General features: G+C 57.6%; 45 protein-coding genes (1 of these 45 only partly in view). 22 read left to right on the top strand and 23 right to left on the bottom strand.

The features are described from left to right. Window positions 1–102 precede the first annotated feature (102 nt). From TX24_RS30435 to TX24_RS07180, 11 genes are all read left to right on the top strand, one after another. Complete coding sequence (locus TX24_RS30435) at window positions 103–723, top strand: phage/plasmid replication domain-containing protein (RefSeq protein WP_082628766.1); 621 nt, start codon at window positions 103–105, stop codon at window positions 721–723. After that, window positions 720–953, top strand: a complete 234-nt coding sequence (locus TX24_RS07200) for a hypothetical protein (RefSeq protein ID WP_057710001.1) — start codon at window positions 720–722, stop codon at window positions 951–953. The genes TX24_RS30435 and TX24_RS07200 overlap by 4 nt, the downstream gene beginning before the upstream one ends. Beyond that, window positions 953–1,213, top strand: a complete 261-nt coding sequence (locus TX24_RS30430; RefSeq protein WP_082628765.1) for a hypothetical protein — start codon at window positions 953–955, stop codon at window positions 1,211–1,213. The genes TX24_RS07200 and TX24_RS30430 overlap by 1 nt, the downstream gene beginning before the upstream one ends. Window positions 1,214–1,222: 9 nt before the next feature. Further along, window positions 1,223–1,519 (top strand): propanediol utilization protein, encoded by a 297-nt coding sequence (locus tag TX24_RS30425; protein WP_082628764.1) that lies wholly within the window; start codon window positions 1,223–1,225, stop codon window positions 1,517–1,519. Further along, window positions 1,519–1,743, top strand: coding sequence for a hypothetical protein (locus TX24_RS31795; RefSeq protein ID WP_157255541.1), 225 nt, complete (start codon window positions 1,519–1,521; stop codon window positions 1,741–1,743). The genes TX24_RS30425 and TX24_RS31795 overlap by 1 nt, the downstream gene beginning before the upstream one ends. A 9-nt stretch (window positions 1,744–1,752) precedes the next feature. Beyond that, the gene (locus TX24_RS30420) at window positions 1,753–1,977 is read left to right on the top strand and encodes a hypothetical protein (protein ID WP_082628763.1); all 225 of its coding nucleotides are present in this window, start codon (window positions 1,753–1,755) and stop codon (window positions 1,975–1,977) included. A 409-nt stretch (window positions 1,978–2,386) separates the two neighbouring features. Further along, window positions 2,387–3,199: a hypothetical protein gene (locus TX24_RS32115; protein ID WP_167348419.1), complete on the top strand. Its 813-nt coding sequence runs from the start codon at window positions 2,387–2,389 to the stop codon at window positions 3,197–3,199. 28 nt (window positions 3,200–3,227) lie between these two features. Then, the gene (locus TX24_RS07190) at window positions 3,228–3,512 is read left to right on the top strand and encodes a DUF2523 family protein (protein ID WP_057709999.1); all 285 of its coding nucleotides are present in this window, start codon (window positions 3,228–3,230) and stop codon (window positions 3,510–3,512) included. A 3-nt stretch (window positions 3,513–3,515) separates the two neighbouring features. After that, the gene (locus TX24_RS30410) at window positions 3,516–4,550 is read left to right on the top strand and encodes a zonular occludens toxin domain-containing protein (RefSeq protein WP_082628761.1); all 1,035 of its coding nucleotides are present in this window, start codon (window positions 3,516–3,518) and stop codon (window positions 4,548–4,550) included. A gap of 53 nt (window positions 4,551–4,603) precedes the next feature. Continuing rightward, window positions 4,604–5,857 carry a type IV pilus secretin PilQ gene (locus tag TX24_RS07185; protein ID WP_057709998.1) on the top strand — a complete coding sequence of 418 codons (1,254 nt, stop codon included), beginning with the start codon at window positions 4,604–4,606 and terminating at the stop codon, window positions 5,855–5,857. 126 nt (window positions 5,858–5,983) lie between these two features. After that, the gene (locus tag TX24_RS07180; RefSeq protein WP_057709997.1) at window positions 5,984–6,496 is read left to right on the top strand and encodes a HEPN domain-containing protein; all 513 of its coding nucleotides are present in this window, start codon (window positions 5,984–5,986) and stop codon (window positions 6,494–6,496) included. Window positions 6,497–6,621: 125 nt separating this feature from the next. On the opposite strand, the gene TX24_RS07175 is transcribed toward TX24_RS07180, so the two are convergent. The 9 genes from TX24_RS07175 to TX24_RS07135 all read right to left on the bottom strand — a co-directional run bounded on the left by TX24_RS07175 (window position 6,622) and on the right by TX24_RS07135 (window position 18,248). After that, a complete protein-coding gene (locus TX24_RS07175; protein ID WP_057709996.1) occupies window positions 6,622–7,830 on the bottom strand; it encodes a phospholipase D-like domain-containing protein in 1,209 nt (402 codons plus the stop codon). A gap of 231 nt (window positions 7,831–8,061) precedes the next feature. Next, window positions 8,062–9,060, bottom strand: a complete 999-nt coding sequence (locus TX24_RS07170; RefSeq protein WP_057709995.1) for a hypothetical protein — start codon at window positions 9,058–9,060, stop codon at window positions 8,062–8,064. A 3-nt stretch (window positions 9,061–9,063) separates the two neighbouring features. After that, on the bottom strand, window positions 9,064–11,016 hold the full coding sequence (locus tag TX24_RS07165) for a hypothetical protein (protein ID WP_057709994.1): 1,953 nt from the start codon (window positions 11,014–11,016) through the stop codon (window positions 9,064–9,066). A gap of 1 nt (window position 11,017) precedes the next feature. Next, window positions 11,018–13,258 (bottom strand): hypothetical protein, encoded by a 2,241-nt coding sequence (locus TX24_RS07160; protein WP_057709993.1) that lies wholly within the window; start codon window positions 13,256–13,258, stop codon window positions 11,018–11,020. Between the two features lie 741 nt (window positions 13,259–13,999). Then, the gene (locus TX24_RS07155) at window positions 14,000–14,248 is read right to left on the bottom strand and encodes a CsbD family protein (RefSeq protein ID WP_014718439.1); all 249 of its coding nucleotides are present in this window, start codon (window positions 14,246–14,248) and stop codon (window positions 14,000–14,002) included. 112 nt (window positions 14,249–14,360) lie between these two features. Beyond that, window positions 14,361–14,954 (bottom strand): hypothetical protein, encoded by a 594-nt coding sequence (locus tag TX24_RS07150; protein WP_057709992.1) that lies wholly within the window; start codon window positions 14,952–14,954, stop codon window positions 14,361–14,363. A 6-nt stretch (window positions 14,955–14,960) separates the two neighbouring features. Further along, on the bottom strand, window positions 14,961–15,740 hold the full coding sequence (locus TX24_RS07145; protein WP_137203734.1) for a hypothetical protein: 780 nt from the start codon (window positions 15,738–15,740) through the stop codon (window positions 14,961–14,963). A 10-nt stretch (window positions 15,741–15,750) separates the two neighbouring features. Then, a complete protein-coding gene (locus TX24_RS07140) occupies window positions 15,751–16,377 on the bottom strand; it encodes a dTMP kinase (RefSeq protein ID WP_034135632.1) in 627 nt (208 codons plus the stop codon). Between the two features lie 143 nt (window positions 16,378–16,520). Next, window positions 16,521–18,248 (bottom strand): hydrogenase maturation protein, encoded by a 1,728-nt coding sequence (locus TX24_RS07135; protein ID WP_057709991.1) that lies wholly within the window; start codon window positions 18,246–18,248, stop codon window positions 16,521–16,523. A gap of 217 nt (window positions 18,249–18,465) precedes the next feature. Between TX24_RS07135 and TX24_RS07130 the strand changes: the two genes are divergently transcribed. Continuing rightward, window positions 18,466–18,693, top strand: a complete 228-nt coding sequence (locus TX24_RS07130; protein ID WP_057709990.1) for a hypothetical protein — start codon at window positions 18,466–18,468, stop codon at window positions 18,691–18,693. Window positions 18,694–18,798: 105 nt separating this feature from the next. Then, window positions 18,799–19,704 (top strand): LysR family transcriptional regulator, encoded by a 906-nt coding sequence (locus TX24_RS07125; protein ID WP_034135629.1) that lies wholly within the window; start codon window positions 18,799–18,801, stop codon window positions 19,702–19,704. Window position 19,705: 1 nt separating this feature from the next. Here the strand turns inward: TX24_RS07125 and TX24_RS07120 are convergent, their stop codons facing one another. From TX24_RS07120 to TX24_RS07080, 9 genes are all read right to left on the bottom strand, one after another. Next, window positions 19,706–20,638, bottom strand: coding sequence for a cupin domain-containing protein (locus TX24_RS07120; RefSeq protein WP_003191199.1), 933 nt, complete (start codon window positions 20,636–20,638; stop codon window positions 19,706–19,708). Window positions 20,639–20,769: 131 nt separating this feature from the next. Beyond that, a complete protein-coding gene (locus tag TX24_RS07115; RefSeq protein ID WP_057709989.1) occupies window positions 20,770–22,260 on the bottom strand; it encodes an aldehyde dehydrogenase in 1,491 nt (496 codons plus the stop codon). A 153-nt stretch (window positions 22,261–22,413) separates the two neighbouring features. Further along, a complete protein-coding gene (locus TX24_RS07110) occupies window positions 22,414–23,793 on the bottom strand; it encodes an APC family permease (RefSeq protein WP_057709988.1) in 1,380 nt (459 codons plus the stop codon). Window positions 23,794–23,939: 146 nt separating this feature from the next. Continuing rightward, window positions 23,940–25,322 carry an aspartate aminotransferase family protein gene (locus TX24_RS07105; protein ID WP_057709987.1) on the bottom strand — a complete coding sequence of 461 codons (1,383 nt, stop codon included), beginning with the start codon at window positions 25,320–25,322 and terminating at the stop codon, window positions 23,940–23,942. 36 nt (window positions 25,323–25,358) lie between these two features. Beyond that, complete coding sequence (locus tag TX24_RS07100) at window positions 25,359–26,198, bottom strand: helix-turn-helix transcriptional regulator (RefSeq protein ID WP_057709986.1); 840 nt, start codon at window positions 26,196–26,198, stop codon at window positions 25,359–25,361. A 101-nt stretch (window positions 26,199–26,299) separates the two neighbouring features. Next, a complete protein-coding gene (locus TX24_RS07095) occupies window positions 26,300–27,631 on the bottom strand; it encodes an LLM class flavin-dependent oxidoreductase (protein WP_057709985.1) in 1,332 nt (443 codons plus the stop codon). Window positions 27,632–27,654: 23 nt separating this feature from the next. Next, window positions 27,655–28,611, bottom strand: coding sequence for an ABC transporter substrate-binding protein (locus TX24_RS07090; RefSeq protein ID WP_057709984.1), 957 nt, complete (start codon window positions 28,609–28,611; stop codon window positions 27,655–27,657). Window positions 28,612–28,776: 165 nt separating this feature from the next. Beyond that, the gene (locus TX24_RS07085; RefSeq protein ID WP_057709983.1) at window positions 28,777–30,105 is read right to left on the bottom strand and encodes an ATP-binding protein; all 1,329 of its coding nucleotides are present in this window, start codon (window positions 30,103–30,105) and stop codon (window positions 28,777–28,779) included. After that, window positions 30,102–30,812, bottom strand: coding sequence for a response regulator (locus TX24_RS07080; protein WP_032900604.1), 711 nt, complete (start codon window positions 30,810–30,812; stop codon window positions 30,102–30,104). Before TX24_RS07080 ends, TX24_RS07085 begins: the two co-directional genes overlap by 4 nt. 164 nt (window positions 30,813–30,976) lie before the next feature. Here TX24_RS07080 and TX24_RS07075 point away from each other — a divergent pair, with 164 nt between their 5' ends. From TX24_RS07075 to TX24_RS07065, 3 genes are all read left to right on the top strand, one after another. Beyond that, window positions 30,977–31,288, top strand: a complete 312-nt coding sequence (locus TX24_RS07075; RefSeq protein ID WP_034135621.1) for a hypothetical protein — start codon at window positions 30,977–30,979, stop codon at window positions 31,286–31,288. Continuing rightward, entirely contained in the window at window positions 31,288–31,956 is a 669-nt protein-coding gene (locus TX24_RS07070) for a DUF3313 domain-containing protein (RefSeq protein ID WP_057709981.1), read from the top strand. Before TX24_RS07075 ends, TX24_RS07070 begins: the two co-directional genes overlap by 1 nt. Before the next feature lie 110 nt (window positions 31,957–32,066). Beyond that, window positions 32,067–32,936 carry an isocitrate lyase/PEP mutase family protein gene (locus TX24_RS07065; protein WP_003191182.1) on the top strand — a complete coding sequence of 290 codons (870 nt, stop codon included), beginning with the start codon at window positions 32,067–32,069 and terminating at the stop codon, window positions 32,934–32,936. Window positions 32,937–32,940: 4 nt separating this feature from the next. On the opposite strand, the gene TX24_RS07060 is transcribed toward TX24_RS07065, so the two are convergent. After that, the gene (locus tag TX24_RS07060; protein WP_057709980.1) at window positions 32,941–33,417 is read right to left on the bottom strand and encodes a winged helix-turn-helix transcriptional regulator; all 477 of its coding nucleotides are present in this window, start codon (window positions 33,415–33,417) and stop codon (window positions 32,941–32,943) included. A gap of 107 nt (window positions 33,418–33,524) precedes the next feature. On the opposite strand from TX24_RS07060, the gene fabF reads away from it, so the two are divergent. The 3 genes from fabF to TX24_RS07045 all read left to right on the top strand — a co-directional run bounded on the left by fabF (window position 33,525) and on the right by TX24_RS07045 (window position 37,487). Next, the gene (gene fabF / locus TX24_RS07055) at window positions 33,525–34,793 is read left to right on the top strand and encodes a beta-ketoacyl-ACP synthase II (protein WP_057709979.1); all 1,269 of its coding nucleotides are present in this window, start codon (window positions 33,525–33,527) and stop codon (window positions 34,791–34,793) included. Between the two features lie 71 nt (window positions 34,794–34,864). Beyond that, window positions 34,865–35,245 carry a RidA family protein gene (locus tag TX24_RS07050; RefSeq protein WP_003191178.1) on the top strand — a complete coding sequence of 127 codons (381 nt, stop codon included), beginning with the start codon at window positions 34,865–34,867 and terminating at the stop codon, window positions 35,243–35,245. A 262-nt stretch (window positions 35,246–35,507) separates the two neighbouring features. Next, the gene (locus tag TX24_RS07045) at window positions 35,508–37,487 is read left to right on the top strand and encodes a peptidase U32 family protein (protein WP_003191177.1); all 1,980 of its coding nucleotides are present in this window, start codon (window positions 35,508–35,510) and stop codon (window positions 37,485–37,487) included. A gap of 76 nt (window positions 37,488–37,563) precedes the next feature. Here the strand turns inward: TX24_RS07045 and TX24_RS07040 are convergent, their stop codons facing one another. Continuing rightward, a complete protein-coding gene (locus TX24_RS07040) occupies window positions 37,564–38,472 on the bottom strand; it encodes a DMT family transporter (protein WP_057709978.1) in 909 nt (302 codons plus the stop codon). Window positions 38,473–38,580: 108 nt separating this feature from the next. Here TX24_RS07040 and TX24_RS07035 point away from each other — a divergent pair, with 108 nt between their 5' ends. The 3 genes from TX24_RS07035 (at window position 38,581) to TX24_RS07025 (ending at window position 41,125) form a co-directional block, all read left to right on the top strand. Then, a complete protein-coding gene (locus TX24_RS07035) occupies window positions 38,581–39,024 on the top strand; it encodes an Lrp/AsnC family transcriptional regulator (protein ID WP_032897385.1) in 444 nt (147 codons plus the stop codon). A gap of 351 nt (window positions 39,025–39,375) precedes the next feature. After that, window positions 39,376–40,722 (top strand): cation:proton antiporter, encoded by a 1,347-nt coding sequence (locus tag TX24_RS07030; protein WP_057709977.1) that lies wholly within the window; start codon window positions 39,376–39,378, stop codon window positions 40,720–40,722. 55 nt (window positions 40,723–40,777) lie between these two features. Further along, window positions 40,778–41,125: a helix-turn-helix domain-containing protein gene (locus TX24_RS07025; protein ID WP_003191172.1), complete on the top strand. Its 348-nt coding sequence runs from the start codon at window positions 40,778–40,780 to the stop codon at window positions 41,123–41,125. Here the strand turns inward: TX24_RS07025 and TX24_RS32735 are convergent. The 3 genes from TX24_RS32735 to TX24_RS07015 form a co-directional block, all read right to left on the bottom strand. Continuing rightward, window positions 41,116–41,250, bottom strand: a complete 135-nt coding sequence (locus tag TX24_RS32735) for a hypothetical protein (protein WP_275941192.1) — start codon at window positions 41,248–41,250, stop codon at window positions 41,116–41,118. The two genes, TX24_RS07025 and TX24_RS32735, sit on opposite strands and share 10 nt — an antisense overlap. A gap of 11 nt (window positions 41,251–41,261) precedes the next feature. Beyond that, complete coding sequence (locus tag TX24_RS07020; protein ID WP_003191170.1) at window positions 41,262–41,474, bottom strand: hypothetical protein; 213 nt, start codon at window positions 41,472–41,474, stop codon at window positions 41,262–41,264. A gap of 85 nt (window positions 41,475–41,559) precedes the next feature. Then, window positions 41,560–41,572: the 3' end of a hypothetical protein gene (locus tag TX24_RS07015; protein WP_014718415.1), read on the bottom strand. It continues 533 nt past the right edge of the window; only the last 13 of its 546 coding nucleotides appear in the window; its start codon lies beyond the right edge, outside the window — the gene reads right to left on this strand; it ends in the stop codon at window positions 41,560–41,562.

The raw sequence follows: 41,572 nt of genomic DNA, 5'->3' as shown, positions 1-41,572 counted from the left end.
CTGGGGTGTGCGCCCAGTCAGAAACTGCGAGCCCGCTGGGCCAGTGACACTGAACCCTGAGAAAGAAACGACTATGAAACAAGCAGCTTAAAACGAAGAACAGTGACAACTACCTTGAAAAACACCGAGGGTGGCCGACTGCAGTATCGAAAGGCTTATGACAAGACTTTTGAAATGGATCAAAACTGCCTTCCAAAAATAAAGCGGATTTATGGTGAGGACTCTGCTGAATATAAGTATGTCCAGCGTGTTCGTGATTACTGTTTTATTGAAGGTGTAGTTCGCTTAGAGCAAGAACTTAAATGTGAATACTTGCAGCGTGAATCCCTTTGTTACTGGGGCTTATTTGATGAAGGGCGTTTAGCCCAGCTCCACTGTGAGTTTCTTAAAATTGATGAAAAGCTGAAGGTGACTGCGATGGATATCGTTAGCATTAGCGAGCAGCTGTTGGCAATGAAAATTGTCGATACTACTCGCGCCGCCAATACAACTGCCCTTTATGCCATTCAATGGATGCATGGCCAGCGCTTCGATTTTAAGAAACGACAAGTTCAGGATCATGCAGCTCGCCTTAATCGCATAGGTATTAATATCCGTAATGCCTGTGACACCAGCCGATTTGCTCCAATATTTGTACGACAATGCCGTGAGGTCACCAAGTCTACCTTGGCTATTCCGTCCTGGTATCAACGACCAAACCATCTGCAGCAGGTCGCGGCATGAAAACAGTTAAGTTTGATGCCACCGTACTTACTGTTGGTCAGCGTCGTCGTCTAGCTGAACAGCAGCAAGTGCGCAGCTGCTTTATCAATCCTATTCTTGCTCATCAGGTCGATCAAACGCTTAAGGCTGTTGATGAGCTGAAAGAGCAGGGCACTAAACCGGAGCGCATTTGGTTTGTTGAGCGTCAAGGAGCGGGAACAATCTCTGTTGCTGAATGGATGGGTTTCTGATGGATAGGGTTGCTTATCAAAATCTACGCTTTGCAGTAGAAATGGAGTTTCTTAATGCTCTCAACAACCCTCAATGTGATGAACGTGCTGGGATTAATAGTCTTATGCGCTTGTTTCTATCTGCATTGGCTCAGCAAGAAGTAGAACGTCAGCGCTCTTCACGAAAATTCAAAACCTTCAGGCGTAACCCTGAGGCTATTGCGCCCAGTTGGGCATACCGTAAGCCCGGCACTGTTCCAGGCTTTCCAACACTGAGATAAGGGCATTACATGTCTAATGTTATTGTAGTTGAAGTAACCGGCAATCACCGCAGTGGTACTGCTGCCAAGTCGGGCAAACCATATTGTATGTTTGAAGCATATGCTCACTTGCCAAACATTCCATACCCGCAGAAATGCACTTTCTACGCTGAAACTCCCCAGCAGGTTCCTCAGCCTGGAAAGTATGAATGTGATGTGATCGCACAGGTTCGCGATGATCGTCTGATTTTTGAAGTCGATCCTCGTCAAGGTCGTCGTATTAGTTCCGGTGCTCCTGGTTCTTCGGCACCGCAGAAGTCTACGTAATGTCCGGTCTATTGCATTGTCCTGGTGATTTAATCATTCAGGGCGGTGCTCCTTCGTGCTCGGTCGATTGGGTCTCTGTTCCTTATGTTGTCCCTTTTGATCCTTCACAACTTGATCCAATTATTTTGGCTCAAGCTTTTGGCGCCGGATTCACATTAGTAGCCAGCTTCATGGTTATGTCGATGGGAATACGTGCGTTTTTAAACTTCATCAAACAATCCTGAGGATTTCCTATGTTTAAAAAATCTCATGCTGTAGCTGTTTCCGCTGTTGTTCTCGCTATTTCGGCTCCTTCAGTTTTCGCTGCTGATCCTGTTGCCTGGGATTACAGCGGTCTGACTTCATCTATCGACTTCAGCACCATTTCCGTTGGTGTTCTGGCTGTTGCTGGCATTCTTGCTGGTGTTTACGCTGGTATCAAAGGCGCCCGTATCGTCTTGGGCTTCCTGCGCGGCTAAGGCTTTACCCTGTTCGACCTGGGCGTCTTAGGGCGCCCTTTTTTTATCAAAAATAACGGTAATAGGAATAATTGCATTCTTATTATTCTTATTGCGGGAGCTTGCAACATGGATCAACTTTATTATTTCGCCATGTTCTGTATTGGGTCTGGTTGCTCCTTTGCTGTTTTTTCGGGGTGGTGATATGAAATACTTTGCCTTCATCCCTTTTTTACTACTCACTGCGTTTTCGTCCAGCTCTTATGCTGGCTGGAAGTGTAATCCTTCATTTGCGTCTTCCTATTCTAGTGAGTGCTCTTCTGCCGGCGTGCAGGACTCGCCTGAGTCGTTTATAACCGCATTCGTAACTGCGGTCAGGTCGGCTAATACAAGCCCTAATAGAACCGGGTATACTGCTGGCTCTTGCACAATGAATGGTAATTCAAATGCTATCTGTGCTTATTCTTGGACTGCTTTTGGCTCCCCATTTAATGATAGTGTTGGTATTGTTAAGGAGGCTGCCGTTTGCCCTGAAACAGTCGAGACTCGTGGTCCCGATGCGGCTGCAATAAAATCAGGAGATAAATATTATGTCGCGTGGTCAGTTGGTTCTGTTACTGCTGATGTTTGTCACAGCTCTTGCTCTTACCTGGCTAGTTCCGCCTCCGGTAGCACCTGCTATCTGTCTTCAGGCTCTACAGTCACTGGTTTTTGTAACTACTTCGTGGGTCTTAATACCGCGAGTCCTTCGTGCGGTGCTGAGTCCGGGTATAAGTCGCCTTCCGTTGGAGATCCTCTCACTCCCAGTACTGATCCTGGCGACGGCGGCGATGGTGGCACCAACCCTGGTGGTGGGAATGACGGCGGCGATGGCGATGGTGGTAACGGTGGGGATGGTGATTCCGGTTTTGACGGTGAGCTTTCTTTCAATAATCCAGGATCACTAAAGGGGGACTCAATTCTTGATAGTGAGGTTAACGCTGTTCACTACGATGCCTTTGTCCGTGGCATCGAAGCCGATTTAAATGACTCAGGATTCGGTAAGGCTCTTACTGAATTTAATCAGAAAATGGCTGCTGGTGGCTCTCTGGCAGCCTGTCCCACCGCCACTGTTCAGCTCCTTGGAACCATGATTACTTTCGATGCGCATTGCGCATTGTTTGATTCGGTTTCCTCAATTCTCTCAGCTGTATTTCTGGCGGCCTGGTCAATCCTAGCTTTGCGTATTTTCCTGTCCGCGTAATTTTAGCCGCTAAAAATTTGAGGTATTTATGTCCGCTTTCGGTGATTGGCTTCTATCGATTCTTCGCGAGATTTTGCAATTTTTTGTTGACCTGATAATTCAAGTTGCTGACTGGCTTTGGCAATCACTTTTAGAGCTGATTAGCTCCAGTTTTATTATGGGCTTACTTACAAGTGCTGGAGAGTTGTTTACTAATATCTCCCCATCTGTTTGGTACTTCATGAATCTAATGCAATTGCCCTTTGGGATTACTGTTGTTAGCAGCGCCTATTTGTTGCGCTTCCTTGTTCGTCGAATTCCGTTTATTGGGTGATTTATGGCAATCCATGCTTATGTTGGTAAACCAGGTCACGGCAAAAGCTATGGTGTGGTTGAGCACGTTGTAATTCCGTCTCTTAAGCAAGATAGGCATGTGGTTACTAATATTCCTCTATCTATTGATGACTTGTTGTCTACTTATGGAGGAAATATTACTCAACTGCCTGAGGATTGGTTTGAGCTTGATGACCTTTCCGAAATTATTCCACCTGGATCTGTTGCTATTATTGACGAATGTTGGAGGAGGTGGCCCGCGGGCAAAAATGTTAACCAGGCCAACCTTACTGATAAATCCTTGCTTGCTGAGCATAGGCACCGTGTCGATACCAAGAACAATTCGATGCGTGTGGTTCTTGTAACTCAAGACCTCGCTCAAATTTCGTCATGGGTACGTCTTTTGATTGAGACCACCTATCGAATTCGAAAAATCACAAAGAAGACTTTTAAGGTAGATATTTACAACGGTGCTGTTACTGGTGATGCACCTTCAAAAACAAAGTTAATCAGAACTACTGCCGGAACCTTTAAGCAGTCTGTGTATTCATTCTATAAGTCTGCAACTCAATCAAACTCTGGTGCCGTTGGTGATGAATCGTCGGCAGATGGTCGTTCAAGTATTTTGCGTTCTTTTGGTTTGTGGTCTGCACTGGGTTGTTTTGTTGTTTGCATTGTCCTGGGTGTTTATTTTGTCAAAAAGTTCTTTACTACTGATCAACCTGGTGTGAAGCACTCAGTCTCTGTTTCTACCGCAAAGCAACCTAGTACACCTGCTGAGCTTCCTATTTCAACTACTTGGCGCCTTGTTGGTTTTGTTCATCCTTCAAAGCCTGATCCATCCTCAAAGGCCGTATCTGAAGCTTTTGCCTTGGTAGCTGATAACAATGGAAATACTCGTTACATTTCATTTTCCCATTGTCGATATTTTCCAGACTTTACCGAGGCCTATTGTTTGGTTGACGGGTTCAAAATTACTAATTGGTCATTAAAAAAACCTAATCCAATTACAGGTGGATTAATTGGGGGTGGTCTTTAGCGTAGCGCTAAGACCGCGCCCAATTAATTTACCAACCAGCCGGAACTTACCCCATGAATACCTATAAGTTTCTTCGCGGCCTCTATGTCACTGTATTTCTGTTTTTCTTCGTTTCCTTTTCCCATGCGGAAACAGCTCCTCAACAGCTAACTTTTGATTTTCAAACTATTCAGGTTTCGTCTGCTTTACAGCTTCTTGCCGATTACAGGGGCTTGAATCTTGTGTTGGATGAAAATGTCCGTGGTTCACTTTCTATGCGTATGAAGGATGTGAGCTGGGATGAAGCCATTGAGTATGTGACTTCGGCAAAAGGGCTTTTATATACCGTTGAAGGTAAGTTTCTTCGTGTTAGTGGCTATCCACGACCTGGTGATTCCTATTCAACAAATTCATATGTTGCTGCCCAAGATCAGCAAATTCAAAGTAATCCTTCCTTTGGCGTCAACTCCTTTGATGTTTCGATCTTCAAGGTACATAACATTTTGGCGTCGGACGCAATAAAAGCATTTCCTCTCGATTCAGGAGAGACTCTGAATTTTGAAGACGGTTCTTCTGTCATCGTTGCCAGGATGAGTAAGGCACGTTTAGAGCAGCTCAAAACCCTGATTGCTGCTGTTGATTACTCCAGGAAGCAAGTGATGATCCAGGCTCGTATTGTCGAGGTTGACCGCTCGTATTCCAAGAATCTGGGCGTTCAATGGGGTGGCACTGTAGGCAGCGGTGCTGGCACTGTTTCAGGCTCTGTGCCGCTTGGATTTGCCTCTGGTGCCATCGGGGCTGTTGGCATTGTCTCAAGCGCTTTGACGCTCGATGCCAGGCTTTCAGCGATGGAGCAGGAAGGTAAGGGCAGGGTGATTTCCAGTCCGCGCGTTTATACCTCTGACCGTCATCAAGCCAAAATTGTTAAAGGCTCTCAGGTTCCTTATCAGCAATCGGCCGGCGATGGTGCAACGTCGACATCCTTCAAGCAGGCTGCTTTGTCACTCGACGTGACTCCGATCGTTAACGATAAGGGCGTGCTGCTGGATGTCATCCTTTCAAAGGATGAGCCTGATTATTCCAATGCCATGAATGGCGTGCCGCCGATCAACACAACCTCGCTGACGTCCCGGGTTTTTTCGCCGTTCGGCCAGACCATTGCCGTGGGTGGTGTTTATTCGGATCTGGATACAACCGTCGTTAGAAGCGTGCCGTTCTTGGGCAAAATTCCTGGCTTCAAATGGTTGTTCACCAGCAGCTCGACGGTATCGACCAGCACTGAGCTTGTCCTGTTTTTGACACCTGTGTTGGTCAATCAATATAACTAAACTAAATGACTATTTAGTTTAGTTATATTTAATTATTATTAAAAATGGAGGAGGGTAGCTCACCCAATGACCTAGGGTAAGCTCATCCTTAGCCGTCGATATATTCACTATAAAGGGTCATGGATTATGGACTATGAGCGTTTGCCGAGTACCTGGGTTATCGAGGAAGCACGTTCTTTTTTGAGGGCCGCACACATTCTCGAACAATGTGCCTCAAACGGTGATTCCAATCTCTACTGGCCAGCCGCGATGAATTCCGCGCTCGCGTCTGAGCTGCTTCTTAAGTCATTCCTTGTTGAGGCTGACCCTAGATTTCCAAGGTCTGAATATGATCCCGAAGGATATTTGCGTTTGGTCACCGGCTTGCCTGGAAACAGGCATGGCCTGATTGATCTGTACAACGCCATTCCTATTGAGATGGCCAACCAGGTGCGTGAAACGTCAGAGAGATTGGCTCCAGGCTTTCAACTGGAAAAATGGATCACAACTTGCTCCAAGCTTTTCGTTGGCACTCGATATCCATATGAAGCAAACTCTGTTCAAGGCATTGACCTTGATGTGTTGAAGCTCGCGCCGCACCTGGATCAGGTGTTGGAGGAAATGACCCGTCAACCAGCTAGTGCCAGGCTTCAATTCTGACCACCAGAGCCCCCCAGCTCCGTATAGGACGGTTCGCATAATGTATATTATGTTAAACCATGTGCCATGTTAGAAATGTTCATGAGCCACGTAAGCCACTGATTCGACCAATTCGTATTTGACGTCTACTCTCTCAACGGCTTGGATATGGCCCTGCGTCTCCTCGTCTCCTTCCAGATAACTGCATCGAGCACGCCGAGATTTTCGACCGGGTAGCCTCCTCTACCGCTCTGTGCGTCGAGTAGAGCGGCGCGCAGAAGAAGCGCAGTCTGGAGATATTTGTATCCAGCTGAGGCACCATAAGGGCTTTCACATCCGGTTAACGTCATCCACGCCCTTATAGGTTCATTATCAAGGTAATAGGCATTAGGAAAAAACTGGCACAGCATTTCAGTGAAGACCGACCTCCGCGTTTCAACCCTCAACACTGTCAGGCGATCAAGCTCACTCATAACTACATCATCCCGATTACACGAATCGGTATTAATGACGTGTATGAGCGAAACAGATAGCTCGCGAAAGTTACTGCTTTTACCTTGACGCTCCCATCCATTGGGCTGGAACCGGCTTCCGTTGCCAAAGTCCCAGAGCCTACGTAATTCGTAATAGAACGCTTCATTTTTCTTAGGTGTCCAGTAACGCGCCTGCACTTCAGCTGCGCTCTCAAAGTGCGCTCGTAACTCTTTCTTCAGATTTTTAAACGTAAGCATCTGCGTTCTGCGAAAATCCAAAGTTGAACCCATAGCAGTTATAGATTTCTTTGTTGGTAAGCGAAGGTTGAACACGCGACCCTGCGCCGGCGCAGACGGATTTCGAGCCGAGCCAGGCTTTCTAGTCTGAATGGCCTCCACGTAACCATCCAGCCAACTCTGATTAAGGATTACGCAAGATTTTTTTGCTTCGAAGACCCATGTCTTAGCAGCTTCAAACACAGAGCTCGATATCTCAGAATGCCCATTAATTTCATGATTAGTGGCAAATGCTGCTTTCGAGAGGTTCGACGAGCCTACAAGCGCATGACAACTTCCATCAGGCTCGCGCCAGAACATAGCTTTGGGGTGGAAACCATCAATCAATTCTGCAACCAGAAAGTGCGCCTGTCGCGATCGAGGCAGCCAGCCTATAACCTTCTCACAGGCCGCCCTCCTAGTAATGCCAAAGTCTTTTCCCACGACGAACGCGAAGGATTTACACTGAGCCCCCAGCTCAACACTGGTGTCCCACTCAGTAAGATAAGCACTTAGGATGTAGAGTTCCTCTGATACCTGCAACGCTCGGTGATAGAGGCGCTGGAGTTCTGAGCCACTGTTATAAGGCAGTAGTACAAGATCCATGAAGTCAAAGATTCCTTATTGTAGACTTAGGCTCTGTGTGAAAAGCCTTGCTGTTTTCGCCTTGCCTTACCTTCGTCTCGAGACTTTGCACACAGCCCCTAGGCATGCCTCGAACGGCCAGCCCACTCTGCCCACTCTAAGGCCAGCGCACCTAATCTAACTCTTCGATCCGGATAGCCATCGCCGAATCCCGCTTCTGACGACCACTCTCTCAAATTGCTGCCTGCTAAATCAGAGCAAATTCCGCCAAATGTCATACCCCGCATACAGCAGCATCGTTCCGAAAAACACACCGGTGAGGACTGTCAGCCTTTTCACATGACGCTGGCTGGATGAGAGCTGCGTAGCTAGGCCCACATTCTGCTGGGTCAGCAGCGCGACGAGTGCAGTTTGATCGCGCGTGACCGCTGTCGAGAGCTGTTGCACAATGCGTTGGTTTTCAGCCACAACGGCCTCGATCTGCGTCGACAGTTGGGTCAATACACCTGCCAAGTCCGTGCCCAGGGTGCTGACTTGCGCCGCCAAAGCCGAGTTGATCCTCTTGCTGAATTCCCGGCTCAACACAATTTCTTTCAAGACCTTTTCCACCACCTCGGCCTGCTCGATCTTGGCTGCTTGGTCTTCAAGACCGAGTGCTTCCAGCCCTGCCAGGAAGGTTTCCTGCGAAGCTTGCTGCTGCTCGGCGATGCGAACGCCGACGTCAACGACCGCTGCCTTGAAATCAGTGACGCTTGAGCTATGCGCTGACGACAGGTAGCGCGATACTTCAGCGGCCGAGTTTTCGATGTGCGGACGTAGCGCTTCGATCGACCGCGCCAGCTCCCCCTGCTGCCGGGTCGCCCCAGAGAGCGCTTCGAGCAGTACTGCCTCAGTCGAGCTCACGCTAGAGGTGTGGACGGCCTTGAATTGCTCGAGCAAGGCCTCGACTGCACGAGCGTCACTCGCGCTCTGGTCGGTGATGTGTTTCTGAAGCTTGGTGAGCAACGAAGGGACGTCCTCTTCGCGGATCTTACGCAACGCCTGCAGCAACAACTTCGTGGCTTTTTCCGCATCGTCCGCGGAGGCGCCCAAGGTATCGTTGATCTCGGTGATAGAATCTCGTGTGTCCGCAAGGTCTCCATTCAGTGCCTTGATCGAGGCTTCGAGTGGGTTGAGAGGCTCCTTCAGGATCTTAACCATCAACTCGGCAAGGGTCTTTTCTTTGTTGTGAATCTCTGTAGCTGTACTCATTTTTCAGGCCCGGCCATCTTGGCTTAGTCTCATCAGTTCTACCCGCTGGTTGCTCAATTGCGTACAGGCCAGCAGTTGCAGTAACGCGTCACAATCATCTTGCTCGTTCATCGCCAAGCTCATCCGCTGACTGAGTTCGGCAAGGTATTCCTCGTCGAGCAAGTGAACGAAGCGTTCGCACCGATCGAGGTCTTGTTGCGAGGTTTGGGCAATGCGCTTCAACTCGCCGTGCTTGAGGGCGGTCTCGTGCTCGACTCGCTCGCGCTGTTTTATCAGAAGCATCTGCTCGTGCCGCTGCAGTTCGAGGCTGGTTTCGAGCGCCTTAATGTCGCGCTTGAACTCTTGGTCAAGCACCGTCAATGCCCCGAGCCAACGTTTTTTCCACAGGCGGACCAGTTCGTTCCGGGCTTCGCTGCCTGCGCTGTGGACCTTCCTCAAATCCTCCTGATAGTTTGATGAGAACAGATAGGTATCGAAGGTGTAGTCCGCGAGTGTGTAGCGAATGGAGCTGAACGCGTCGTCGATAATATCCTCGATCATCCGCAAGCCCGGCTCATTCACCAGCCTGCGCACACCCTCCCAATACGTCAATCGAGGATTGCCCTTGACCTCCAGGCGCATCCCCTTGAGCAGCCTGTAATAGTCATTAACCAACGTCCTGAGCGTCTCGCAATCATCCTTGACCGCGCCCTCCCTGGGAGGATAGCTACCGGAGACAGTGAACACTGGGCTCGAGGCTGCGTGCTCGATCAACTTAATGCCATCTCCCAATGTATTGGTCTGCAAGCCTTGCAGTGCCCTACTCAACTTATCCTGCGCCTTCTTGATCGCTGCGGTCCAGATGGCGATCTCGCTCACAAGCGTCGTGTTTTTGCTCTCCAGTTGCTCAATGGTCTGCTCAACCGCTTCGGTCTTCTTCTTCTGGATATACCTGACGCCCAAGTGACTATCGAGCGTACTACGCAGACGGCCAACCGGACTTGTGGATTGCGAGATCTGCTCCAGTAACTCGCTGCGCAGTCCGGCAATCAACGGCGCGATCCGGGCATGCAGTTCCGGCTCATTCTTTTGCATGCTCATCCAACTGGTGCCGAACTCCAGCGGAAAGTACAGGTGCTCATCCTGGGCCTGGTCGCTCAGGCGACCGAAAAGCTCGATCTGCTGGATGAGACGGCGCCGAGACTTCGATGCATCGAACCTCGCATCCTCGCGAGCAGTGTCTTTGATCGACTGTGCGAAGTACGAATAGGTTGTGACAATGCGAAAACGATGCGGCATGGCCTGCCAGTCTTCGATTCCAGGCAGCGTCAGCGCCTCAGGCCGCAGGAAGCCCAGGTCATCGCCCCGGCCAACCAGCAACACCAGGTCAGCGAAGGGCAGATAAGTCTTCGCCATATGGTTCACATGTGCCTGCTCTGCAGCGTTGGCAGGGTTGTCGCCTGGCAGGTCCAGAATGCGAATACTCGGCCCCTCGGCGGCTTGGCTGGCAAAGAAAGATGATGGGATATGCACCACACAGGGCGACTCGGCAACCAGTTGTCCGGCCTCCATGTCTTCCCTGAGCTGGCCAAGCGCCCGGGTAACATCAGCTTCGGCCTCGAACCAATGCGTTTTCGAGCGCAGAGTCAGTCCCCAGCGGCCGTTGGCCGAGCGGCAATACTCCATGGCGGTGGCCGTCGCCGATTTGCCCGCCTCGCGCCCGCCACGCATGATCTGCGAGATCCTCCCCAACTGGGCCGGGTCGATGCCCATAAGGTCGAGCAGCAGCGTGGTTTTGCCGACCTGGGTCTTGCCGAATATGACCACATAGGGCTCGGCCACTTCCTCCTTGAGCTGCAGCTTTTCCTGGACGTCCTTGCTCAACGTCTTGATCAACCGCGCATAGGCGCGAAACGCCCAGTCCGACTGATGTGCCTGCAGAGCGTGCCAATGGTCCATGACGGCTTGCTTAGCCATGTCAGACACCACGGTCAGAGATGAACAGTTGCAAGCCAGAAGCCGACGAGTCCAACTCGTAGCGCAAGTCACTGGTGATCGAGGTGACATCGGCGATGGCTTTGGCAAGCCGGTCCTTGCGCATCAGCAGTTCGTCCATGCGGTAGCGGGCACGCAGCCTCGTGCAGACGCGCGCGCGCGCCACGGCCATGGTCTCATCGAAGGACGTGCGAAGATTTTCAACATGGTGGTCATGAACCGTGCCGAGCATGACCCTAGCTTGGGCGCTTGCTGCTTTCTCGATACTGCGAATTCGCGTTACCGCCACGCCTGTCAGATACGCAGCCGCGACGACTGCGGTGGCCGCCACTGCAGCGGGGTGCAGCGTGAGCGGCATCGGAAGCTTGGTCTCCGATCCTGAGCTGTCTGAATTGCTTGAATCGCCTGCATCAGCCGCATCCGCGTCAGCCGTCTTGCCGAAGAGCGCACCCAGTATGTCGGAGTCTCCATCGCTGACCACGTCTACCGCCAGCACGGTGGCAAGCGAACGAATAGCAGTCTTGCCAAGCTCGACGCCTGTTCTGAGGTTTTCGACACTCGTTGAAACGGCATTGGCGCCAGACATGCTGTCGGTAGGTACGAAGTCCTGCTTGACGCCAACGACCTCAGGCACAGCGAAGAGAAGCCGGGTGTATTCCAGCGACATCGCAGGTATCAACTCGGCACTGGTACCCACTTGTTTGCTGACATCCTGATTAGCGCGCCCTTCCTCCCGGCGGCCATTGCCCAGAAGGATGCTGATATCACTGAGAGCTTCAGGGGTTAGCTTCTCGAAACGAACGGGTTGACCCGATGCGTGCACAAAGCCCATCTGGATCAGGTTCTGGGATTTCGCCTGTGGCAACCGCGCGGGAGAGCCCTCCCCCGATTTCTCTACGGACACTCGCTCAAGCTTACTCGCTGTTAACGACGATACGCCTTGCGAGTAGTTGTGAAAAAACGCCGGCGCCGCTTCGCGCCAAGATCCCTGGACGAGATCCTGCATCTTCATTCTGGTCTGGCTGGTAGTATCGAAGGCATTCGACAACCAGTTGCCGAAGCCCTCGTGATCGGCAATGAGCCGAGCACTCATCGAATCGGACGCTTTGGAAAAGGCCTCCCCCGCCAGTTCGCTCACAAGCTGATGATGCTGGCTGCGAAGCTCCGCTGCTGCCTCATCGAACCTGCCCAAAACCTCTTCCAGCACTTCAGCACCATCAATCCCACTTGCCTTGTCACTCGTGAAATAGAGTCGCGCCTTGCTGCGGATCGCATTCAACACCCGTGTCAAATCCTTACCCACAATTTCAGAGAGATGACTCATCTGGAAGTGGCGATCCGATTCCCCGGTGAAGTTGAGGTCGTCTATGGCGCGACGCAGATGGGGCATCCACTGTCCAATGTACTCGGCGTCGTCGGTGCCGCTCAGAATGATATTTCTTTCGGCCAGCTCGGGCGCCACTTGGAACGTCGCCTGGGCGCTTGAGCGCAAATCGGCCTGCCGCTTGGGATCGTTGCGATGGGCCTCGGTCTTGGAGATCACGATGTACGGCTTACAGCCCTTGAGCTCGTTCTCGAGCATGTCCCGGACGATCTCGAGTTGCTGCTGGTTGGCCATGCGCGTCTCGTCGGTCACGATGATGCAGCCACCTGCCGCGATCATCGCCTGGCGCATCAGCTCTTGCCAGGCGCGGTTGTCGCGCTCCTGCTTCTCGTACCCCGGAAGCAGCAACCACGCCTGGTTATTGCGCTTGAAGTAGCGGCGAGGCACCTTCAGGACCGGCAGCAGATCCTCGGCATTGGGGTCGCAGATGGCGCGTTGGAACTCCGGAACATCCACCTCGAAGTCATCCAGCCTGTAGCTCTGCGACGCCGCGTCCGGAACCAGCCTGCGAACGTATCCCTGCGCGCGCTCAAGGCCCTCTATCTCAAGGATGAGTACCGGCATTTTCTCGCCACGGCCCTCATTGCTCTGCAGCCACCTCGGCCCATCACCGCGCAGGTCATATATGCTCGCCATCAGCGTCGTCTTGCCCGCGCCCTGAGAGCCGCCCATCACAACGATCCAGGTATTTCCCAGTACCTCGGCGAGTAGCAGGCGGCGCATCACCTCAAGCAGTTTCTCGTCGATTTCCTCGTTACCAAGGTCGGTGCAGGCGCCGCGTAGACGACGCAGTGCCTTGTTCAGATCGGTCAGCAGGAGCGCAGGTGATTCCATCGCCATTGTTTCTTCCTCGGTTCATCTTTGAAATTAGACGCCAGCCCCTTGCGACGGACATGCGTCTGCCGCAAAGGTATCGGCGGACTCGCGAGAAGCTTGACTGGCAGAAGCCCCAAATCATAAAGGTATGAACTTGTACATTACGCAGGTCTCTCCCAGCGCATCGTTCTCATCTAGCACCCATAAATCTGCATCGGGAGAGCACTATCACAATACTGGCCATTTGCCTCTGGGCGAGGCAGGATTCTACAGCTTGCGCTGCTCCAATAGTCAACCACCGTCATTCGCACGAAGACACGTTGACATTGTCAGCGCAGGCAAAACGGACTGGAAAAGCCTTATTCATAGAGAAAATCGACATGGACGCGCCTGAACAGGGCCTCGGACCAGAGCCGTCAGGTAGCCCGCTATCAGGAAGCATTACAGGAGTTGTTCCCCCACTATCCGACTTCACCTCCCGCACGCGGGAGGTGCCTGATTGGCTGGGCAATATGTGGCTTCAAGCGACTACCAGATTAAACATGAAAGGTGCATTTTGACCTGGGTGACAAGGCGACGAATGCGCATTACAACCAGGCGCTGAGCAAAATCCGGGACTGCCTTGAAGAGATCGATCGGGCTCTAGACCCTACCCTACCGGGATCGCGCTGATGATCACATCGCACCATTTCAAGGGCCATGGCTCACCTCCCTCGTATCTCCCGGCGCGGAACTCCAAGGAGTACGAGGGAATGTTATTGAGGTTCAGCGACCAAGCAATCTCTTCAGCACCAGCAGAGCAACCGCCCCGATTGCCAGTGCAGCAACCGGCTTCTCTTTGACGAATGTAGAAACGCTGTCCAGTGCGTCGCCATAGGTTTGCGTCAGTTGACCCGCAGCTTGGCGTCCAGCGCCTTCGGCTTCCAACTTCGAATCGCCAAAAAGCTTCCCGACTGCGCTCTGCGCTTTGCCAGCAACCTTTTCTACAACGCCTTCTACCTGTTCGCTCTTCATGATTAACCAAACCTTCGTGTGTGATTGGGTAACCCAGGAAAACCCCGGGCTTGAGGCAACGTGCAAAGCGTTAGGTGGACAGGCTTAGTGATTAGTTCAAAGTTGATGAAGCTCACTTGGTCCAGATCAACCGATAAGTCTTCTTGCCTGTAGCGGCATCGTGATAGGGATCTTCGCCCGGGACCTCTCGCGTGCGCACGCACGGGCGTCCCTCGCAGTCAATAATGGCAGCGTCACCACCCTGGCGTTTCAACGCTTCTATGTTTTGCTCAAGCACCGCTAACTCTCGTTGCCTTTGCGCAATCTCATCGGTGCTGGGGACCGCAAAGAAAAACAGCAACGCCAGAGGCAATACCACACCTAGATGAATGGCGAAGATGCTGAGCCAGAATCGACGCTTAAGGCTGTCACTGGCGGCCTGGTACTTTTGCGCCGCATCAAGCGCCGCGGCATCGGCCTGTTTGAACTTGCCAATCAAGTGCTCGGCCGCCTTTGAAGCCACTGAATCTGCGATCTGCGCCGCTGAAGCGCCCAGTATCGTCGGAATCTGTTGCAGGCTCTGCTCAACACGTTTTTCCAGATAGCCAAGACGCGCAATAGCCTGCTCAGCGGCTTTTCTGTCATTTTCCGCTGCGCTCATGATGCCCTTGGCAGCGACGGCCATGGCCCGCAGGCTCCGGTCATTCTCGTTCACGTGTTCGTCCATGGGTCATTACCTTCCATATTCGGGGCCGTCGCGGTGTTTGGGACGCTTCATGCTTCGCTCCAATGCAGGCACAGATCGCTCCAGCTGCGGACCGCTCATTTCCAGCTCCAGCCATTGCCTGTGCGGCATACTCAAATCACAGACGTCTCGCAGCTGAACAAAATGCATTGCTCCACCTGCGCCCATGACCAGAAGCACACCACCTGCGCCCACCGGGTCGTCAGCTTGAATATTGCGTAAAAATCGCAGGTATATCTGTGAACGCTCGCGCATCATCGGGTCGAGGCCGCGAACAGCTTCGCGCGCGGTTTGCTCCACGAGTCGTTCAAGGCTTCCCGCGGACAACGCCAAGTGTTCGTCGTCGAAGGCGTCCAGATAAGGCACGGCTCGCGAAACCAGAGGCGTGTCGGTGTCATTGGCGCCCACCTCCACATACCAGTGCAGGCTTCTGGACGTTTCGACCAATACCTGATTTTCACCTGCCAGGGCGGCCAGTAGTAAACGATGTCGCAGTCGTTCTTTTTTCAGGCTGGCGCCCTTCATCTTGAATTCGATCAAGCGCACGACACCTGGAAAACTCAGCAGTACGTCAGCCAGCTCTTTGTCTGCAGGCGTCTGCTGTAGCAGGTTGACCACGCTTGGGATCGAGGTGTTTGCGTCTAGACATGACCGCACGGCGAATCCGAGACCGTACAGGAAGTTTCCTATCACGACGTTTTCATAGAGTTTCTTCGTTCGGTGACGTTTGTTCTGATGACCAACATCATCCTGATCTTGCTGGTTCAACGGCACTCCGTTACTCCTGATGCTTGGGATGAAGGACCTTATATATCTGCAAAACCACCCGCCTCACTGCCTGTTCAATCGTACCTTCATTGCGACACATGACCCACCCCTGCTCCACAGCCGCTCGCTCAAACGCCTCGGTACACGCAACTTGCTCCTCCAGCTTAGACATCACCGTACTGCTCAACCCCCGCCGTCGTGCTGCCGCCCGCGCCCAGGATATTTGCGCCGCGGTGACAACCCCCACGTGCAGGTCCGGCACTTGCACCTGTCGATTAATGTTCAGCTCAAGAATGTCTGCAAAGGGTATCAACCGACGAAACCCAGCATCAGACGGGTACCAGCGATCCATCAGGATGATGCTGTCAGGTGGCTGCGCGGCCAGTACGTTTTGAGTAATCCAGCTGCGGCTGTCGGCAAAGCGCTCACACACCTCAAGTTCCAGATCCCGGCTGGGATCTCGGGCGAACGTGTTAACCAGAGCCATCGTTTGCGCTCGACAGGGATCGCTCTTGCGCTCGCACAGTCGCACGACCTTTATGTTGTCGGCCCTCAACGCTGTCGTAACGGCCTCCAACAGCGTGGTTTTACCGGTGCCTTTGGGGCCATCCATTGAAATAAACAGCGCACGAGTCATACGGGCGCTGCATCATCGTTCAGGTTGTGCAGTTCCATGGAGCCTCGGGGTCTGTGCGGTTGGGCGAGTTGGCCTCCATTATGGGCAACCCTATTGCCCAATGCGAGGCTGGACTGGCCGACGTGCCCTCCCCGCGTCGACGGTCAGTCGTTCAGCATCCGGCTTTCCTGCACACCAGCCTCATACCTCAACGCCCATGGCGCAATCAACCGCTGCGGGGTCTGGCAGGCTTTGCGTTTAAACACGAAGTTGCGGCATTTCTCGGCAAACTGCTGGCGGTTTTCCACCATGTCGAGTCGCATCTGTGCCAGCTCCTGCTCGCGACAGCGTTCAACTTGCCGAGTATCCAGCGTGGCTTTACGTGTGCGTGCATGAAGGTACTTATCATCGGCCAACGCACTGTCGGCCTGTTGCAAAAGCCACAAGCCAAATGCTTGTGGGCAACGTGGTCCGATGGCCTGAACCATGCCGTACTGCTGGGCCTGAATGGCACTGATGGGCAGGCATTCTTCAGTGAGTTTGTGCGCGATTTCACTGCCCACGGCTCGTGGCAGGCTGTAGGTCCAGTATTCGGAGCCGTAGAGCCCCATGGTCTTGTAATGCGGGTTGAGCACTACGCCTTCGCGGGCCAGTACAATGTCGGCCGCCAGCGCCAGCATCACGCCGCCCGCGCCTGCGCTGCCGGTCAGGCCGCTGATCACCAGTTGCTTGGCGGTGAGCAGCTCCAGGCACACATCGTCGATGGCTTGAATGTTGGCCCAGGCTTCCAGCCCCGGCACCTCGGCGGCCTGGATGACGTTGAGGTGAACGCCATTGGAAAAGCTGCCGCGCCCGCCCTTGATCAGCAACACGTGGGTATCTCGCGCCTTGGCCCAGCGCAATGCAGCCACCAGCCGCTGGCATTGTTCGGTGCTCATGGCGCCGTTGTAGAACTCGAACGTCAGTTCGCCGATGTGGCCGAACTCTTGGTAGCGAATCGGTTGATAGACCCGCTCGTTGAGCGCCTGACAGGCGATTGAACTGTCCAGCACCGGCACGCCGGCCAACTGCTCAGCCAGAACATGCCGTGCTGGCAGCTTGAAGGTCTCTGGGCCTTTGGGCTTGAGCGAGCCGATCCACAGGCTGTGATCTCCAGCCGCTACCAACACGGCGTCGTCCTGTACCGCAAGGATTTCTCCTGGGGTGCCCTGCCGGGCGTCCAAGTGCGCGTCATAGACGTAATACTGACCGCCCAACAGGCTCGCCAACACGCCGGGCTGGCCATCGGCGGCGTCGATGCTGCGCTTGATAAAGCCTGCGCAATCGAACCAACTGAAGGTGCGGTCAGCCTGGCTCATGTTTGGCTGCAAGCGCCCGATGACGCTGGGTTGGGTGTAATCGAGCGGTGTCGGCACGAAGCCTTTGGCGAATTTCGCCACGACGTCACGGATGCAAACCATCGCGGCGTCGCTCACCAGGCCGTTGTACAGCTCGGATTTGCGCACCTGGTCGGGCATGTCGAACTCACAGGTGGACCAGATCGGCCCGGCGTCCATTTCCTCCACCGCTTGCAAGGCGGTGACGCCCCAACGGCGGGCCTGCCGGGTGATAGCCCAATCCAGCGCACTGGCACCACGGTCACCAACGATGCCCGGATGGATGATCACCACCGGGCGCAGGGGATGGCTCCACAGTTGGTGCGGCACACGGTCCTTCAAAAAGGGGCAGATCACCAGGTCGGCGCCGGACGCCTCGACTTGCTGGCACACCGTGGCTTGATCGGTGAATACCACAACACTGGGGTCGTGACCCGCCTGGCGCAAATCCAGCCAGGCCCGTTGGGTTAAACCGTTGAATGCCGATGATAACAACAGGATCTTCAGTGATCGCATGGCTGACTCTTCCTTGAGAATGTGTGACCAGAGCTGCTCGTTGAGCCGTCCCTGGCCATCGATAAGCGCCCAAGGTTATAGAGCGAGCCAGCCTCACCACCTGATCGAGATCAATAGATGAAAGCGGCTTATTTTTTCTGAATCACCGCGCAACCCACTCATCAAATGAACATGCCCTGCTCGGGTACGCCTTGTTAACCGTAACGGAGCCACGTTCATGTTCGAGAAACCGCATTACCTCATCAGTTTCATCCTCGATAACCAGCCACAAAGCTGCACGCTTGAGCACGATGCCGACACGCTGGATCCTCAATGGGCCGAGTCCCTGCTCAGGCAGCGCTTTGCAGAGCTCAAGGACGCGAAATTGAGCGACGTCCAGGTGCAAAAGCGCAACAAGCCCGCCGACGAAGGCCATGACATTCCGGGGCATTACCAGCAGCCCTGATTTATGAAAACGGGGGCTGCATCGTGGTTCTACGGTCGTGCAGTTGACAGCCCCCGGCAAAACTCAACAACCTGCACGTCTCACCGCCCTGCCCTGAGGCTGCCCTTGGACTATTTCACCGCGCTCACCGCCTTCATCGAAGCCGCCGAAGGCAACAATTTCTCGCGTGCCGCCGAGCGCTTGGGGATCAAGGCCTCAACGGTTTCACGCTATGTGAAGGACCTTGAGCAAGACCTGGGCATCGCGCTGTTCAACCGCTCCACACGCACGCTGCATCTGACCGAAGGCGGCCAGACCTTCCTGATACACGCACGCAGGGTGCTGGACGAACTGGAACACGCCAAGGCCGCCACGTCAGCGCTGAACCAGCATCCCCGGGGCGTGTTGAAACTCAACCTGCCACCGGCGTTTGCTCGCCATCACATCCTGCCGGCGTTGAATGACTTTCTGGTGCGCTACCCGCAAATCAGCGTGGAACTGGTGCTGGATAACACCCAGGTCAATTTGATTCATGCCGGCGTCGACTTAGCCATACGCATTGGCGAGCTGGCCGATTCGACGCTCAAGGCACGCAAGCTCAGCGACGGCCACTACCGCTTGGTGGTCAGCCCGGCGTTTGGCATGCAGCACCCTCCTCCGTCCACGCCCACGGACTTGGCCGGTGTGCCTGCGGTGCTGGGCACGGCTACCACCGGCGATATCAGTTTTGTCTCTGCCGGCCGCGCGCTCCCGCTGCTGCATGACGGCGTTATTCGAATCAATGACCTGGATGCGCAACTGATCGCCGTGCGCCAAGGCTTGGGCTTTGCGCTGTTGCCCGACTGGCTGGTGGCGCGAAGTATCGAGGCCGGCGACTTGGTAGTGTGGCTACCGGAATGGCAGATCCAGGGCGTGGAGCGGGCGTTTGCGGTGTGGTTTGTCTACCCGCCCAAGCGCATTGTGTCGTCCAAGGTCCGGTGTTTTATCGACTTTATCGTTGAACGACTGGGCGAAACACCGGACTGGAAGTGACTCAACTGAAGCGGATATCCAGCGCACGCAAGTAGGTTTGCAGCCCCGCATCCTGAATCGGGATCAGGAACGCCTCGCTATCCGATTCATTAAAATGCGCATGCCAGTAACCCGGTGGCGTGACAAACGCCAGGCCGGGAGACCAGTCGACCCGCTGCGGGTTACGAATTTGCCCATCCGCGCCCAGCTCGGTGCCCACCAATGAATAACAGCCCGTGGGGCAATCAATAATGAAGTCCAGTGCAATCGACTGATGCCGATGGGGTTTCTGCACCGATCCCGCCGGCAGAATCCCGTACATGGCCCACAGCACGTGGGTCACCGTGCGCGTCTGCGGGAAATGACGGTTGCCCAGCAGGATGCTGATGCGGCTGCGGTCCTGTGCCCTGGGATCATCGGCCGCTTCACGCAACTTCGCGTTGGCCAGTGCTGCTGGGTACAGGGTTGGCGCAAAGCGATCGGCGCGGGGTGTCACCCCCAGGTAACGCAGCAACGGCTCATCGTGAACATAGTAAAGACGTGCATCCTCGCGGGCACTGAAGTGCGCTTGCTGTAATCCCGGCAGGGCGATAAAGCAGCCCTTGGACCATTGAATCTCATACTCCCCCTGAACCACGCTGCCCTCCCCGGCAATCACGTAGAACACCTGGGAAGTGGCGTTGGGTTGCAGGGTCAGCGTGTCGCCACGGTTAAGGCGCATGAAGTTCGCGCATAGCCCGGGGCCTGTCGCAGGGCCTTCGCAGCCCAAGGCGTCGCTGAGGTCCAGCGGTACCACGCGGGAGGGGCCACTGTCATACAGCGAGGCCGGAAAGCTGTGGTAGGGAATACGGGAAATCAGGTTGGCACTGATGGGATTTGCCGCCTTGCTGTACTCGAAGTACTCGGCGTCCACTTGGTTGATATCAGTCAGTGCGGGGTCGAATTCACGGTTCATCAGGCTCACCTCAGTCTTGGGCTGGATCGCGCAGCACGGTTGAAGCGCTGCACGGGCTAAGTGGACTATAGGCATTGCCCACTGGCGGATGAATGCCTGTAACGGCACAGCAGTTATGCGAAACGGGGCAGTTAACGCAATTGGAACCAAGTGGTTTTCAACTGGGTGTACTTATCAAACGAATGCAGCGACAAATCGCGCCCGAACCCCGACTGTTTGCCGCCGCCAAACGGCACGGTCACATCCAGGGCGTCAATGGTGTTGACCGACACGGTACCGGCATTCAGGGCACGCGCCACGCGATGCGCACGGTTCAGGTCATCACTCCACACCGATGCCGCCAGGCCGTAGAGGCTGTCGTTGGCTTGCTGTATGGCCTGTTCTTCGGTATCGAAGGCGCTCACCGCCAGCACAGGCCCAAACACCTCCTCATGGGAAAGGCGCATTTCAGCGGTGACGTTGGCGAATATCGTCGGCTGGATGAAGTTTGAACAACCCTCAATGTTCAACTGTTGGCCACCGGTCAACAGCATGGCACCGTCTGCGTGCGCCTGGCCGATGGCTTGCATGATGCGTGCGGTTTGCCCGCTGTCGACAATTGCACCGGCGGCGCTGGCGGGGTTGAGTGGGTTGCCGGGCATCCAGGCACGGGATTTGTCGATCAAACGCTCGATGAATTCGTCGTGGATGCAGCGTTGCACATAGAGGCGCGAATTGGCCGAACACACCTCGCCCTGGTTGAAGAAAATCCCAAAGGCCGCCTTCTGCGCCGCCAGGTCCAGGTCCTGACAGTCTGCAAACACCAGGTTCGGGCTCTTGCCGCCACACTCCAGCCACACCTGCTTGAGGTTGGACTGCGCGGAGTACTGCATGAAGTACTTGCCCACTTGGGTCGAGCCGGTAAACACCAGGCAATCGACGTCCGGGTGCAACCCCAGGGCCTTGCCGGCGCCCTCGCCCAAGCCTGGCACCACGTTCAGCACGCCCTCGGGCATACCCGCCTCCAACGCCAGTTGGGCCAGGCGCAGGGCGGAAAATGGCGATTGTTCGGCGGGCTTGAGCACCACGCTGTTGCCTGCCGCCAAAGCAGGGGCCAGTTTCCAGGCGGCCATGTCCAGCGGGAAATTCCACGGCACCACCGCTGCAATCACGCCCAATGCTTCGCGGGTGATGGTCGCCAACGCGTTGTGAGCAGTCGGCGCGACCTGATCGTAAATTTTGTCCAGGGCTTCGCCGTACCAGGCAAAAACATGGGCCGCGCCGGGCACGTCGACGTTATAGGCGTCCATTACCGGCTTGCCCATGTTCAGGGAGTCCAGCAGTGCGAGTTCTTCGCGGTGGGTCATCAACAGGTCGGCGAGTTTGATCAGGACTTTTTTGCGTTCGCCTGGAGGTATGCGTCGCCAGGGGCCGTTGTCAAAGGCGCGGCGTGCGGAGCGTACTGCCAAGTCCACTTCAACCTCACCGCAGGCGGCGACACGTGCAAGGAGCTGGTTGGTCGCCGGGTTGATGGCGTCAAAGGTCGCCCCGGACAGTGCATCTACGGGCCGGCCGTCGATCAGGGCGGTGCTGATGAAGGTTTGGCGGGCAGCGCGTTGCTGCCAGTAGTCGAGGTTGAACATGCTGTACTCCTGAATTGGGCTGTAAGGCTTTTGTAGGAGCGAGCTTGCTCGCGAAAAACTCACAGGCGCCGCGTTCATCCAGGAAGCACGCGTTATCGTTGACGTTTTTCGCGAGCAAGCTCGCTCCTACAGATGAACCGAGGTGGGGCCTGTTTATTCGGCCATTTGCAGGTCCGGCATGCGTACCCGGAACCCTCGGGTGAGGCACAGCAAACACAGCAGCCCCAGGGCCATCCAGCACAGGCCGATGGTGAACGACAGGCCGGACAGGCTCGTCCACAACCATAGCGTGCTGAGAAACCCCAGGCCCGGCAGGGCGGCGTACAGCAGATAGTTGCGTGTACCGCGCAGCTTCTGGTCGCCCAGGTAATGCTTGATCACGGCCAGGTTCACCGCCGAAAACGCGAACAGCGCGCCAAAGCTGATCATGTTGGCCACGGTGTCCAGGCTGATAAACAGCGCAATCAGCGAAAACAGGCTGACCAGCATGATCGCGTTGGCCGGCACGTGCTTTGTCGTGACCAGCTTGCCGAATACCCTGGGCAATGCGCCGTCGCGGCCCATGGCGAATAGCACGCGGGACACGCTGGCCTGGGAGACCATCGCGGAGGCGAAACAGCCCGCCACATAGGTGGCGGTAAACGCACTCACCAGCAGCTCGCCGCCGACCCGGCGCATCACATCGACCGAAGCCGAGTCGGGATCGGCAAAACTATTCCATTCCGGGAAGACCATCTGGGCGCAATACGACACCACCAGAAACAGCAACCCACCGATCAGCGACACCGCCATGATCGCCTGCGGAATGGTACGGCGCGGGTCAGGTGTCTCCTCAGCCATGGTCGACACGGCATCGAAGCCCAGGAACGACAAGCACAGCACCGCCGCGCCGGTCATGATCAGCGGCACACTGAAGCCTTCATGGTGAAACGGCTTGAGCAGCGACACCGGCTCGGCTTGCCCGCTGAGGTTGTGGATCGACAACGCCACAAACACCACGATGAACACCAGTTGGGCCACGATCAGCACCCAATTGACCCGGGTAATCGACTCGATACCCACCAGATTCAGCGCCGTCACCAGGGCAATGGAGCCCAATACCCATACGGCGGTGGGCACGGTAGGAAAGTATTCGGACAAGTAGATGCCGATCAGCAAATAGCTGAGCAGCGGCAGGAAGATGTAGTCCAGCAGCAAGGTCCAGCCGGCGATAAAGCCGAAGGAGGCGCCAAACGCCTTGCGCGTATAGGTGTAGACCGAGCCCGAATACGGGTGCGCCTTGACCATGCACCCATAGCTGTAGGCCGTCAGCAGCATGGCAGCCAGGGTCAGCAGGTAGGCGGTGGCAAGGTGCCCTTTGGTCATCTGGGTCACCAGGCCGTAGGTGGTGAACACCGCCAGCGGCACCATATACGCCAGGCCGAACAGTACCAGCCCGACAAGGCCCAGGGGTTGTCGAAAGCGGCGCGATGAGGTTGGTTGGGTTGGGGTTTGATGGACGGGAGTATCGGCTACGTTTGTTATTGTATTCATTGCTGACTCCTGGAAAGTGGAATGCAGGGCGCCGCGGCGTTCGATCAAATCGACACCTTTGATGAGTCATCCATTGGGAGCGGTGGGCAGGCCGCTATGGGGCGCCCACCCTGTTCAACCGAAGCGGCATGCGGGGGCTCAGCCCTTCACAGTTTTCCCGCGATCCGTGCGGTGCGGTCCACCGCGATGCGGGTCTTGTCGACCAGCTCATCGAGCTCCGCGTGGCTGGCCACCAGGGCCGGCGCCATGATCATGCGGCCCAGGGTCGAGCGAATAATCACGCCTTCTTCAAAGCCAAAAGTGCGACATTGCCAGGCCAGGTCGTTTTCATTGGCAAAGCGTTTGCGCGTGCCCTTGTCCTCGACGAACTGCAAGGCTGCCAGCAGGCCGGTGCCCTGGATCTCGCCGATCAGCGGGTGGTTGCCAAAGACTTCGTGCAGGAGCTTGTGCAAATACGGCCCGGTGTCGTCCTTTACCTGGCGCACGATCCCTTCGTCACGCAGGGCCTTGAGGTTGGCCAGGGCCACCGCCGCCGCAACCGGGTGCCCGGAATACGTCAGTCCATGGGCAAACACCCCGCCCCGCTCCACCAGGGCTTCGGCCATGCGCTTGCTCAATACCAAACCGCCCATGGGCAGGTAACCGGAGGTCAGGCCCTTGGCGATCGACAACGTGTCGGGTTCGAAGCCGAAATGCTGATGGGCAAACCACTCACCTGTACGGCCGAAACCGCCAATCACTTCATCAGCGCACAGCAGCACATCGTATTGGCGACAGATGCGCTGGATCTCTGGCCAATAGCTTTCTGGGGGGAAAATCATGCCGCCGGCGCCCTGGAAAGGTTCAGCGATAAAACCGGCGACGTTTTGCGCGCCCAACTCCAGGATCTTTTCTTCCAGTTGCAGAGCGCAGCGCCGCCCGAACTCGGCCGGGGTCAACTCACCGCCCTGGGCGTACCAATAAGGCTCGTCAATGTGCGCGACGTCCGGGATCAAGCCGCCCATTTCATGCATGAATTTCATGCCGCCCAGGGCAGACGCCGCCAGTGTGGAGCCGTGATAGCCGTTCCAGCGGCCGATCATGATCTTCTTCTGCGGCTTGCCGAGCACTTGCCAGTAGCGGCGCACGGTGCGGATCAGCACCTCGTTGGCTTCGGAACCGGAGTTGGTGTAGATCACATGGCTGTAGTGCCCTGGCAACAGGCTGAACAGCAACTCGGACAGCTCGATCACCGCCGGATGGGTGGTGTGGAAGAACATGTTGTAGTACGCCAACTGATCCATCTGCGCAGCCGCCGCAGCGGTCAGGTCCTTGCGGCCATAACCCAATTGCGTACACCACAGGCCCGACATCCCGTCCAGGTAACGCTTACCCTCGCTGTCCCACAGGTACAGGCCCTCACCCCGGACCATCACGCGTGGGCCTTCGGCATTCAGCGCTTTTTGATCCACAAAGGCATGAATATGGTGGGCCGCGTCCGAGGCCTGGTAGTCCCGGGTCTGGCGTTGCGGTTCAAAGGGTAGGTTCATGGCTTTTTCTCTTGTTGTGGGTGGTCATGCAGCCGGTCAACGGCCTTTGCTCATGTAGCGCTCAAGGGGGTCTTTACTCTGCCCGCCCTGAGCCTCGGCCAACGAGTCGATAAACAGGGAAAACAGTTCCGATTGCGTGCCGATGTCGAGCTTGCTGTAGATGTGCTTGCGGTGGGACTTGATGGTGTCTTCGGAGACCCCGAGGCGCTCGGCCAGCGAACGTGTGGAGTGGCCGCGCAGGATCAACTGGGTGATCCGGCATTCGCGTTCGGTGAGCAGCGAGGAGCCGAAGTTGTTGAGTGCCGAGTGAATACGCTGTTCCAACAGGCTTTCGAAACGCGCGCCCTGAGTCTCCAGGCCGACGAAGTGCTTGCCCAGCACCGCCAGTACCCAAGGTGCTATGCGCTTGAATTGCTCGGTGGTGGTCGCGTCGAGCTTCTGCGTAAAGGCCAGCGACACCGCCAGGCTCAAGCCGTTGCTGGCCTGCAGGATGTAGTTGAGCTCATCCTCCAGGTGCGAATGCCGGTAAAACGACTGGTAGTACTCGCTGTGCTCGAAGTGATCGGGGGCTACGTCGGCGAGGTCGTAGCAGCCGCAAGCCGCCCCCTCCACGCAGGCGCCGTAGAACGGGTCGAGCAAGTAAAACCCGGAGAGGTACTGGCGCACATTGCCCTGGGGCAGCCATGGCCCGTCCAGTTCGAACACTGCGCTGGGCATGCCGTCGTGGGGGTACAGGTACAAGGTCGTGGCCTGAATGGGGCGGATACACCCCAGAGCATCGAACAACGTGGCGGCAAACCCCGCGTGCCCGATGCTCTCGGTCACCCTGGCTATCTGTTCGAACCACTGGGCTGAAGACAGTCGATCATTATCCACTTCGAAGACTCGCCGTCATAACGGTTGGGTGCGACACCAGGTCACTGGCGCCGGGAACTGAAGTGATAGTCCCACACCCGCAAAGTCATCGAAATCACCCCTTAGGGTGAGGGGGTGCGCTGGAACCTCGGAATCGCCAAGCCCAGGCTTTCGCGCAAGGTCGAACTCTCGTAGGCCGTGCGATAAACACCGCGCTCTTGCAGCAAAGGGATCACCTCCTGAGTAAAGCGATCAAATTGCCCAGGGTGCCCGATGTAGATATTGAACCCATCCACCGCCTGCGCCTCGAACCAATCCGCTAGTTTCTGCGCCACCGTGGCAGCGCTGCCCACGAACGCGCCTGGGCGCAATTGCCGGCCAAATTCGACGGCCTGGCGCAGGGTAAAGCCCTTTTCCCGGGCCTGGTCGGCGATGCGTTTGGCAGCAGTGAAAAAACTGCTGCGCGCCGCCTCCAGGCTCTCTTGTGGGAATGGCGCATCCAGGTCGTACTGGCTGAAATCATGCCAGCCAAAATTGCGCCCGAACTCCTTGAGTGCCTGCGCAAAACTGTGGTCGAGCTGATGATAGTGCTGCTCGATTTCCCGGGCATGGGCATCGGTGTCGCCCACATAAATTTCCGCACCGGGCATGATCAGCACCTGTTCCGGATCGCGCCCCCGTTGTGCCGCCCTGCCCTTGATATCCCGGTAAAACGCCTGGCCCTGCTCGATACTGGCCGCGTGGGTGAAGATCACATCGGCGGTGGCGGCGCCCAGGTCGCGGCCTTGCTCAGAGTCTCCGGCCTGGAAAATCACCGGCTGGCCTTGGGGCGAGCGCTGGATATTCAGCGGGCCCACCACCGAGAAGTGTTCGCCCTGATGATTCAGGCTGTGCAGCTTGCTCGGGTCGAGAAACTGCCCAGTGGCACGGTTGCGCACAAACGCATCGTCTTCGTAGGAGTTCCACAACCCCTGTACCACCTGAACGTGTTCGGCGGCGCGACCGTAGCGGGTGGCGTAGTCGTAGTGTTCGTCGCGGCTGTAATTGCCGGCGGTACCGGCATCGCCACTGGTCACCACGTTCCAGCCGGCGCGGCCTTTGCTGATCAGGTCCAGGGAGGCCAGGCGCCGGGCGACGTTATACGGCGAGTTATACGAGGTGGTCAGCGTACCGACCAGGCCGATATGCCGGGTGCTCACGGCCAGTGCCGACAGCAACGTCAACGGCTCCAGGCGATTGAGGTAATGGGAAGGCGAACCTTCGGTGATGAACTGGCTGTCGACGATAAACATCAGGTCGAACAGTGCGGCCTCAGCCTGGCGCGCTATCTGGATGTACCAATCGACGTTGACGCTGGCATCGGCCGGCAATTGCGGGTCAAGCCACAGGTTATGGCGGCCCGGCCCACCGCAGCCCATGGTCAGGGCGCCCAGTTTGAGCTGTCTTTTAGTCATTGCGCAGGTCGTCCTTCAAGCGTTCAGGGCTGGGTGGTGGCGACGGCGGGCTGCAAGGCGGCCGCGAATGAAGGGTCGAACAACGTGGCGGCCGAGTAAGACTTGACCAGGCCCAGGCCGGCAAAAAAGTCCACGGTCTTTTGCGCCTCGATGGGCGCCTGAGGCGTCAGCGGCTCGACGGTGGTGCGCGCACGGGCAAACCAGACGCGGGCGATGTCGGCATCCGCGCGGGTGCGCTTGGCCCAGGCATCGGCATACGCGTTGGCGTTGGCCGGGCTTTGGCGCGCCCAGTCACGGGCTTTTTTCAGGCGCTGGAGGAAGTCGCTGATGGGTTCACGTTTGGCCTCGACGGCACTGGCGTTGGCGGCAATGAAACTCTGGGCCGGAATCAGGTCTTCAGCGGTTGCCAACACCCGCGCACCTTGGCGCTCCTGTTGCGTGACGTAGGGTTCCCAGGTGGCGATCACGTCAACCGCACCGCCTTCCAGCGCGTGGGAAGCATCCAGGGCGCTGAGGTAGCGCCATTGCAGCGAGTCCCGTGCAACCCCGGCCTTGTCCAGTGCGGTCAGCAACAGTTGCTGGCTCCAGGAACCTTTCCAGATCGCGGCGCGCTTGCCTGCCAGATCGGCCAGGCTGTGGATCGACGAGTCCTTTTTTACCAGGATGGCCACGCCGTCGAGATTCTGCCGGCTCACGGCGATCACCTTGATCGGTGCACCCAGGGCGCCCAGGAACAACACCGGGGCATCCCCGAGCAGGCCCAGGTCCAGGCTGCCAACGTTGAGCGCTTCGGCCACCGGTGACCCGGCGGTGAACTGTTTCCAGTCCAGCGTATAAGGCAGATCATCCAGCACCCCCGCCGCTTCCATCACGGCCTGGGCGTTGTAGCTCTGGTCGCCGACCACCAGGGTTTGCGCCTGCGCCGTCAGGCACAGCAATGAGGCAACCAATCCAGCCGCCAGGTTTTTGAGGTAACGCACGTTCGTCTCCAGATGCCTTGTGAGGCATTCAAATCGATCCGCGCGTACGGTCTCGGTTTTATAAGGTCATTTGTTGTCAGGGGTATTTTTGCGGTGTTGAAGGCGGGATGTAAAATACTGATAACGCATAACCTAATTCAATAATAATGCGCATATCGCATCACGCTAGCGCGGCAATTCAACCCGGGCCACCAACCCCGAACCGCGCCGATTGCTCAGGCTCAGCTCACCGCCCTGCTCGCGCACAATGGCCCGCGCCGCCGAGAGCCCAAGCCCCACCCCACCGGTATTGCGGTTGCGTGAGGTCTCGAGACGAAAGAACGGATCGAACACACGCTCCAGGTCCGCTTCAGGAATCCCCGGGCCCTCGTCGCAGACCTCGATGCACACACTCTGGTCGTTAACACTCAGTGCAATGCTGGGGTGCCGGGCATACTTGGCAGCATTTTCCAGCAGGTTGACCACTACCCGTTTAAGCCCCAGTGGCCGGCCGTGATAGACCAGATGGGGCGGCCCTCGGAAGTCGACCACCAGTTGCTGGTCGCGATAGTCGTCGATGATGGTTTGCAGCAGTTCCGACAGATCGAACGCCGTGCTGTGCTCCAGCACCGTATCGTCGCGGAAAAACGCCAATGCGGCGTTGATCATCGACTGCATTTCCTCGACATCGCGAATCAGCTTGTGCTGATGGTCCAGGTCTTCCATGAACTCGCAGCGCAGGCGCATCCGCGTCAAAGGCGCGCGCAAGTCATGGGAAATGGCCGCCAGCATATGGGTGCGTTCGCCGATAAAGTGCTGGATCTGCGCCTGCATGGCGTTGAAGGCGATGGTGGCCTGGCGTATCTCGTCGGGGCCTTCGATGTCGATGGGCGGTGCGCGCAGATCGCCGCCGAAGCGTCTGGCGGCACTGGCGAAACGCTGCAACGGCTTGGCCAATTGCCGGGTGGCGACCCAGGCGACCAGCAAGGTAGCGATCAGCCCAAGAATGATGATGACCGCAATCCGCGTGGGTGCGCTCAGGCCCCAACTGCGTACGGGCGGTATGAAAGACAACCAGCTGCCATCAACTAACTGCACCAGCGCCACATAACGTGCGTCGGGGCTGCCACGCGGCCAATCGTCCGGGCTGTACACCTGAATGGTGCGCCCCGTGCCAAACAATGCCTGTATCCCAGGGACTTCGCCGGCTTGTAGCACGTTGCCGCCGCTGGGCAGGCCGAAATCCACGGGGTTGGTATGCCACGTCACCTGCAACCGAGTATCGCTGGCCGCTGCCGCCAGGTGCGAGCGCAACGGCGCAGGCGCGGCCTCGATCACTTTCAACGTCGCGGCCATTTGTTCCAGTAACCCCGTGCGGTCGATGGGCGGGCGCGCCCACACCCCGGCCACCTGCACGAACAAGGCGTTAAGGGCCAGTGAAGCGAGCATCGCAGCGAGGATGGTCAGGGCGATGCGCCGGTTCAGGGTGTCGCGGCGCAACAGGCGCCGGATCATGAGCGGGTCACCGGCGCGGTAAACAGATAGCCGCCATTGCGCACGGTGCGGATCAGGTCCGGGCGCTTGCAGTCGGGCTCGATCTTGCGGCGCAGCCGGCTGACCTGCACATCGATACTGCGGTCGAAGGCATCGTGGCCCTGGCCGTGGGTCAGGTCGATCAATTGGTCGCGGGTAAGAATGCGCTGGGGGTGTTCGAGAAACACTACCAGCAGGTCGAACTCGCCACCGGACAGCGGGATCATGACGCCCTCGGGCGAACGCAGTTCGCGACAGGTGATATCCAGATGCCAACCGGCGAAGGCAATCACCGGGCGTGAGCGCTCGTCGGCCGCACTGACCGACTGCCCCGCACGCCGTTGCACAGCGCGCAGGCGGGCCAGTAATTCACGCGGGGCGAAGGGTTTGGTCAGGTAGTCGTCGGCGCCCAGTTCCAGGCCAACAATGCGGTCGCTCAACTCGCCCATGGCCGTGAGCATGATGATAGGAATGCCGAACTGTGCCCGCACTTTCTGGCACAGGCTGAGGCCGCCTTCACCGGGCAACATGAGGTCGAGGATGATCGTGTCCGGCCGCTGCTGCGCGATGGCCGCCCACATGGCCTCGCCGTCGGCGGCCACGTCGACTTCATAGGCGTGCTGGACGAAGAACTTCTTCAGCAATGCCAGCACTTCCACGTCGTCATCGACGATCAGCAGTCTGCTCACGTTCACAGGTTCCCAAGCCAAAAAAAGAACGACATCTAAAACCATTCCGGCGCCGGGGTCATTTATTTCAATCGAGCAACATTCCTTCGCCACGGACACAACCCGGACATCTTTGGGTAAAACCTGTCGGGCATTCTGCACGTCTTCCATTCAAGGAGACGCCTATGAAAGTTTCGAGCAGCAGGTACACCGAGCAGGCCGCGAGCGACGCGCGACCATTGGTGCTGAGCCAGCGCACCTCTTCCCCGGCTCAGGATAGCCCGATGCTGTTCCAGGAATCCTGCCTGGGGCTGAACGCGGAACTGGACCGTATCGTGCTGCGTCGCTACTTCGAACACTACAGCCCCGACGCCGGGCGGTGGGTCGAGTACGCCCACTCCATTCCCATCGCCGAGCTTGTCCACTGGATCATGACCCATGGCCAGTTGCACATCGAATCCTCGCACGACACTCCAAACGAACAGGCAACCCATTGATGGCCCGTAAATGCTCATTCCTGCTACTGATGGCGGCCACCCTGAGCCTGATCGCTTGCAGCAGCAACAAGGTCGAACCCGAGCGATATACAGGCTTTCTTCATGACTACAGCCTGCTTAAAGAGCAACAGAGCCCGTCGGGCCAGACCGTACAGAGTTGGGTCAGCCCGGCCTTGAAGCGTGGCCGCTACAAGCAGGTATATCTGGCGCCCAGCCAGTTTTTCCCGGCTGTTGAACCCTCCGCTCAGATCCCCCAAAGCACGCTCTCCCACGTCACCGGCTACTACGACTTGGTACTGCGCTCGGAACTTGGCAAATACGTTTACCTGGCCTCGAAACCTGGCCCTGACACCCTCACAGTACGCCCTGCCATCACACGCATCGCCACCAGCCCCCAGGGACTGCGGTTTTATGAGTGGCTGCCGATCACCCTGGTCGCAGCGGGCGTGAGCGCCGCCACTGGCATCCGCGATCGAGACAGTGAAATCGCCACGGAGCTGTCATTGGAAGATGGTTCGACCGGCGATGTCGTGGCGGCCATGGTGCGTAAAGGCACCGGTGCTCCCCTGGCCAATGACAAACAAGTCATGACCGCTGACAATGTCAAGGACGTGCTCGACGGCTGGGCCCGCGACCTGGGTACGTCGTACAGTGCAGTCGCTCGATAACCCTCACCTTGCTCAAACGTCATAATCACAGGGGCATCTGCGTGGTAATCTCCCGGCACCACGAATAGACATTGATCGTCACTTGACGATGACCAAAGCCAGGAAAGACCATGCCCAAGATTTCTCACTCAGCGCTACGCCGTAACTTCCGTGACCTGCTGGCAACGCCGATCTGCGTTGAAACCGCTTCCGTATTCGACCCCATGTCTGCCCGCATCGCGGCTGACCTGGGGTTTGAAGTGGGTATCCTGGGCGGCTCGGTCGCCTCCCTGCAGGTGCTGGCGGCCCCCGATTTTGCGTTGATTACCCTGAGTGAGTTCGTCGAGCAAGCCACCCGCATCGGCCGTGTGGCCCAGTTGCCGTTCATTGCCGACGCCGACCACGGCTACGGCAACGCCCTGAACGTGATGCGCACGGTGGAAGAGCTGGAACGCGCCGGCGTCGCGGCGCTGACCATCGAAGACACCCTCTTGCCCGCGCAATTCGGGCGTAAATCCACGGACCTGATTTCCGTCGAAGAGGGCATCGGCAAGGTCAAGGCCGCGCTGGAAGCGCGCGTCGACCCGGCGCTGTCGATCATTGCGCGCACCAATGCCGGCGTGCTGCCCACCAGCGATGTGATTGCGCGTACCAAGGCTTATGAAAAGGCCGGTGCTGACGGCATCTGCATGGTCGGCGTCAAGGACTTCGACCACCTGGAGCAGATCGCAGAGAACCTCAGCGTTCCCCTGATGCTGGTGACCTACGGCAACCCACAACTGCACGACAGTGAGCGCCTGGCCAGCCTGGGTGTGCGCATCGTGGTAGCCGGGCATGGCGCCTACTTCGCCGCGATCAAGGCCACCTACGACAGCCTGCGTGCCCAGCGTCAGCTGACCCACAGCACTTCGAACCTCAGTGCCACGGAATTGACCCACACCTACACCTTGCCGGAAAGTTATGTGGCGTGGGCTGAAGAGTTCATGGATGTAAAAGAGTAATCAATCACTCACGGTTCAGCCGTTGGCGCATCCCTGCGCTGGCGGCCGGGCCGGGCTGTACCTCGCACTGATCCATCGCCACCAACGCACCTTCAGCCGTCGCCATCACCGGCTGCACCGGTCGGCCCGTCTCGCGTTCCACCACCTCGACACTGATGCCCTCCTCGGCGTAATGCCGGTTGCCCCACGCCACTAACGCCATCAGCACCATACGAAAGTCCTCGCCCCTGGCCGTCGGCACGTATTCGTAGCGTGGCGGGCGCTCGCTGTAGGCACGGCGCTCCAGCATCCCCGCTTCCACCAAGCCATTAAGCCGGCGCGTCAACATGTTGGGCGCGATGCCCAGGCTGCGCGAGAACTCATCGAAACGGCGCAGGCCGTGCAAGGCGTCGCGCATGATCAGCATGCTCCACCACTCCCCTACCCGTTCAAGGCTGCGGGCGATGGGGCATTCGGCACTGATGAGGGATTTGCGCTGCATAAGTATTCCTGTGTGCGAGTACAAACTTGAAGGATGCCATGTTACTTTCATGATGATAGTGACGTCCATACGCTGTGTATCCTTCAAGCAACAGGAGTCGATTGAGCATGAGTAAACGTATCGTCGTGACGGGCATGGGCGCGCTGACGCCGCTGGGATCGAGCGTGGAATCCACTTGGCAGCGCTTGCTGGACGGGCAGTCGGGCATCCGTCGTTTGCCGCAAGAATTGATCGGTGATCTGGCGATCAGCATCGGCGGCCAGGTGCAAAGTGTGCTGCAAGACCCCGAAGCCGGTTTTGATCCTGATCGACTGCTGGCGGCCAAGGAACAGCGCAAGATGGACCGCTTTATCCTGTTCGCCCTGGCGGCCGCGGATGAAGCCTTGAAGCAGGCCAATTGGGCACCCAAAACACCCGAGGAGCAGGAGCGCACGGCGACCATCATCGCCTCCGGCGTCGGTGGCTTCCCAGCCATTGCCGATGCGGTGCGCACCACCGACAGCAAGGGCCCGCGTCGTTTGTCGCCCTTCACCATTCCATCGTTTCTGAGCAACATGGCTGCCGGGCATGTGTCGATCAACTATGGCTTGAAGGGCCCGCTGGGTGCGCCTGTCACTGCGTGTGCCGCCGGGGTTCAAGCTATCGGCGACGCAGCGCGAATGATCCGCGCCGGAGAAGTCGACGTCGCGGTATGCGGAGGTGCCGAAGCGGCGATTCATCGCGTCAGCCTTGCCGGCTTCGCCGCGGCGCGGGCGTTGTCCAGCGATTTCAATGACAGCCCGCAGCGTGCTTCGCGGCCCTTCGATCAGGCGCGCGACGGCTTTGTGATGGGCGAAGGCGCCGGCATTCTGGTGATTGAAGAGCTGGAGCATGCCCTGGCACGGGGTGCGCAGCCGATTGCCGAACTGGTGGGCTATGGCACCAGCGCAGACGCCTATCACATGACAGCAGGGCCTGAGGATGGTGACGGTGCGCGCCGGGCAATGACCCAAGCGTTGCGCCAAGCGGGTATCGAGGCGTCGCAGGTGCAGTACCTGAATGCCCACGCAACCTCCACACCTGTGGGCGACAAAGGCGAGCTGGCGGCGATCAAAACGGTATTTGGTACCGGCGGCAGCCCGGCGATCAGCTCGACGAAATCCGCCACCGGCCACTTGCTCGGTGCTGCGGGGGGCATCGAAGCCGTCTTCACCGTACTCGCCCTGCGTGACCAGATCGCGCCAATGACACTCAACCTGGAAAACCCGGACGCCCTCGCCGACGGCCTGGACATGGTGCGTGGTGAGGCGCGCCCCATGGCGATTGAATATGCGCTGTCCAATGGCTTTGGCTTTGGCGGCGTGAACGCCAGCGTGCTGTTCCGACGCTGGAGATGAGCCAGGGTTTGCCCCAGAGGTGAATTTCACCGACCATGGCGCCTTTCTGTTCCTGCCAACACGAGGTGCCCATGGCCAACCACGACCTGTCCTATACCCCTGATCCGGACGCCGATTCCATCTCCTCTGACGTGATCGGCTTCAACGGCATCCTGGTCTCCACCCAGATTCCCACCCGTGCCGATGGCAGCCTGGAGCTGGGCGATATCACCCAGCAAAGCGAGTGCACCCTGCAAGCGCTGAAAGTCGCGCTGGAAAAAGCCGGCAGCTCCATGGACCGGGTTATGCACTTGACTATTTACCTCACCGACATGGCCGACCGTGCCGCGTTCAACGAGGTCTACAAGCGCTTTTTCGCCAAGCCCTGGCCAGTGCGGGCAGCAGTGGGCGTTGCCGCCTTGGCGGTGGAAGGTATGCGGGTGGAAGTGACGGCGATGGCTGCCAAGGCTTGAATCTGTGACGTTTTTAGAACCGAACTGATCGGAATGTTGAACTCGGTCAAAAAGGTGGGAGCTGGCTTGCCTGCGATAGCGGTGGTGAATGTTCAATCGCCATCGCAGGCAAGCCAGCTCCCACATTGGGGCTTCGTTGCGTTGAGTAATGCGTTCGCTTAACGGACTTGCATTAGGCCCGACAGCCCTGCGGTAGATGCCGCCCAGGCATTTCGCGGCTACAATGCGCGCCTCAACCGTGACAAGCCTGACTAAAAAAACTATGTCCTTGCCCAAGCATCACCTGGAATTGCTCAGCCCTGCCCGCGATGTCGCCATTGCGCGCGAGGCTATCTTGCACGGCGCCGACGCCGTTTATATCGGCGGGCCGAGCTTCGGCGCCCGCCATAATGCGTGTAACGAGGTGAGCGATATCGCTCAACTGGTGGAATTCGCCCGCCGCTACCACGCCCGCGTCTTCACCACCATCAACACTATCTTGCATGACAACGAGCTGGAGCCCGCACGCAAGCTGATCCATCAGCTCTACGATGCCGGTGTCGATGCGTTGATCGTGCAAGACCTGGGCGTGATGGAGCTGGATATTCCGCCGATCGAGCTGCACGCCAGCACCCAGACCGACATCCGCACACTGGGCCGGGCCAGGTTTCTCGACCAGGCCGGTTTCTCGCAGTTGGTACTGGCCCGCGAGTTGAACCTGCAAGAGATTCGCGCCATTGCCGATGAGACCGATGCTGCCATCGAGTTCTTTATCCACGGCGCCCTGTGCGTAGCCTTCTCCGGCCAGTGCAATATCTCCCACGCGCAAAATGGCCGCAGCGCCAACCGTGGCGACTGCTCCCAGGCCTGCCGCCTGCCCTACACCTTAAAAGATGACCAAGGCCGCGTTGTAGCCTTTGAAAAGCACCTGCTGTCGATGAAAGACAACAACCAGAGCGCCAACCTGCGCGCCCTGGTCGAAGCGGGCGTGCGTTCGTTCAAGATCGAAGGCCGCTACAAGGACATGGGCTATGTGAAGAACATCACCGCCTACTACCGCCAGCGCCTCGACGAGATCCTCGAAGACCGCCCGGACCTGGCCCGCGCTTCCAGCGGCCGTACCGCGCACTTCTTCCTGCCCGACCCGGAAAAAACCTTCCACCGTGGCAGCACCGATTACTTTGTCAGCGACCGCAAGATCGACATCGGCGCCTTTGACACCCCGACCTTCACCGGGCTGCCCGTGGGCACCGTGGAAAAAGCCGGCAAGCGCGACTTGCAGGTGGTCACCCATGAGCCGCTGTCCAACGGCGACGGCCTGAATGTGCTGATCAAGCGTGAAGTGGTGGGCTTTCGTGCCAACATCGCCGAGCCCAAGGGTGAGTTCGAGGAAGACGGTGAGAAGCGCTACCGCTACCGCGTCGAGCCTAACGAAATGCCGGCCGGCCTGCATCAACTGCGCCCCCATCACCCGCTCAACCGCAACCTGGACCACAACTGGCAACAGGCCCTGCTCAAGACCTCGGCCGAGCGCCGTATCGGCTTGTCATGGGTCGCGCGCCTGCGTGAAGAGCAGCTGCAAATCACCGCGACCAGCGAAGAAGGCATCAGCGCCAGCGTTATCCTGCCCGGCCCGTTTGGCGTGGCCAACAAGCCGGAACAGGCGCTGGACACCCTGCGCGACCTGCTCGGCCAGCTCGGCACCACCGAATACCATGCCACCCGCATCGAGCTGGATGCGCCGCAGGCATTCTTCATCCCCAACTCGCAGCTCAAGGCCTTGCGCCGTGAAGTGATCGAAGCGCTGACTGCCGCACGCGTCGCCGCGCACCCACGGGGTGGGCGCAAGGCTGAAACCTCGCCGCCGCCGGTTTACCCTGAGGCGCACTTGTCGTTCCTGGCCAACGTCTACAACCAGAAGGCCCGGGACTTCTACCATCGTCACGGCGTAAAGCTGATCGACGCAGCCTTCGAAGCCCACGAAGAAACCGGCGAAGTGCCGGTGATGATCACCAAGCACTGCCTGCGTTTCTCGTTCAACCTGTGCCCTAAACAGGCCAAGGGCGTGACCGGGGTGAAGACCAAGGTGGCGCCGATGCAGTTGATCCATGGTGACGAAGTGTTGACCTTGAAGTTCGACTGCAAACCTTGCGAGATGCACGTGGTGGGCAAGATCAAGGGGCATATCCTCGGCCTGCCGCAGCCAGGCAGCGCAGTGGAGCATTTCAACCCGGAAAACCTTATCTACCAAGGCACGCACTAACCCTCACCTGTAGGAGCGAGCTTGCTCGCGAAAAACCAGAGAACGCCGCGTTTCACCCCGATGCGCTGCGTCATCGTTAACCATCTTCGCGAGCAAGCTCGCTCCTACCCAGGTTGCGGGGCCACCACCAGCCCCGCTGCAACCCCGCCGCTGCCAGCAGAATCGCCGCCACGCCCAGCCATTGCAGCCACCCCAGGCGATGCCCGAACGCAATCCAATCCACAAAGATCGCTGCAATCGGGTAGATGAACGACAGTGCGCCAGTAATGGCCGTCGGCAATTTCTGGATCGCGCCATACAGCAGCACATACATCAACCCGGTATGCACGACCCCCAAGGTCACCAGCGCAGCCCAGGCATTTGTGGACGCAGGTAAGCCATTCCAGGGCACCAGCGGTGCCAGTAGTACCGCACCAGTGGCCACCTGAATCAATGCCATCAAATGTGGCGGTATTTCCTTGAGGCGCTTGATGATCAGCGCAGCGATCGCATACAAAAATGCCGCCCCCAGGGCCAGCGCGATGCCTACCAGATAATCACCGCCACCGGTTTGCTCGCCATGGGCGGTGACAATCGCCAACATGCCCAGGAACGCGACGCTCAACCACGCCAGTTTCTGCACGGTGATTTTTTCACCGAGAAACACCGCCGCCAGCATCACCAACATAAACGGCTGCACGTTATACACCGCCGTGCTGATAGCGATGGAGGCACGGGAATAGGATTCAAACAGCAACAGCCAGTTGCCGACAATGGCCACGCCGCTGAGCATGGCCAGCCCCAGTTTCGCCCAACTGAGCAGGTCTACACGCAGGTAACCCAGCCAGGCGCACACCAGTAACAGTGTCAGCGCGCCGATCACGCAGCGCCAGAACACCACCTCGATCACCGACACGCCAGACACCAGCACAAACCAGCCAATACTGCCCGAGATCAGCATGGCGGCGACCATTTCCCACGACCCGCGACGGATGGATGAATCCATGATTGAAGCTCCTCAAGTGAAGCTCCAGTATGGCAATCTGTCCGCGACGGCTACAGCGTCTAAAAAAGGCAAAACCCCGAATTCACCTTTTCTTATTAGGCACAGACCATGATCGACACCATCGACCAGCAATTGATCGCCGCCTTGATGGACGACTCGCGGCTGTCCCTCAAGGCCCTTGCGGGCATCACCGGGCTGTCCTCGCCCAGCGTCAGCGAACGCCTGCGGCGCCTGGAAGAACGCGGCGTGCTGACCCACTACACCGTCGACATCGACCCCAAACACTTCGGCTACCTGCTGCAAGCCATCGTGCGCATCCGCCCCCTGCCCGGCAAACTGCAGGAAGTGGAGCGCCAGATCCAGGCAATCCCTGAATTCACCGAATGCGACAAGGTCACCGGCGAGGACTGCTTCATCGCACGCCTGCATGTGCGCACCATGGACCAGTTGGACAGCCTGCTGGACCGGATCAATGGGTATGCCGAAACCAATACGGCGATCGTGAAGAAAACCCCGGTGAAACGGCGCCTGCCGCCGCTGGGGGATCGCTAAGGTGCCATGCCAAGGGCGTGTCATGACCAAACACAGTCAAATGTGGGAGCGGGCTTGCTCGCGAATACAGGGTGTCAGTCACCGACTATGTTGACGGGTATACCGCATTCGCGGGCAAGCCCGCTCCCACAGGGGATCTGCGCCGGGCGCTGATTCTGTGGGCAATACATAATTAGTGTGGGAGCTGGCTTGCCTGCGATAGCGATGGTTCAGTTGAATATTCAGTGACTGACACGCCGCATTCGCGGGCAAGCCCGCTCCCACAGAAGCCACTTCAAGCCGTTGATTGTTTGAACCCGCACTTGGCCACGGCCCTCCAACCTGAATGAACCACGGCCGGGTACACGCACAATGACGTTCATTTTATGGTTGGCCGTATTGGGCGCGGTGCTGCTGACGCTCGCGCTCACCTCCTCCTACCTGCGCTGGATGCCAGTCACCACCTCAGCGGTGTGCCTGCTGCTGGGTATCGCCATCGGCCCGCTGGGCGTTGACTTGCTGGACCTGGACATCAAGGATTCGGCGCGCTGGATGGAGCACCTGACCGAAGTGGCAGTGCTGTTTTCGCTGTTTGTCAGCGGCTTGAAATTGCGCCTGCCGCTCAAGCATCGCACCTGGCGCATCGCCTTTGGGCTGGCCGGCCCGGTCATGCTGTTGACCATCCTCGGTACCGGGCTGTTGCTGCATCACCTGCTGGATATGTCGTGGGGCGTGTCATTGCTGGTGGGCGCGATTTTGGCGCCGACCGACCCGGTGCTGGCGGGCCTGGTTCAGGTCAACAATGCCCAGGATTACGACGCGCTGCGCTTCGGCCTGTCCGGCGAAGCGGGGCTGAACGATGGCAGCGCCTTTCCGTTTGTGATCTTCGGCCTGCTGTTCATGCAACACAGCGGCTTCGATGGCGACTGGGTCGGCGGTTGGGTGCTGAAAAACCTGGTATGGGCGGTGCCGGTCGGGCTATTGATCGGCTACTGGATGGGGCGAGGTATCGGCCGTGTGACGTTGCGCCTGCGGCTGATCAATGCCGACAGCACCCTGTCGCCCAATGATTACCTGACGCTGGCATTGATCGCCCTCGCCTATGTGAGCGCCGAAGCCGTGGGCGGCTATGGCTTCCTGTCGGTATTCGCGGCGGGCCTGGGGTTGCGTCAGGCCGAGGTGAAGTCCACCGGTAATGCCCAGACACCCGCCGAGCACCTGGCGCAACCGGTGGTGGGCCACCTTGAAATCGAGCCCGAGCAAGCCTTGCATGGCGACGTCAGCCACCTGAAAGACACCCAGATCGCGGCAGGTGTGATGATGGGCGACATGCTGGCCTTCGGCAGCCTGGTGGAGCGGGCCATGGAGGTGTTCCTGGTGACAGTCTTGGGCATCGTGCTGATCAGCCACTGGGAGTGGGCCGCGTTGGCGGTAGCGCTGCTGCTGTTCTGTGTAATTCGCCCCGCCAGCGTATTCGCCATGCCGTGGGGCCGCCTCCTGGACCGTCGTCAACGCAGCCTGGTCAGTTGGTTCGGTATTCGTGGGATCGGCAGCATTTACTACCTGTTCTATGCGCTCAACCATGGGCTGGTCGGCACCAGCAGCGAGGTGGCGGTCAACCTGACGCTGTCGGTCATCGCGTTGAGCATCCTGGCCCATGGCCTGAGTACCCAGCCGATGCTGGCGTGGTATGAGCGTCAGGCTGCGCAAAAAAAATGAATCCTGCACCGCGCCGGGGTTTCAAACAGTCAGGACCCACAGTACGAGCCAGCCAATGAAAAAGATCGCCCAACGATTGCTTGAGGAACGCCAACGCCTGGGATATTCGCAGCAATATCTGGCGCAGGCAGGCGGCGTGACCGCACGCGAGCAACGTCAATATGAAGTGGGCGAAGACCTGCCCCATGCCGACTATCTGGCAGCCTTGGCCGAGCATGGGGTGGATGTGGTGTATGTGATCACGGGCAAGCGCAGCACGGTGGTCAATATCAGCCGCGACCAGGCGCAGACGCTGATCGATAACCGCGTGGTGGGCCAGGAGGTGTCGCTGGACGGCGGGGCCGAGGAAGAAGTCTACTTCAAGCTCAGTAACCCCTCGGGCCCGCCGCCGGATCAGTCCTGATTTTCAGTGTTGCCAACGTCCGCCGCTTCATCCAGGTTGTTCAGCGGTACCTCGGCATCGTCCATCAGCGAACCCGGGTCTTCGTTGCCGGGGTCGTTGAGTTCTTCGTCCAGTTCTTTTGACATGTGCGTCTCCTCTAACCGCCTTGGGTATCGATGTCGGCATCGGTTTCAGGCTTGGGCTCGCGCTCAGGCTTGAAGTCTGGACTGTAGTCGTTTTCCTTGGCCTTTGGGTCGCTCGCAGGCGTCGGATCCTTGGGCGCATCGGCGGCGGTGCCAGGGGCAGGCTCGCCGCCGTCGATCGCGGGGTCATTGCGATTGTTAGTCTGTGGATCATTAGATTGGGTCATGAGGCACCTCTTTGCAGGCCGGTAAAAAATCTGTACCGCATAGAGGTAAGGCGTCATGGCCACGGCTGAAGTTCCGTTCGCTTGCTCAGCGCAGCGGG

The organism is Pseudomonas lactis, from assembly GCF_001439845.1.
GTDB classification, from domain to species: domain Bacteria; phylum Pseudomonadota; class Gammaproteobacteria; order Pseudomonadales; family Pseudomonadaceae; genus Aquipseudomonas; species Aquipseudomonas lactis.
Note: the sequence above shows the minus strand (reverse complement) of the source record. Positions and strands in the feature narration are given on the sequence as shown.

Excerpts from the sequence above, each read along its gene's own strand:
- TX24_RS07155 (WP_014718439.1), bottom strand. The coding sequence starts at position 14,248 with ATGAAGAGCGAACAGGTAGAAGGCGTTGTAGAAAAGGTTGCTGGCAAA.
- TX24_RS07035 (WP_032897385.1), top strand. The coding sequence starts at position 38,581 with ATGATCGACACCATCGACCAGCAATTGATCGCCGCCTTGATGGACGAC.
- TX24_RS07175 (WP_057709996.1), bottom strand. The coding sequence starts at position 7,830 with ATGGATCTTGTACTACTGCCTTATAACAGTGGCTCAGAACTCCAGCGC.
- TX24_RS07070 (WP_057709981.1), top strand. The coding sequence starts at position 31,288 with ATGGCCCGTAAATGCTCATTCCTGCTACTGATGGCGGCCACCCTGAGC.
- TX24_RS07185 (WP_057709998.1), top strand. The coding sequence starts at position 4,604 with ATGAATACCTATAAGTTTCTTCGCGGCCTCTATGTCACTGTATTTCTG.
- TX24_RS30430 (WP_082628765.1), top strand. The coding sequence starts at position 953 with ATGGATAGGGTTGCTTATCAAAATCTACGCTTTGCAGTAGAAATGGAG.
- TX24_RS30420 (WP_082628763.1), top strand. The coding sequence starts at position 1,753 with ATGTTTAAAAAATCTCATGCTGTAGCTGTTTCCGCTGTTGTTCTCGCT.
- TX24_RS32735 (WP_275941192.1), bottom strand. The coding sequence starts at position 41,250 with ATGTCAAAAGAACTGGACGAAGAACTCAACGACCCCGGCAACGAAGAC.
- TX24_RS07135 (WP_057709991.1), bottom strand. The coding sequence starts at position 18,248 with ATGCGATCACTGAAGATCCTGTTGTTATCATCGGCATTCAACGGTTTA.
- TX24_RS07030 (WP_057709977.1), top strand. The coding sequence starts at position 39,376 with ATGACGTTCATTTTATGGTTGGCCGTATTGGGCGCGGTGCTGCTGACG.
- TX24_RS07130 (WP_057709990.1), top strand. The coding sequence starts at position 18,466 with ATGTTCGAGAAACCGCATTACCTCATCAGTTTCATCCTCGATAACCAG.
- TX24_RS07165 (WP_057709994.1), bottom strand. The coding sequence starts at position 11,016 with ATGGCTAAGCAAGCCGTCATGGACCATTGGCACGCTCTGCAGGCACAT.
- TX24_RS07110 (WP_057709988.1), bottom strand. The coding sequence starts at position 23,793 with ATGAATACAATAACAAACGTAGCCGATACTCCCGTCCATCAAACCCCA.
- TX24_RS07170 (WP_057709995.1), bottom strand. The coding sequence starts at position 9,060 with ATGAGTACAGCTACAGAGATTCACAACAAAGAAAAGACCCTTGCCGAG.
- TX24_RS07140 (WP_034135632.1), bottom strand. The coding sequence starts at position 16,377 with ATGACTCGTGCGCTGTTTATTTCAATGGATGGCCCCAAAGGCACCGGT.
- TX24_RS07115 (WP_057709989.1), bottom strand. The coding sequence starts at position 22,260 with ATGTTCAACCTCGACTACTGGCAGCAACGCGCTGCCCGCCAAACCTTC.
- TX24_RS32115 (WP_167348419.1), top strand. The coding sequence starts at position 2,387 with ATGAATGGTAATTCAAATGCTATCTGTGCTTATTCTTGGACTGCTTTT.
- TX24_RS07190 (WP_057709999.1), top strand. The coding sequence starts at position 3,228 with ATGTCCGCTTTCGGTGATTGGCTTCTATCGATTCTTCGCGAGATTTTG.
- TX24_RS07045 (WP_003191177.1), top strand. The coding sequence starts at position 35,508 with ATGTCCTTGCCCAAGCATCACCTGGAATTGCTCAGCCCTGCCCGCGAT.
- TX24_RS07065 (WP_003191182.1), top strand. The coding sequence starts at position 32,067 with ATGCCCAAGATTTCTCACTCAGCGCTACGCCGTAACTTCCGTGACCTG.
- TX24_RS07050 (WP_003191178.1), top strand. The coding sequence starts at position 34,865 with ATGGCCAACCACGACCTGTCCTATACCCCTGATCCGGACGCCGATTCC.
- TX24_RS07160 (WP_057709993.1), bottom strand. The coding sequence starts at position 13,258 with ATGGCGATGGAATCACCTGCGCTCCTGCTGACCGATCTGAACAAGGCA.
- TX24_RS07200 (WP_057710001.1), top strand. The coding sequence starts at position 720 with ATGAAAACAGTTAAGTTTGATGCCACCGTACTTACTGTTGGTCAGCGT.
- TX24_RS07150 (WP_057709992.1), bottom strand. The coding sequence starts at position 14,954 with ATGGACGAACACGTGAACGAGAATGACCGGAGCCTGCGGGCCATGGCC.
- TX24_RS07025 (WP_003191172.1), top strand. The coding sequence starts at position 40,778 with ATGAAAAAGATCGCCCAACGATTGCTTGAGGAACGCCAACGCCTGGGA.
- TX24_RS07085 (WP_057709983.1), bottom strand. The coding sequence starts at position 30,105 with ATGATCCGGCGCCTGTTGCGCCGCGACACCCTGAACCGGCGCATCGCC.
- TX24_RS07105 (WP_057709987.1), bottom strand. The coding sequence starts at position 25,322 with ATGAACCTACCCTTTGAACCGCAACGCCAGACCCGGGACTACCAGGCC.
- TX24_RS07120 (WP_003191199.1), bottom strand. The coding sequence starts at position 20,638 with ATGAACCGTGAATTCGACCCCGCACTGACTGATATCAACCAAGTGGAC.
- TX24_RS30410 (WP_082628761.1), top strand. The coding sequence starts at position 3,516 with ATGGCAATCCATGCTTATGTTGGTAAACCAGGTCACGGCAAAAGCTAT.
- fabF (WP_057709979.1), top strand. The coding sequence starts at position 33,525 with ATGAGTAAACGTATCGTCGTGACGGGCATGGGCGCGCTGACGCCGCTG.
- TX24_RS07180 (WP_057709997.1), top strand. The coding sequence starts at position 5,984 with ATGGACTATGAGCGTTTGCCGAGTACCTGGGTTATCGAGGAAGCACGT.
- TX24_RS07060 (WP_057709980.1), bottom strand. The coding sequence starts at position 33,417 with ATGCAGCGCAAATCCCTCATCAGTGCCGAATGCCCCATCGCCCGCAGC.
- TX24_RS07020 (WP_003191170.1), bottom strand. The coding sequence starts at position 41,474 with ATGACCCAATCTAATGATCCACAGACTAACAATCGCAATGACCCCGCG.
- TX24_RS07095 (WP_057709985.1), bottom strand. The coding sequence starts at position 27,631 with ATGACTAAAAGACAGCTCAAACTGGGCGCCCTGACCATGGGCTGCGGT.
- TX24_RS07075 (WP_034135621.1), top strand. The coding sequence starts at position 30,977 with ATGAAAGTTTCGAGCAGCAGGTACACCGAGCAGGCCGCGAGCGACGCG.
- TX24_RS31795 (WP_157255541.1), top strand. The coding sequence starts at position 1,519 with ATGTCCGGTCTATTGCATTGTCCTGGTGATTTAATCATTCAGGGCGGT.
- TX24_RS30425 (WP_082628764.1), top strand. The coding sequence starts at position 1,223 with ATGTCTAATGTTATTGTAGTTGAAGTAACCGGCAATCACCGCAGTGGT.
- TX24_RS07040 (WP_057709978.1), bottom strand. The coding sequence starts at position 38,472 with ATGGATTCATCCATCCGTCGCGGGTCGTGGGAAATGGTCGCCGCCATG.